Consider the following 57,671-nt stretch of genomic DNA (forward strand, 5'->3'; position numbering starts at 1 on the left):
ATCCCACCTTGTTCAGCGGTATTGAGCACATGGACCTCACGGGAAAGTCCCTGGCCGGGGTGGTGTCTGATAAATTTTATATGGTGCCTGACCGAGGGCGTCAAAATTTCAGGGTCATCCGGCCTGATAAATTCCAAAGAAAGTTTCTTAAGCTTGGCATGGATGAACCTGTTTTGTTAGTAAAACGATTTCTGGATTTTCCCCAGGCGGAAAATGCAGTTTACTCAGAATTGCTGTGTCGTACCGATCAATTTGTTTTTTCACAGACACTTGGAGGAAATATACATGGATAAACGCGGATATTACGGGGAGTTCGGCGGTGCATTTATCCCCGAGATTCTATCAGCCACCTTTGATGATCTGGTGGCGCATTTTAACGGGATAAAGAATGACCCCCTGTTTTGGGACTCCTATGTGGATCTCATGTCCACGTATTCCTGCCGGGCCACTCCGTTGACCTATGCTGAAAATTTGACAAACCATTTTGGTGGAGCAAAAATTTACATCAAACGGGAAGATCTCAATCACACCGGGGCACACAAGGCCAATAATGTCATGGGGCAGGGACTTCTGGTGAAAAAAATGGGTAAAACCCGGGTCATTGCAGAGACCGGGGCAGGGCAGCACGGGGTGGCCACGGCCACCATGGCAGCTAAGTTCGGGTTTGACTGTACCATATATATGGGGGAGGTGGATGTAAAACGCCAGCGACCCAATGTGTTCTGGATGGAACAGATGGGGGCCACTGTGATTCCGGTCACCGATGGCACCCGGATATTAAAGGATGCCATCAACGAAGCCTTCCGGGACTGGGTCACCAACATGGAGACCACCCATTATGTGTTGGGAACCGCCTGCGGGCCCCACCCCTTTCCCGAAATGGTGAGTTATTTTCAATCCATCATTGGAAAAGAAGCCAGAAAACAGATCCTGGAACGGGAAGGAAAGTTGCCTGCCCGGGTGTATGCCTGTGTGGGGGGAGGCTCCAATGCCATGGGAATTTTCAGTGGATTTCTGCCCGATGCCGGGGTGACCTGCGTGGGGGTGGAAGCGGCCGGTCGCGGCCTTGCCACCGGGGAGCATGCCTCCCGCCTTTGTACAGACGATGCCTCGGTGGGGGTGGCCCAGGGGTATAAAACTTTTTTTCTCCAGGATGACGACGGGCAGATGAAAGAGACCCATTCCATTGCAGCAGGTCTTGATTATGTGGGGGTTTCCCCCATTTTGTCCCAATTGCATGTGGAGAAAAAGGCACGATTTGAATCTGCCACAGATGAAGAGGTCATTGCCGCACTGAAGCTCACCATGCAAAAAGAGGGCATTATTCCGGCCCTGGAGTCGGCCCATGCCTTTGCAGGGGCCTTTAAAGAGGTGGGAAATCTTCCCCCGGATCAGTGCATTATTATCAATCAATCGGGCAGGGGAGACAAGGATATTTTCACCGTGGCCGATGCCTTTGATGATCCTCAATGGAAAGCATTTATCAAGGAAAAGGCAGGTGACTATCGTGCTTGAAGCCTATATCAGAGAAAAAAGAGAAAAAAAAGATATTCTGCTCATGACCCACATTGTCCTGGGATATCCATCCATGGAAGCCTCCATGGAGATCGTGGCACAGATGGTGGCGGCCGGGGTGGATCTCATGGAGCTTCAGATTCCCTTTTCCGAACCCATGGCTGACGGCCCTGTTATTTTAAAGGCCAATCAAAAAGCATTGGAGGCCGGGGTCCGTGTGGCTGACTGTTTTAAATTTGCCAAGGAAGCAACAAAGCGATTTGAGATTCCCTTTTTATTCATGACCTACACCAATATTTTATTTAAATACGGCATGGAGGCCTTTGCCGGAGATATGGCCCGGGCAGGGATAAAAGGGGCCATTGTGCCGGATCTTCCCCCGGAGGAGGGGGATGCTTATCTCAATGCCATGGCAGAGCAGGGCTGCCATCCTGTTTATATTTTTTCCCCCACCACCACAGATGAGCGCATGGAGCTTTTATCCGGCAAAGGATCGGGATTGATGTACTGCATGGCCAGAAAAGGCGTCACCGGAAAAGAAACCACCTTTTCCCATGATCTGGATACCTATCTTGATCGGTGTAAAAAAGCCACAGATCTTCCCCTGGCCGTGGGGTTTGGGGTGAAAGACAAAGAAGATGTGGCATATTTAAAAGGCAAGGCTGATATAGCCGTCATCGGTTCCCAGACCATTCGTATTGTTAATGAACAGGGCATTGATGCTGTGGGACCCTTTATTCGAAATCTTCAATAATGGGCATGTCCCGGCGGACACAACGAATATAGGATCGTAAACGCGGAGCCAAATAGCATTATGCCGCCCTCCCCCCCTTAGGTAAACTTGAAGAATGGTATTATACCGCCGCCCCCCGACGGGCAATGGTCCCGGACCGGAACTGTAGACAGCTCAATTGTCCGGTTCCTATTGCCCATCAGGGGGGCGGCTCTGCCTTAGCTTACCTTGGAGGCTGCCTTGTATATAACTGCCACGGGCGGACCGTATTCTGATCCAGCTTTGCCCACAACGCGGAGTATTTCATATAAACTGCCACGGGCAGACCTTATTCTGATGAAGAATAAGAATAATTAAAATGGGAACCGGGCTATTTATTTTTAAGATAATCAATAAAAGCGGCCATGGCATCGGTTTCATCCATATCGCTGATACCCCTTCGAATATCTGATATTTCCTGGAGCTCCTCTTCATCCATTAGCAAGGCTTCTTTCCGGGTACCTGATTGATTAATATCAATGGCGGGCCATATGCGCTGTTCTGCACAATTGCGGTTCAGCATGAGATCCATATTGCCGGTGCCTTTAAATTCTTGGAAAATTACATCATCCATGCGGCTGCCGGTTTCCACCAGTATGGTGGCAATGATGGTAAGGGAGCCTCCGTTTTCGGTTTTGCGGGCCGCTCCGAAAATTTTTCTGGGAATATGCATGGAATTGGCCCCCAGCCCACCGGTCATGGTTCTGCCATGGCTTTCTGTCTGGGTGTTAAATGCCCGTGTCATGCGGGTGAGAGAATCAATGAACACCACGGAATTGCGTCCCAGTTCCGCACAGCAGATGGCCGTGTGCATGGCCAGACGGGTCATGCGCATGTGCTGACCGATCTGCTGATCAGCCGAGGAATAAAGGACATGTGCATCTTTAAGACCCCTTTTAAAGTCAGTGACCTCTTCGGGGCGTTCATCCACAAGAAGAATGAACACTTCGGTGTCGGGATGGTTGGTGACAACAGCATTGGCCATGTGTCTGAGCAGGGTGGTTTTTCCGGTTTTTGGGGGGGCGATGATAAGCCCCCTTTGACCAAGTCCCATGGGAACAATGCGATCCAACGCTTTTCCGGTGAGGTCATCGGGTCCCATGGTCATTTTCAGACGTTCATAGGGATTAATGCTCACCTGGTCCTGTAAAGACACCGTTTTCAAGGTCTCTTTTAAGGGAACACCGTTGATGGTATCAATGTGAGTCAGTGCCAGATTTTTATTTTGGGGATTCTTTTTTTCTCCGGTTCCCTGGATGAAGCCCCCTTCACTGAGTTTGAAGCGGTTGATCAGCTTATTGGGGACATAGGTATTTTCAGGAAGGGGTTGAAAATTATTTTCAATTTGCCTGAGAAATCCAAATCCCTGATCCATAATTTCCAGGTATCCTTGTACAGATTTCACGATGGGTCTCCTTTGCGGCGTTATTTTGTTGGCTTGTGATCGTAATTTGTGGGGCGTAAGTTCCCAGAGCCATTGCTGTGTGGGGAGTCTATATATTTTTACCACTGCATATGGAATGGCAAGACAAAGAACTTATGCCTGGCGGGATCATAACCTGGGCCATTGTTCATAATTTTTGAAGTTTTAATTGAAGTCTTTGGGGGTATGATCAAGCCTTTTTTATATGAAATGCTCCGTAAATAAGAGGCGTATTTCATGCTTTGTTGTGGGCAGAGCCGTATCAGAATACGGTCCGCCCGTGGCGGTTATATGAAACACCGTCCAAAGTTCTGGAATCATGAGAGTTTCATTTTTCGTTGTGGCTGGTGGTTACAGCCATGTATGCTATATTAAATTTATCCTTTGGATATTATGGATGCATAAGGGCTCTAAGAGATATAATTTCCTTTTGCTGTAATCCAGACTTTTTAGAATAAAATCCCGATAAATCAGGAAAATTTTCATGCTTTACTGTGGGTGGACCAAGGCCAGAACGAGCTCCACACCCGGCGGTTGTTCAGGAATACTTAATTTGCCTACATTTCACTTGGAACACGATTCTGGCATGTATGGTGTGGAAAGCGAAAATAAACCCAAGCCTGAAAGTAAGAATATTGACTGTCTGGGTTTTGGAGCTGATTTTAAGATTGATTGCTCTGTTTGGGGTACATAGTAACGATAAATGGTTCTGCTGTCAAATAAATTACCCCTTTTGACTGCGATTTTTACCTGTGAAATAAAGAAAATTATGATAAAAAGCATAAATGTTTAGGCTTGCTGATATAAAATAGAAATTTTTCACCTTAAAAAGTTCAACAGCCGTTTATCACCATCACCAAAGGGGGACATACTTTGACGGACAATTATGCAAAAATCGTTCAACACAATCTTGATAAATTGTATGATGATCTTCCCCGGGATCTTGAAAAGAAACTACCCGGAATCCGGGATGGTCGGCGCTTTTTGTTTGATGCCTTTGGGGAGGCGTGTGTCATTTCTCCCCATGGCATCACTCTTGGAGGAAAAGAAACCCCCTCCATTCTGGGTATTTTGATTTCCCTTTATGCGCTTAATGTTACTTCGGATATTTGTTTGCTCTCTCCCTTTAAAGCTTTTCGAGAGATTCCCGACAGTATGCCCTATGTGGGGGCCTTTGCCACCCACACAGAACAGTTCCTGGTTGGGCATGTGGAGAAAATTAAAGGGAGACAGAAATCCATTGTCCATGCGTTAAGGGGTGAGAATGTACCCGTTCAATCAGGGGGAGATTTTTCTTTTACCCTGTTTCCCCTGCCAAAGATTGCCTTGTGCTATGTCTTTTATGAAGCCGATGAGGATTTTCCTGCCTCGGTTACCTGTCTTTTTTCCCAAAATGCCAATCTGTTTTTACCCGTGGACGGCCTCGCAGATGTGGGCGAATACACCTCCAGGAAAATTTTGGATTTGGCACTTTCTTAAAAATATTGTTCCCCCGGATTGTTTAGGTGGCAACGGGTAAAAGGATGGTGAAGGTGGTACCTTTGCTCAACTGACTGTCAACGGTTAGATCTCCCCCATGGTCTTTGATAAATCCATAGCACACCGAAAGTCCAAGCCCCACCCCTTTGACACTGTCTGTCTTAGTGGTGAAAAAGGAGTCAAATACCTTTTCCAGGTGTTCGGCCTTAATGCCCACACCCGTGTCAGAGATGGTGATGCACACCTTATTGCCCTGGCAGGTGGTTTTAATGATTAGCTTGCCGCCGTCGGGCATGGCATCCATGGCATTGGAAATCATATTTAAAAATACCTGGCGCAGTTGATCTTTGGAAGCATACACCAGGGGCAGATCTGCTGTTGCATCAAAATTAAACTTTACACTGTGCTCCCGGAATCTTTTTTCATACAGCAAAATGATTTCATCCAGGACAGTGTTGAGGTTAATATTAATTTTTTCTTCCTGGTCCGGTCGGGAAAAGGAGAGCATCTTTTTTAACATGTCGGCAAGCCTTACGGTTTCTGACAGGGACATGTCAAGGAGTCTTCTGCGTTTGTTTCCGGGAGATATTTCGGTTTTCATCAACTCCAGGGTGTTCATGATGCCAAAGAGGGGATTGTTCAGTTCATGGGCAATCTGGGAGGTGAGCCGCCCCATGGCTGCCAGTTTTTCCGATTGTAAAAGGTGTTGCTGGGTTTCACTCAGGGTCCGTTCCATTTCCAGGCGTTGCCTCAGATCCACAAAAATACCCACAGATGCACTTTCCTGGCCGTTCTCATCGTGGAGAAGACTGGCTGACAGGGTGCCCTCAAGGTTCTCCCCGTCTCGGCTTATAAAGGTGATGGGATAGGATTTAAGTTTCCCTGCCCCCCCGTTATCCCGGGAGCGCATGAGCTTCATCACCTGTTTTGCCACCCCTTTGGGATAGATATCAGCAATGTTCATTTTTCCAATGACATCCCGGGCCGCATATCCAAAGGTCTCTTCAGCGCCCTGATTCCAGATGAGCACCTCTCCTTTAAGATTTGCCGCCATGATGGCATTGGGGTTACAGGCAATGATCTGGTCCAGAAAATCCAATGCTTTCCGGGTCCGGGCCTCCATGGTTTTACGGTGGGATTGATCAATGACCACCCCTTCATATCCCAATACATTGCCCTGGGCATCGTACCGCACGTGGCTGGTGAGCAGCACCTGGATAATATGGCCGTCCCGGCGGCGCCATTCCAGCTCATAGTCCACCACTCGTCCTGTTTTTTCCACTTTTTCCTGGTATTGGTGGCGAATTTCGGGTTTCAGGTAGAGATCTGTTGCAATGTCCATGGCAAGGAAATTGTCTTTGTCCGTGTAACCCAGCATTTTAAGAAGTGCCGGGTTGACATCCAGAAACCGGCCCTTTTTGCTGCTGATGAATACACCGCACCCTGCATGGTTAAACAGACGCTTGTAATCATCCTCCGATGATTTGAGTTTGGCTTCCTGCTCCCTGGTGGCGGTGATATCCCGGTAAATGGACAGTTTTGACCGGGTGCCGTTCCGGTTGGTTACGGGAAGTTCAACGAGATTAAATGTTTTGTCAAGATGCTCAATGTACACCTCATGGTGGTGGGTTTCTCCCTTTTCAAAGACATCTTTATACCGGCACCAATTGCATCTTTCAGAAGTGTGGTTGATCACCTCATGGCATTTTTTACCCACATGATCTCCAAAAAAGGAGATCATGGTGCGGTTCATGTATTGAATTTCGTGTTCGGCATTAATGATGTAAATGCCGTCTTCAATGGCTTCCAGGGCTTCAATGAGTCGTGCGGTGTTGATATCGGGCATGGCGGTGCTCCTTTATTTTAAGGATGGTCATCGCGGGGAATTTGCAGCAGCACGGGATTTGACTGGTAATTTTTCATGTAATGCTTACCCCCCTTTTCATAAACCACAAGCCCTTCCATGAATCCCACGGTGCCGTGTTCTTCATGGGAAAGTCCCAGTTTGAACTCCTTTAAAGGAAAAAGATTCCAGTCATGGGAGACACACACCGCCATCTCCCCCGGTGATATGCTGTTAAGTCTGTCCACCAGAAAACCGGCGATGGTATTGGCGGTTTCTTCCGGGTTACACATGATGGTGTCATCAATTTCAAAGTTAAACCAGGAGCGAAGAAAGGCCGGAGTACCCACCTGGGACATCAAGGCAATGGCTTTTGTTAAGTCCTTGACATAAAAGGGGGCAAGTTCTTCTGCCAGGATATTGTGATCACTGAAAATATCATGGGCCTTGATGTAGCCCTTGTCCATGACAAAGGCTGTTTCAATGCATCGACCAAAAAAGCTGGAAAAAAAATGGGGTTGAAGCGCCAATGGCAGCCATGTGCCAAGCTCAAAGGCATGGGCTTTCCCTTTTTCCGTTAATCCCAGAAAAGGTTCTCTGGCACTGTCTTCACCGAAATGTCTGTGGGAATGACGCATGATAACAGCCATTTTTTCTATTCCGTCATCCATAAGGCGGGTGATGGTCTCCAGGGTTTCTTTGTGTCTCATTACATCTTTGGGTCTCATGGTCTGGATGGGGTTCCTTTCTGATTTGGTCGGGATTCTGTTTGAGGGGTATTATTCTTAAATTTTATTGTAGAGAATCGGCCCTCTGGGTCAGGAATGTCACGATCATGGTTTTGATGGGGTTTAAGGTTGAATGAAATTCATATGTTATGATATATCTTCCTTGGAAAGACTGCAACAGTAAGGTTATATTTTTACCGGGTGGTGAAGTTAGCTTGAGCATTGAAAGACAAACAGGGATGAATAATGGGAAAAAAAATTAGAATCATCGGTGTCCCCATGGATTTCGGTCAGCATCACCGGGGGGTGGACATGGGGCCTGCGGCCCTGCGTTATTCCGGTCTTGCTTCAGAATTACGGGGACTTGGGTATGAAGTGGAAGATTCCGGGGATGTTCTGGTGCCTGTGAGGGATCAGGGACCGGACACGGAACCGGGGCCCAAAAATTATGTTTCAGAGATCACCCGGGTGTGTCAGCGGGTATATGATGCCGGTAAGCAGGCCATAAAGGAAAATTATATTCCACTTTTCCTTGGAGGGGATCACTCCATTGCCATGGGTACGGTGGGGGGGGTATCCCATGATGGCCCCACAGGCCTCATCTGGATGGACGCCCATGGGGATTTTAACACTTCAGAAACATCCCCCAGCGGTAATGTTCATGGAATGCCCCTGGCGGCCCTCATTGGAGAAGGGGAAAGTTCCCTGGTGAACATGGGACGAAACGGGGCCAAGGTGGACCCGGACCAGGTGGTTCTCATGGGTATAAGGGATCTGGACACAAAGGAACGGAATCGTCTCAAACAATCGGGCATTACTGTGTACACCATGAGAGATATTGACGAACAGGGCATCAGTGCTGTCACCCATAAGGCATTAATGAAGTTTGTTCACATGAAAAATATTCATATCAGTGTGGATATGGATGTCATGGACCCGGCCGAAGCACCGGGGGTGGGGACACCGGTTCCCGGTGGACTGACCTACCGGGAGGCCCATCTTTTCATGGAAATCATTGCCGACTCCCATAAACTTGCCTCCATGGACATTGTGGAGATCAACCCCATTCTGGATCAGGCCAACAGAACCGCCCGCCTGGCGGTGGATCTCACAGTGTCGGCATTGGGGAAACGCATTTATTGAGCCTTGCTGAGTACATTGAATCCCTGAAAAAATATAAAGTTCTGGGGCCGGATATTGTATATCATCGCACCCTTCCTGCCAGGGGAGCCTGCTATGCCCGGGAATCCGGTGTCACAAACCCTGTGAAAGCGGTGATCAAGCGTGCCGGTATTCCCCGGCTTTACGCCCACCAGGAAAGGGCCGTGGCACTTATAAAAAAGGGCATTCACACGGTGGTGGCCACCCCCACGGCCAGCGGAAAAAGTCTTATTTATAATCTGCCCGTGCTGGAATCCCTCCTGGAAAATAAAGACAGCCGGGCCTTGTACCTTTTTCCCCTGAAAGCCCTGGCCCGGGATCAACTGGGTACCCTTCAAAAGCTTTTTGATGACATTGCAATGGATGTTTTGGGAAAGGGGCCTTTCACGGCAGCGGTGTATGACGGGGATCTTTCTTCCCATGCCAGAACCCGCATTCGCAATGCCCCGCCCCATGCCCTTTTGACCAATCCTGAAATGCTCCATCTTGCCATGCTGGCCCATCACCGGTTGTGGGAGCCTTTTTTTAAAAATCTTAAATTTGTGGTGGTGGATGAAGTGCATACCTATCGGGGGGTGATGGGGTCCCACATGGCCTGGGTATTTCGACGGCTCAGGCGCATTTGTCGCCATTACGGCAGTGATCCTGTTTTTGTCTTTTCTTCTGCCACCATTGATAATCCCCGGGAACTTGCCGCTGACCTCACCGGCCTCTGTGTTGAGCTCATCAATGAAAGCGGGGCCCCTTGCGGTGAAAAGGAAATCCTTCTAATGGGGGGCATGGCAGGGGCGGCCCAAACTGCCATCCAGCTCATGCATGCGGCCATCCATCGTAATTTAAGAACCATTGTCTATACCCAGTCCAGGAAAATAACCGAACTCATTGCCATGTGGGCCTCCCAGCGGGCCGGTGCCCTGGCATCCAGAATCAGTGCCTATCGTGCCGGTTTTCTGCCCGGGGAACGGCGGGACATCGAGGATAAACTTGCCAGTGGTGAACTTCTGGCCGTGGTGTCCACCAGTGCCCTGGAACTTGGTATTGACATTGGTAATCTGGATTTGTGTATTCTTGTGGGGTATCCCGGTACCATCATGTCCACCTGGCAGCGGGCCGGTCGGGTGGGGCGGGACGGCGGAGAGTCTGCCATGATTTTTGTGGCCCATGAAGATGCTCTGGATCATTATTTCATGAACAACCCCAAAGATCTTTTTGACATGCCCCCGGAAAAGGCGGTGATAAATCCATTAAACCCGGTGATCATGGCCCGTCATCTGGAGTGTGCCGCGGCGGATCTTGCCCTGGTGGCAGGGGAGGACATTTTGCAGGAATCCGGGGTGGCTCCCGTTTTGGACAGGCTGGAAAGGGATGCCACCCTTTTAAAGAGCGCAGAGGGTTCCACCTGGTTTTCTGCCCGAAAAAGTCCCCACCGCAGGGTGAGTCTCAGGGGAACCGGCACCACGGTTCCCATTTTTCTGTCCGGCACCCGGACCCTTCTGGGGCATGTTGACAAGTTGCGTGCTTTTTACGAAACCCACGAAGGGGCCGTATATATCCACCATGGCAATACCCATGTGGTCAACCGATTTGATCCTGAAAAGTGTATTGTGGAAGTCACCCCACAGGTTGTGGGCTATTACACCCGGGCCCGGTCTGTGAAGTCCACTGAAATACTGGAAGAGACAAGTCACCGGGCCCTGGGCAATACCCGCATGGGATTTGGGACCCTCCGGGTCACCGATCACGTCACAGGTTACGAGCGAAAGGCCGTGGGAACAGGGAAATCCCTGGGTATCATCCCCCTGGATTTCCCACCCAACACCTTTGAAACCCAGGGGGTATGGATTGAAATCCCAGATGAGATCAAAGCGTTCATGGAGTCCAACCGATATCATTTCATGGGGGGAATCCATGCCATGGAACATGCGGCCATTGGCATTCTTCCCCTTTTGGTGATGACAGACCGCAATGACCTTGGGGGGATTTCCATTCCCTTTCATCCCCAGATCAGCAGGGGCGCTGTGTTCATTTACGACGGTACCCCCGGGGGCATCGGGCTTTCCAGGCAGGCATTTCACCATGGAGATCTTTTGCTCAAAAGAACATTGGATGTCATTGCCTCCTGCAAATGTGACAATGGGTGCCCGGCCTGTGTGCACTCCCCCAAGTGCGGGTCGGGTAACCGGCCCATTGATAAAACCGCAGCCCTGAAGATCCTTGAGCAGATGCAAAAAGGAGCATTAAAAGGAAAAAATCGGCTTTCCCCCCCCAACAAAACCCGGGGATCAGCCAGCGGGGTGATGGAGCGTGTGGGAAACTTTATTTCATCCGTGAGAAAAAGCCGTACCAATGAGTTGCATGGAGATTTTGAGCTCCAAAAAACAGTTGTGCGGCAATCAGATAAATTTACAGGGGAGGAGAGGGGACTCTTTGCAGAGGAAGAGAAAAAAATATTAAAAACCGAAGGGCATTTTCGATACGGGGTTCTTGATCTGGAGACCCGCAGATCTGCCAAAGAGGTGGGTGGCTGGCACCGGGCCCGGGATATGGGCGTCAGTTGCGTGGTGGTTTATGACTCTCACACAGACATTTTCAAAGAGTATCTCCAGGAGGATATCCCGGCCCTTGTTAAGGATCTTGCCGCCTATGACCTTGTGGTGGGGTTTAATATTATTCGATTTGATTATCAGGTGCTGTCCGGGTTATCCCATTTTGATTTTTCAACCCTCCCCACCCTGGATCTTTTAAAGAAGGTTCATGAAAAATTGGGGTATCGACTTTCCCTGGATCGTCTGGCAAAAGAGACCCTGGGGGCCCAAAAAAGTGCGGATGGACTGCTGGCTCTGAAATGGTGGAAGGAAGGGAAAATTAGAAAAATAATTGATTACTGCATCCAGGATGTCCTTGTCACCCGTGATCTTTATCGATTTGGTCGGGACAACGACCATCTGCTGTTTCGCAACAAAGCCGGTCATCAGGTGCGTTTACCGGTGAAGTGGTGATATGTTGATCATTTAACCCTGGCCATTATCTTTTTTGTGAACAATTGAATTTCCTCAATTTTCAGCAGCACCCCACTGCCCACAAACAGACCCGTAAAAACAGCAGTGGTTGCCATGCACATGGCCAGGGCTCCGGGGACGGTGGCAACATTGAAGATATGGGTCAGGGGCCGGGACAAATTAAGGAGCAGCCACCCGATAGCCATGCTTATCAGCCCAATTTTAATGAAAAACAGGTAAACACTGCCCCCTTCACGGTTATTACTTTTCCGGTTCCACAGGGCAAATAAAAGCCCTGTCTGGAAAATGGCACCCAGGGTCAGGGCCAGGGCAATACCCCGGGCACCCATAACATGCATGAGGCCGTAAAAAATCGGCAGGCTGATCACAACTGCGGCAGACCCCACAATGGCAGGGAACCAGGTGTTCTGCATGGCATAATAACCCCGGACCACAACCGTCTGGGCTGCAAAGGCAACGGTGCCTGCCATGAGAAAGGGAAGTACCCGGGAGGTCAGTTCGGTGGCTGTGGCATCAAATTGCCCTCTCTGGAAAAGAAGAAATACAATTTCCTGTCGAAGCACCATGACCAGCACGGACACGGGAATCACCAGAATCAAAAATTTCAAGGTGGTGTTTAAAAGTTGATTGAGTTCGTCCATATTTCCTTGTGCTGCCAGTTTTGCCATAAAAGGGTAGGAGGCCACCCCCACGGCCTGGCCAAACAGTCCCACCAGGATGAACATCACTCGCAACGCGTAATTAAGGGCTGCAATGCTGCCTTCTTCCAGAAATGAGCCAAAATATTTCAGCAGGATTTCCGTGGAAAAGGTCATGGTCAACCCCACCATCAACGGAAGGGTTAAAAGGAGATATTTAATAAAATCAGGGTGGGTAAGGCTGATAAAGGCAGAAAGTTTCATGCCGCATTTTTTTGCTCCGATATATTGCAGTAAAAAATTACCCGCAAAGGCACCCAAAAGGACCCCCCAGGCAAACCCTTCCATGCCAAGGGTGGGACCCAGTAAAAGCCCGCCAAGAATAATACCAAGATTATAGATAAGGGGGGCCAGGGCCGGTATCATGAACTGTTCCCGGGTAAACTGCACTGCCATGAAAAGTCCTCCGGAAAAAAAGCACAGCTGGGCCGGCATGATGATGCGTGTCATGCGCACGGCCTTGGCAAACAGCACAGGATCAGTGAGCCCCGGGGCAAGCAGTGATACCAGCTGGGGGGCAAAACAAAAGGCCATGATCAGAAATAATAATAAAAGCGCCCCAAAGGTATTGAGAATGATGGAGAGGATTTCCCAGCCGCCTTTTTCATCCTTTTGGGCCAGATAACCGGAAAAAATAGGGATAAAGGTCACAGATAAAAAACCGCTGGCCACCACATGATTGAGTATTTCAGGAATAATAAAGGCCACCTGGTAAGCATCCACACCCCCACCGGCACCGCCTGCATAGGCAATGGTCATCTCCCGGAACAGTCCGATGATACGGCTTGCAAATACAGAAGCCATCATTATGAAAGACGCCACCCCGATTTTTTTAAGGGTGTTTTTGCTGGATGTCATTGGTTGTCCTTGATATTTAAATTTTTATGTTGTGGGAGGTGTAGCATAATGGAAAATGAAATAAAAGAAAAACAACCCGGGATTCAGTTGCCAGTATCATTCATCCATAACACAAAGGATAAGGATGTGTGGCTTTTTTTTGATTCAATGGCTTTGATGAACCGGGGATGTGCCTGAAAAAGGTTTGACTCCTGTTTTTTGCCGACCTAATATATGGAATAATTGCCATGGGTAGACCGTATTCTGAATTCAGTCAGCCCATAACAAAGCTTGAAATACGCCCCAGATCAGCGAGGCATTTGATATAACGGGCATCTCCTGTGGGACACAACAAATATAGGGTCGTAGACGCGGAGCCAAATGTTATTGTACCGCCGCCCCCCCCCCGATGGGCAATGGTCCCGGACCGGAACTGTAGACAGCTCAATTGTCCGGTTCCTATTACCCATCGGGGGGGCGGCTCTGTTGAGGTTGCCCTGGAGGCTGTCGTTTCATCTAAAAAAACAAAATATTGGAGGAACAATGGATATAAATAAATTTACGTTTCTGGGAATTGTCTCCTGGATCGGCGGGCTTGGGATTTTGTTATTTCAAGGGATCGCCCAGGCCATGGATAAAGATAATCAATGGACAACCCTTTTTCTGGGAGGGTTGACAGGGGATTTTCTGGGAGGCCTGCCTGAAAAAATTCCAGTGGAGATCCTCCAGACCGGTTTAAATTTTATCATGTATGAGATGCCCTTTTACCAGGTACTGCTGGGGGTGGGGGGGATTTTTGTTTTGCTTGGGATGTTTATCAATGATTAATTTATCCGCCCATAACATTTTTTGAAAAATCACAGGAGGAAAAAGCATGGAAAACAACAGCGGTGTCATGACCCGTCGACAATTCCTGCAATTGTCCACCATTGCGGGTGCCGCCATGGTCACCGGATGTGCAGTGAACCCGGTGACCGGAGAAAATCAATTGATGATGGTGTCCCGGGAGACAGAGATCTCCATGGATAAACAGCAGTCACCCTATCAATTTTCATCAGATTACGGCGTCTTGCAAAACAGATCCATCAACGCCTATATTGCCGGTGTGGGAAATAAACTTGCATCAAAAACCCATCGGCTGGATATGCCCTATTCCTTCCGGTGCGTCAATGCCACCTATGTCAATGCCTATGCCTTTCCCGGGGGCAGTATCGCTGTGACCCGGGGAATTTTACTGAAACTTTCCAACGAGGCCGAGCTTGCGGCCTTACTGGGCCATGAACTGGGCCATGTCAATGCCAGGCACAGTGCAGAACAGATGTCCAAGGCCAGTCTTTCCTCTTTACTCATCGGCGGTGTGTCTGCGGTGATCGGTGCAAAAAATTCCCAGCTGGGGGAGTTGACCCAGAAGATCGGCATGGTGGGGCAGGGGGCATTGCTTGCCCGCTACAGCCGGGACAATGAAAGGGAGGCAGATGCCCTGGGAAATGAATATATGGTGGTCAGCGGCTATTCCACAAATGGCTTTGTGGGGTTGATGGCATTGCTCAATCGCATGAATGAAGGACACAATGATGCCTCCCAGATATTATTTTCCACCCATCCCATGAGTTCGGAACGATACGAAACCGCCATTGCCATGGCTGGGGGGAAATATGCATCCACCCGGACCTCCCCCTTGTACCGGGAGCGCTACATGGATACCATTGCGCCGTTGCGTGCCCAGGAAAAACTGGTAACGGCCCTGCAAGAGGGCGATGCTTTTATGGGGCAGAAAAAATACGACCATGCCAGGGCAAGTTATCAACGGGCCGTGAAAATAGACAGTCGTGATTACACCGCCCGGGTGATGCTGGGCCGGTGTCTTTTGGTCCAGAAAAATTACAGAGATGCTTACACCCATGCCCGCCGTGGCCATGAGATCTATCCCACCGAGGGGCAAGCATGCCAGGTGGCGGGATTTGCAGCCCTTCAGCTTAAAAAATATAATAATGCCCTTAAATATTTTAATACCTATGACAGGTTGCTGCCCGGTAATCCCACCGTTCTTTTTTTCAAAGGTTATTCCCTGGACGGGATGAGTCAAGTTGAACCGGCTGCCCGGCAGTATGCAGCTTATCTTGGCAAGGTCCGGCAGGGGGAGTATGCGGCCCATGCTTACAAGCGCCTTAAAAGCTGGGGATATATTAAAAATTGATCAACTGGATGGCAAGGGTTGAAAAGATGGTTACCTCCTGCAAGGTAATGACCCTTGCCGTTGCTTTAAAACAAGGGGCATGGTCTTCCCCGGTTTATTATCTATACCGGCATAAGGCCTTTTATTTTTTTTCAAGCCCAGATTCCCGGCACATAAGGATAAGTCGGCAAATGCCCGGCAGGGTAGGGGCCTCTATCTTTGAGGATGACCCCTCTTTTGATGACATTAAGGGGGTTCAAATGCAGGGAATCATTGAGCCGGTAAAAAAAAACAAACAAGGGCTTGGTGCAGCCGGAGCCTATCTCAAAAGGTTTGCCATATCCCACGACAAGGTGGATGCCATGACTTTTATTAAAGTGCAGTACCGGGCATCTTTTTATCGATTTGTTCCCCATACCCTTGTCTATATGGACAATGGGGTGTCCATGGGATTTAAAAAAGAACTGGAGATTTAAATGGGATTTAAAAGCCTTGGGGCGTGTGTTGAATTTTTGGAAAAAAATGGGGATCTGGTGCGTATCAACACCCCCCTTGATCCAAAGCTTGAGATGGCAGCAGTGCATAACCGGGTGTTTGAAGCAAAAGGGCCTGCCATTTTGTTTGAAAGGGTCAAGGGAAGTAAATTTCCTGCGGTCTCCAATTTGTTTGGTACCCACAGGCGGGCCTTGTCCATACTGGAACCGGAACTGGAGCGGGTCAGCTGTCTGGTGGGGCTTAAATTTGATCCGTTGCAAGCACTTTACGCTCCTGCATCGGGATTCAAGGCCCTGTCTGCCCTTTGCCATTCGCTTCCGTGGCAGCAAAAAAAAGGTCCGGTTCTGGCGGGGCAATGCACCCTTTCAGATTTGCCTGCCATCCGTTGCTGGCCCGGGGACGGCGGAGGATTTATCCTTTTGCCCCAGGTGTTTTCCATGGACCCGGATAAACCCGGGATTTTAAATTCCAACCTTGGCATGTACCGGATACAGCTGGATGGCAATGATTATGTGAAGGACAGGGAGGTGGGGCTGCATTATCAAATCCACCGGGGCATTGGGAATCATCATACCCGGGCCCTGAAACGGAGAGAATCACTTCCGGTGTCCATTTTTGTGGGGGGGCCTCCGGCCCACACCCTGGCGGCGGTGATGCCCCTTCCCGAAGGTTTGCCCGAGGTGGCCTTTGCAGGGGCCCTGGCCGGTAGACGCTTTCGGTATGGCAAAAGAGGGAGGCATATTGTTTCCATGGATGCCGATTTTTGCATCACTGGCAGAGTGACACCGGGTAGAACAAAAAAAGAGGGCCCCTTTGGGGATCATTTGGGGTATTATTCCCTTGCCCACGATTTTCCTGTGCTGGAAGTCACAGGGGTTTTTCACCGTAAAGGGGCCATATGGCCCTTCACCGTTGTGGGACGTCCCCCCCGGGAAGATTCCGTTTTTGGAAAAATCATCCATGACATCACCGCAGATGCTGTTCCCAGTACCATACCCGGTGTGACAGCCATCCATGCGGTGGATGCTGCCGGGGTGCATCCTTTGCTTCTGGCCAAGGCCATGGAGCGGTATGTGCCTTATGAAACCCGTCAACCACGGGAACTGTTGACCCATGCCGGTGCCATACTGGGGTTTGGACAGCTCTCCCTTGCCAAATATCTTATTATCTGTGCCCATAATGATCGCCCGGACCTTGATATTAACGATACCATGGAATTTTTCATGCATGTTCTGGAGCGCATTGATTTTAAAAGAGATCTTCATTTCCACACCACCACCACCATGGATACTCTGGATTACTCCTCACCGGAATTGAACAGCGGCTCCAAGGTGGTCTGGGCCGCAGCCGGTACAAAAAAGCGGGAATTGTTGCGCTATTGTCCGGGTGAGTTGAAGCTGCCCCGGGTATTTTCCATGGTAAAACTGGTGGCCCCGGGCATGATGGTGATCCAGGGCCCGGCATTCAAAGATTACAAAAAGGCAGAAAAAGAGATCAATGATCTTGCCGGAATTTTGAACCGTCAGGAGGTGTTTTCAAGATTGCCTCTGGTGGTGGTGGTGGATGATGCCGTTAAAACTGCTGAAGATTTTGACACCTTTTTGTGGGTTGCCTTTTCACGTTCCAACCCCTCCCATGACATTTACGGGGGGGGAAGTTTCACAGCATTTAAACATTGGGGATGTGAAGGGCCTTTGATCATTGATGCCAGGATAAAGCCCTTTCATGCACCGGCACTGGAGCCGGACAGTGAGGTTGAAAAAAAAGTGGATGATCTGGGAAAAAAAGGCGGTCCCCTGTATGGCATTATTTAAGAACGTTTTGGGCATGCATTGCATTGATTTGTTTCAGGGGCTTGAAATGAATTTAAAAATGGAGATGACCACAGGGTCCATGTAGCGGTTCAAGATGGTAACTCCATTCATTCTCATGGCCAGAATCAATAACACCACAAGGTAGGGAGATGTCATCATAAAAAGATGCGCTGCATTGCCGGTTTTTATTTTTTGCGAAAAAAAGAAAGAAAATACGGATGATCCGGCCAGGGGGGGCAACGGAAGAATATTAAACACAAAGACCATGAGGTTGACGGCCACCACAATGGAAAAAACCTGATCTTCCAGACCCCATTTGGCCATGATCCATACAATACTGCCGGCGATTCCCGCCAGCATTAAATTGGCAAAGGGGCCGGCCATTCTGATAATCATGGGGTCAAGGGTTTTATGCCGCAGCTTGTTATGGTCAACATTTATTGGCTTTGGCCAGCCAAAACCGCCAATGACAAAACAGAGCATTCCGGAAAGACTCATGTGAAGTAATGGATTAAAATGGAACCGATCCTTGGGGGATTGTCTGGTATCGCCGAGTACCGTTGCCGCCATGGCTTGGGCCTCTGCATTCACGGTGATGGAAAGCAGCACCGCCACAAGGAAAATAACGGCCTGGTCAAATTGAAAATGATTAAAGTCGAGGATGAACGGAATGTGTATGGGGGATGTTTCAACCATGTGTGATCTCTTTCCAAGGAGCCCCTTGCTGTAAAAAGTAACCCTGAAGGCGGACAGAATATGCTGCCTTCAGGGGAAATGTTTTTGCATGGCGCTGTGTCAGTGGATGGCATTTATTTCATTGTGATACTTTGCCTGTGATTCAATGAATTTTACAGTGAATCTTTCAATGATACAAGTCCATGTGTATATTGATTAACCTGTGTATTGGGGTTTGGTGGTGAGCTTGGCCAGGATAACCCCTGCCACAAGAAGACCGCCGGAAATGTAAAATGCCAGGTCCAGGCTGCCGGTGACATCCTGAATCACACCGCCCACCCTGGCCATGAAGAACCCAAGGCCCCAACCGATGAAGACCAGGCCATAATTAAATCCCAGGTTTTTTGCACCAAAAAAATCAGCGGTAAAAGAGGGCATCAGGGAGAGCCCGCCGCCATACTGCCAATAGGCAACGCCGACAACCACAAATAATAGAAACAGATTTGCCGTGGAGATGACATAGGGCAGGACAAAAAGGCAAAGGGCAGACACACCGCAGTTAAGGCAATAGGCGTTTAAACGACCGATCTTATCTGAATAAAAGCCGGTTCCCACACGGCCTGAAGCATTCACCAGCCCGCCAAAGGAAACCAGAATCCATGCATTGGCAGCGAAAAAGGGCATATCTTTGGCGGTTTTCATCATCAATCCCTTGGCAGAGCTGATAATGAGAAGACCTGACTGGGTGGTGAGGATGAACATGAAGACCAGGGCATAAAACTGCCATGTTTTCATCATGTCACCGGCTTCCCAATTGTGTGTTTTTTCCGTGGCCTGGGTGGTGCCTACGCTGGATGCTGCTGAGGGAGGAACATAACCCTCCGGGGGTGCTTTGAGCATCTGGCCGGCAATGACAACAATCACAGCAAAGAAAGTACCAAGGGCAACAAAGCTTCCGGTGACCCCATAGGCATCAATGAGTTTCTGGCCCAGCCAGCCGATGTAAAGGGCGGCACCGCCGTATCCACCCACCACCAGTCCTGCAATGAGTCCTCTTTTTTCCGGCCCAAACCATTTTAACGCAGCCGGTGTCGGGGCAGCATATCCAATACCCATGCCGGCACCGCCAAGGATACCAAAACCGATGATCAGGCCTGTGTAACTTTTCATCATACCGGCAATGATACAGCCGGCAGCCAGAAGAAGTCCACCAACGGTGGCACCGAATTTGGGGCTGATTTTATCCTGGATCCTGCCTCCGGGAATCATTAAAAGTGCAAAGATAATAACACAAAGGGAAAATGGGGTTGCTGCCTGGGCATTGGTCAAATAAACCCAGCCTTCATTGATGCCGGTCATGGCCTGACCTGCTTTATCAACATTTACCAGTGCAGATTTCCAGATGCTCCAGGCATATAGAATACCAAGACAGAGATTGATCGCTGTACCTGAAAAGGTCGTTATCCAGGCCTGTGTTGGGACTTTTTCAATTGTTTGAGTACTCATGCGTATCTCCTTCTTTGCTAAGGGGTGGGTTAAACCAATAATCCCTTAGTGAAAATTTGTTTAACCCAATTTTGTTTTCAAGTGTTAGCTGTTTCAGGTGGCCTTTGCCCCATAACCGATCTGGCCAAGGCTTTCTTCAATTTCTCCAAGAATGGTTGGATCATCAATGGTTGCCGGTGTTTTGTATGCCTTTTTATCGGCAATGCTTCGCATGGTGCCCCGGAGGATTTTTCCGGAGCGGGTCTTGGGCAGGCGTTTTACCACGGTGGCTGTTTTGAACGCTGCCACCGGTCCAATCTGTTCCCGGACCATTTGAACTGCCTCTTTTATGATATCGGCATGATCCCTTTCAACGCCGGCATTGAGTACCAGCATTCCCAAAGGTACCTGCCCTTTTAATTGATCCTCCACACCCATGACAGCGCACTCAGCCACATCCGGATGGTTGGCAAGCACCTCTTCCATGGCACCGGTGGAGAGCCTGTGACCGGCCACATTGATGATGTCATCGGTGCGGGTCATGACATAAATATAGCCTTCTTCGTCAATATAACCGGCATCTGCAGTTTTATAGTAGCCCGGGAATTCTTCCAGATAGGCTTCCACATATCTGTCATCGTTCTGCCACAGGGTGGGCAGGGTACCGGGGGGCAGCGGCAATTTCACCACAATGGCTCCAATGTCACCGGCTTTAACAGGATTGCATGCCTCATCCACCACCTGGACATCCCAGCCGGGGACTGCCTTGGTGGGGGAGCCTGCTTTAACGGGAAAGTGATGCAGTCCTTCGCAGTTGGCGGCAATGGCCCAACCGGTTTCTGTCTGCCACCAGTGATCAATCACCGGCACATTGAGTTTCTCTTCAGACCAGTGCAGGGTATCGGGGTCTGTTCTTTCTCCGGCAAGGAACAACACCTCAAATTTTGACAGATCATAATCTGCAATCAGTTTTCCCTGGGGATCTTCCCGTTTAATGGCCCTGAAGGCGGTGGGGGCTGTGAACATACTCTTGACATTGTACTCTGAAATCACCCGCCAGAAGGTTCCGGCATCGGGGGTTCCCACAGGTTTTCCCTCAAAAAGAATGGTTGTGGCCCCCTGGAACAATGGTGCATACACAATATAGGAGTGGCCAACCACCCATCCGATATCCGATGCAGCCCAGTAGACATCCCCGGGATCAATGGTGTAAATGGCTTTCATGGTCCACTTTAATGCAACCATATGACCGCCGTTGTCCCTTACAACCCCTTTGGGTTGACCGGTGGTGCCGGAGGTGTAAAGAATATAGAGTGGATCTGTGGCCATCACCGGAACACAATCGTGTGGAACGGCATCTTTCATAAGTTCTGCCCAGTCAAAATCCCTGCCCGGTTTTAATTCAGCCGTCTCCATGGGACGCTGAAAGATAATGGTGGCATCGGGTTTTGATTCAGACATATCAATGGCTGCATCCAGCAATGGCTTATAAACAATTTTTTTAGCCACCTCAATGCCACAGGATGCAGATACAATGACCTTGGGTTTTGCATCATTGATCCGGGTGGCAAGCTCATTGGCGGCAAATCCACCAAAAACAACGGAATGTACGGCACCGATGCGGGCGCAGGCCAGCATGGCCATGGCTGCTTCAGGGATCATGGGCATATATATGATAACCCTGTCACCCTTTTCAACGCCCTTGGATGCCAGTACTCCGGCAAATTTAGCCACTTCATTCCTGAGTTCTGCATAGGTGTATTGCTGTTTGGTATCTGTCACCGGACTGTCGTAAATCAATGCGGTTCTATCACCGTTTCCATTGTCAACGTGCAGATCCAGGGCATTATAACAGGTGTTCATTTCACCGCCGGTGAACCAGCGATAAAAAGGTTTATTGGAATCATCCAGTACTTTGTCCCATTTTTTATACCAGTGACACGTTTCGGCAATGGGGCCCCAGAAGGCTTCAGGATTTTGAATGGAGAGTTCATACGCATCTGTATAGGCATTTGACATTAGTAATGGTCCCCTGTGTATCAGATTAAAGTGTGTGCCGGCATTGTGCGTGGGATAACATTGCCGGCAATGTAAAATTAAAAAATCAGGAGCATGTGTAAAAAACGCTTGTAAACCTCATCGGTTTTTCACATTTTGTTATGGGCGGCCCCGGATTGAAAAATTCTGGACCGCCCATGGCAGGTCTTAAGGGTTAAAAACCGTATCAGCCCTGCACCATGGTTCTGATTGTTTCAACAACTTCGGGATTGGCAAGGGTCATGACATTCCCCACATCGCCTTTGTTGGAGATGGCTCCCAGTACACGTCGCATGATTTTTCCGGAACGGGTTTTGGGCATATCAGGAACAAGCCATACTTTTCTGGGTTTTGCAATTTTGCCGATCTGTTCACAGATGGCATCTGATATTTTCTGGGCGATTTCATCACTGGCTTCATATCCCGGTTTCAGGGAAACATAAAGATCGGGCTCTTTACCTTTGATGTCATGGGCAACGGGAACAACTGCCGCTTCTGCCACTTCCTCCACCACAAGTGAGGCAGATTCAATTTCCTTGGTCCCCAGCCGGTGGCCGGATACATTAATAACATCATCAATCCTGCCCAGAATTCTGTAATACCCGTCTGCAGACTTTGTGGCGGCATCACCGGCAAGATAGGGCCAGTCACGCCAGTCTTTGCTTTCAGGGTTCTTGCAATAACGGCCAAAATAGGTGTCAACAAAACGGTCTCTGTCGCCCCAGATGGTTTGGAAACAGCCCGGCCAGGGGTTCTGGATGCAGATGTTGCCTGCAATGCCCGGCTGGGTGACTTCATCTCCGTTGTCATCAAGAATAATGGGATGAATGCCCGGAACACCCGGTCCTGCACTTCCCGGTTTCATGGGTTTAATACCGGGGACGGTGCTGCAGAGAAAGCCGCCGGTTTCCGTCTGCCACCAGGTATCAACAATGATGGCTTCGCCCTTGCCCACAGCAGACTCATACCATTTCCATACTTCCGGCTCAATGGGCTCGCCCACGGTGGTCATGTGTTTAAAGTGGTATTCATATTTAGCCGGTTCATCCGGACCGATTTTTCGCAGTGCACGAATGGCGGTGGGGGCGGTGTGAAAGATGTTTACATCCAGTTCCTGGGCAATTCGCCATGAGCGACCGGCGTCGGGATAGGTGGGGACGCCTTCGTAGATAACCGTTGAGGCGCAAAGGGCAAGGGGACCGTATACAATAAAGGAGTGTCCTGTGATCCAGCCGATATCAGCCATGCACCAGTAGACATCTTCAGGGTGGATATCCTGGATATATTTTGACATGGCTGTTACATAGGACAGGTATCCGCCGGTGCTGTGCTGGCATCCTTTGGGTTTACCGGTGGTGCCGCTGGTGTACATGAGAAACAGTGGATCCTCAGAAAGCATCTGCTCCGGTTCTATGCGGCTTCCGTAGTAGTCTTTCACCACTTCGTTTACAAAGTAATCTCGGCCGTCAACCATGGGGGTTTCTGAAGAATATTTTCCGGGATAGCGTTGCCATACCAGTACTTTATCAACCACCTGTCCCTCTTTGGCCGCAAGTTCCACGGCTTCGTCGGCGTTGACTTTATGGTTTAATAAATTACCGGATCGGTAATAGGCGTCCATGGAGATCAGTACCCTTGAATTGGAATCAATAATCCGATCGGCACAGGCACTTGCTGAAAATCCACCAAACACCACGGAGTGGATTACACCCAGGCGGGCACAGGCCAGCATGGTGATGGGAAGCTCTGCAGACATGGGCATGTGAATGGTGACCCGGTCTCCCCGTTTTAATCCGGCAAAATCCCTTAACAGAGCTGCAAATTCATTTACCCTGACATACAGTTCCTGGTAGGTGATATGATCCACCCGTTCTTCTTCAAGTTCAGGTACAAAATGGATGGCTGTTTTGTTTTTGTTGTCTTTCAGGTGACGGTCTATGCAATTATAGCTGGCATTTAACTTGCCCCCTTTAAACCACTTCCAGCAGGGCGCATCGCTGGTATCAAGGACTTCATCCCAGTATTTGTACCAAGTGAGCATTTCTGCGAATTCGACATAGCATTGGGGGAAATTATCAAGGCTGAAGCGATCAAACACTTCAGGATCGGTAAGATTTGCCTGGCCGATAAATTTAGTGGAGGGATAGTAATACTCTTCTTCCTGCCAGTGTACAGCAATCTGTGCCTCGGTGGTCTCTTGAATTTTTTTGTCGCCCATGAATTGTCTCCTGCATTTTAAAGTTTTAAATGGTTAAAATCCCAAGAAATCAACAAAAATTGGTTGCCATCACCTCCTTTAAAAAATATAGATTATTTTAAAAAATGAGCTTTAAGTTTCAATTTGTCTAAAATTTCAGAGATGCTTTATATCGCCCGGCGCTACATTAATATTTTGCTTTAAAGGGCACATCATGTTTGTATGATAAAAAATTGTTAAAGGCCATGTAAAACGAATTTTATAGCCATTGAATTTTACAATTTGTACAATATAGCCCCTTCCCCATGGAACGTCAGGGGAATACTGAAAACATCGCGGATGTTATGATTTTAATGAATCATATGGATATTGTTTGTTTTGAATTTGTACGATGCGAAATAAGTCATAATGGAATCTGTATCCCGGGTTGATATTTATCAACGTAATAATAAGGAATGTAATAAAGATTTAGGGGAGAATGGTTCTGTCTCCCTTGGGCTTGTGATCTTTAGACTATTTTCAGGTAAAATTGTATTGTTTTAAACAATCAGGTATCAATTTGAGTTGAGACTAAAGTCTTAAATAGCGCCAGAAGCAAGGACGAGAAAGAGCGAGAGTAAATTATAAATTTCTCTTTTGCTGAAGCTGATTCATATCGTGTATTTGACTATAAAAAGAAATAATTATTTAGTCAACACAAATTTTAAAAAAAAGAAATAAATTTTCATCAGAATAAATTTGATAACTGTTCACAATTTCGGTACTATCTCCAAGGCTGGAAATATAAGTGCAAAACAGATCACCATGGAGGAATAAAAATATGAAAAATCCCATTAATGTTTATTGGAGCAAAAGACTGGAACAGGTGAAAAAAAATCTTGAGTCCAATAATTTTGAAGTTTACATTGCAGACACCTCAGAGGACGCTAAGAACATCGCCCTTGATAAAATTATTCCGGAACTTTCCCCCAAAAGTGTTTCCTGGGGAGGCTCCATGACCTATGTATCCACCGGTCTGTTCCATGCATTAAAAGACAGTCAGGACATGGAAGTGTTAAATACCTTTGATAAGAGCCTTCCCATTGATGCACAAATGGAATTGAGACGCCGCTCCCTTCTGGTGGACCTTTTTATTACAGGAACCAACGCTGTCACAGAATCCGGGCAATTGGTGAATCTGGATATGATCGGTAACAGAATCGGTGCCATTACCTTTGGACCTAAGAATGTAATCATTTTTATGGGGAGAAATAAAATCTCCTGTGATCTTGATGACGCCATGTATCGCATAAAAAATTATGCAGCGCCTGTGAATACCATGAATCTTGATAAAAAAACGCCGTGCAGGGAAACCGGATTCTGCCAGGATTGTAAAAGTCCCGATCGTATTTGTAACACATGGACCATCACAGAAAAATGTTTTCCCCCAAAACGGGTGAAAGTCATATTAATCAATGAGGACCTCGGATTTTAATAGATCTTATTTTGATTCGGTTTTTTCCACAAAAAAGTTTAAACTACGCCCTGATTTGTGTACCCGTTTATATGAAATACTCCGCAAATGAGGGGCGTATTTCAAGCTTTGTTGTGGGCAAAGCCGGATCAGAATGCGGCCTGCCCATGGTAGCTATATGGAACGATCATGGACATTTGTTTAAGGATGCCTTGGTGACAATACCGTGGCCAAATTTTTTTGTAATGGCATCCACGGTTTTATCCACTTTCTCCCATTTTTCCGTGGGAGGCACCGTGGATTGAAACAGATCCAGTTGGCTGTAGGGTTTTTCTTTTGTGAGGCCCGAGCCCCCAAGTCCGATTAATCGTATGGGTTTTGTGATGTTGAAATTTTTCGCAAGGACCACGGCCATGTCATAAATTACAGAAGATGCACAGGTGGGGGGATTTACCTTTACCTGGCGGGTTACCTGGGAAAAATCGGAAAATTTAAGTTTAATAAAAACGGTGGCAGCAAAAAAATGGTGTCTTCTCAGGTCCCGTCCCACAATTTCAGCGTGCTTGAGTAATTCTTTTTTGATACTTTCTGCATCGGTAATATCCATATCCAGGGTGGATTCACTGGATATGGATTTTTTTTCTTCCTGAACCTCCACCCGGGAGCTGTCAATTCCCCGGGACAATTCTGACAGCCGCAAACCGAATTTTCCAAATTTTTTTACAAGGAGTTGGGTTTTAAAGCGCCTCACGTCCCCCAACGTCTCAATGCCCAGAAGTTTCATTTTTTCCATGGCATTTTTACCCACACCGGGAACTTTATGAATGGCAAGGTTATGAATAAAGGATCGGGTTTCATGCTTATGGATGACGGTAATACCATTGGGTTTGTTCATGTCAGAAGCAATCTTGGCCAGAAATTTCATGGGTGCCACTCCAAGGGAGCAAGTGAGACCGGTTTGTTTTACCATGCGGTTCTGTATGGATACGGCAATTGCTTCAGGGGAGCCGGACAGGCGGGTGCACCCCGAAACATCCAAAAAAGCCTCGTCAATGGACACAGGTTCCACGCACGGTGTGTATTGTTTTAACAGTTCCATGATGAAAAGGGATATGTTTTTGTATTTTTTTTTATCAGGGGGCACCACAATGAGGTCTGGACATCTTCTCAAAGCCTGGAACATGGGCATGGCAGAATGGATTCCCAGCTTTCTTGCCTCATAACTTGCCGTTGAGACCACACCTCTTCCGGATGCTCCCCCCACAACAATGGGTTTACCCCTGAGATGTGGATTGTCCCGTTGTTCCACAGAGGCAAAAAAGGCATCCATGTCCATGTGGAGAATCATTTTGAGGTCGGGGTCAGCAAAGTGGGAAATTGCTGATCATGGATAAAGGTCAAATTCACCCTGCGGGTTCTTGGGCCGTCAAATTCACACAAAAAGATACTTTGCCAGGTTCCCAGCACCAGGGAGCCTTTTTCAACGGGAACCAGCTGGAAAGCACCCATAAAGCTGGTTTTCAGATGGGCCGCAGAATTGCCTTCCATGTGTCGATAGTTTCCCGTCCATGGAAAAAGACCGTCAAGACTGTTAATAATATCTGTTTTCACATCTGGATCGGCATTTTCATTGATGGTGATACCGGCAGTGGTGTGCATGGAAAATACATGAACCAGACCCGAGTCCATGGCGGCATCTGTCACAGCCTGCTGAATCTGCGGGGTGATATCCACAAGCTGGGTGTGTTTTCGTGTGGCGATGGTGATATGCATGTGCTTGCCTTTTGTTTAATTTAATCACAGAATTAAAGAATATGTTTAATTTACATGAAAATAATCCCATTGTACAGCTGTGGCATGTCAATTTAAAAATTCATTTGTTTGAAATCCTGGCTGTGTCGTTGTATATATAAAGCTTTGTTTCACCTGTATGGGGTATTCAGCATTCATAAATTTATGGGGACGTGATGAGAAAACAACGGAATCAATGGAGCGCCGTTTCTGTGAAAGTGCTGGCCATTGTTGTACTTTTTGTATGGGCCGGCTGCGGTAATGATGAAAAAGAGCAAAAGGCTCCCACTGATTTGAGCAATGAGGGTGTGCAGGTTGAATCCAGTGTGGAAGGCAGTAAAAAAAACGCCGGAGGGCCCAGTCATGGCGTGACAGCCGTACTTCCGGAGGGCATTGTCTGGCTTACCAACGATTTTGATCCTGTTTTTTCATCCCCCAAAGCGCTAAAAGGGGGGCAGCTTCGATCGGCCATCCTAAGTTTTCCCATGACATTCAGAACCGTGGGACCCGATGCCAACGGCAGTTTTAGAAGTGCTGTTCTGGATAACCAGCTCTCCCTTGTGAATATTCATCCCAACACCGGTAATATCATACCGGAACTTGCCACCCACTGGGCCTTTGGAAATGATAATAAAACAATGTATTTCCGGTTGAATAAAAAGGCAAGGTGGTCCGATGGCACCTCTGTAACCGCCTGGGACTTTGCCTATACCTTGACTTTCATGCGTTCACAGCACATTGTGGCGCCCTGGTACAATGATTATTACACCAAAGAAATTGAATCGGTGACGGTTTATGATGATTACACCCTGGCTGTTAAAAGCACCAAGGCCCAGCCGGATCTTCACTTAAGGGTTGCCATTGCTCCCACACCACAACACTTTTATGGTACCCTGGATGAAAATTTTGTCCATGAATATAATTGGGAAGTGGTGCCCAACACCGGGGCCTATCAGATTTCCGATTTTAAAAAGGGAAAATATATCCATTTTCTGCGAAAGAAAAACTGGTGGGCCAGTGATTTAAAATATTTTAAAAATCGCTTTAATGTGGACCTGGTTAAGTTCACCGTTATCCGGGACTTTAACATGCTCTGGGAATATTTTAAAAAGGGGCGGGTGGATCTGTTTTCCCTGACCATGCCCAAATACTGGTACAACAGATCAGACACCGATGTGGTGAATAAAGGGTATGTAAAACGCATCTGGTTTTTCAATGATACCCAGCAGTCGGCATCGGGATTGTGGCTCAACTGTGACAAGCCCGTTTTCCAGGATGTCCGGGTGCGCTACGCCTTTGCCCATGCCATGGATGTGGACCGGGTGATTGAAAAGGTACTCCGGGGAGATTACTTCCGGCTGGACCAGGCCTATGTGGGATATGGTGATTATACCAACCCCGGGATCAAACCCCGGAATTTTTCCATAGAAAAGGTGGAGGCCCTGATGACAGAGGCTGGATGGCACCGGGGCAGTGACGGTATCTGGCAACGTGATAATGTTCGATTTTCCGTGGAGGTCACCTATGGGTTTGAGGGGCACACCCCCCGCCTGGTGGTTTTAAAAGAGCAGGCCCAAAAGGCCGGTGTGGAGTTGCGGCTCCAGAAATTGGACAGTACAGCTGCTTTTAAAAAATTTCTGGAAAAAAAGCATGATGTGGCCTGGATGGGATGGAGCACCTCCCTTCGTCCTTCATATTGGCAAAGCTGGCATTCGGACAATGCCCATGCTGTACAGACCAACAATATCACCAACACCGATGATCCTGAACTGGACAATTTAATTGATCAGTACAGAGCAAGTCTGGACGAGGAACAGCGCAAAACCCTTTCCCAAAAAATCCAGGCTGTGATACATCGCCAAGGGGCCTTTGTGCCCACATTCATGGTTCCTTATGTTCGCCATGGTTTCTGGCGCTGGATGCAATTGCCTGAATTCCACGGGACCAAGGTGTCAGACGCTTTGTTTGATCCTTTTTCTGCCATGACAGGGGGACTGTTCTGGTTTGACCGGGATATACATGAGCAAACCCTGGCTGCCATGAAACAGGGAAAAACCTTTCCCCCTGAAACCATTGTGGATGATCATTTCAGGCCCGGAGGCCATGGTGAACAATAGGGTGTGTTGCTCTCCGGAAACAGGAGCTGTTTTTCCCCTGCTGCAGGTGGATGGCCTTGTTACGGCCTTTGACACGGAAAAGGGCTGTGTGAATGCCGTGGACGGTGCCTCATTTTCCATGGCCCCGGGAACGACATTGGGCATTGTGGGGGAGTCCGGGTGTGGGAAAAGTGTCACAGCCCTTTCCATCATGGGGCTTCTACCCCGACCTTCCGGACGGATTGTATCCGGGCACATTGTGTTTGACGGCAAAGATCTTCCCACGCTTTCCCCAAAGGAGATGCAGGCCATCCGGGGCAGACGCATGTCCATGATTTTCCAGGAACCCATGACGGCATTGAACCCTGTGCAACGCATTGGATCCCAGATCAATGAAATTTATGCCATTCATTTTCCCGGCATGACAAAAAAACAGCGCACCAGGGGCGCTGTGACCATGCTTTCCCAGGTGGGAATTGCTGAACCGTCAATGGTGATGAATAATTATCCCCACCAGCTTTCTGGAGGGATGCGTCAACGGGTGATGATCGCCATGGCCCTGGCATCCTCACCGGATATTCTCATTGCCGATGAACCCACCACAGCTCTGGATGTAACGGTCCAGGCCCAGATTCTGGAATTGATAAAGGAGCTCCAGGGAAAAATGGGCATGTCTGTGATGCTCATCACCCATGATCTTGGGGTCATTGCCGAGAACTGCGATGATGCCGTGGTGATGTACGGGGGCAGGGTGGTGGAGCGGGCAGGGGTGAAGGATTTGTTTAAAAATCCCTTTCATCCCTACACAAAGGGGCTCATTTCATCCATACCCGGTCTGGCTGAAAAGCCAAAATCGCTGCTTCCCACCATTAAAGGCCGGGTGCCCTCCCTGGATAAAATGCCCTTGGGATGTCGTTTTTCCAATCGATGTCCCCATGTCATGGATATCTGCCACACCACCCCCCCTCCAGAAACATTGGTGGGAGTTTCCCGGGGACATTTTGCATCTTGTTATCTTCCGGGGGAAAGCCGTGACTGATTCCAGAAAACATGACCAGGCCAACGGGGCCGTTGAGACTTCCCTTGATTCCGGTAATATCCTGAGCGTCTCAGGGCTGACAAAGCACTTTCCTGTGCGAGGCGGGATTTTTCTGGGGCAGACAGGGGTGGTGCATGCGGTGGATGATGTCTCTTTTTCCATAAAAAAAGGCGAAACACTGGGCCTTGTGGGGGAATCCGGATGCGGAAAAACCACCCTGGGAAGATGTGTTATGGGGCTCTATCCCCCCACCGCAGGTAAGGTGTTTCTCCATGGTAAAAATATGGCCCTGGAAAATTCCCGGCAGATGAAATCCATGCGTTTACAGATGCAGATGATCTTTCAAGATCCGTTTGAATCCTTGAATGCCAGGCATACCGTTGGAGAGATTCTCCGGGAAAAATATATTATTCATGGTAAAAAAAGGGTGGGAACCGATCAAGAGATTAAAACCTTGCTGGAGCGAGTGGGGTTATCCGGGGATGACATTCATCGGTTCCCCCATGAATTCAGCGGTGGCCAGCGCCAGCGCATCGGCATTGCCCGGGCCATCTCCTTGAATCCCCGGGTGGTGATATGTGACGAGCCGGTATCGGCCCTGGATGTTTCTGTTCAGTCACAGATTCTCAATTTAATGGTGACGCTACAGCGGGAGATGGGGCTGACCTATCTGTTCATCTCCCATGACCTTGCCGTTGTCAAGCATGTGTCCGACCGCATTGCCGTGATGTATCTGGGGAAAATTGTGGAGTTTACAACGGCCCGGGCCCTTTATAAACATCCTTATCACCCGTATACCCGGGCTCTTTTATCTGCCATTCCCCTACCGGACCCCCTGGCCCGGAAACAGCGCATTATTCTCAAGGGGGAGGTGCCCTCCCCTGAAACTCCCCCACCGGGATGTCGATTTCATACCCGCTGCCCCCATGTCATGGATATATGTTCCACAAAGGAGCCGAAGCTGAAACCATTAAAAGTGCAGGGCAGCCCTCATTTAACGGCCTGTCATCTGTACTTTTGATACTTTAGATTGCGATGTTCAATTGCCTTCAGCAGAGCCCCCCCCGAGGGGTAATAGGAACCAGCCAATGGAGCTGTCTACAGTTCCGGGCCGGGACCATTACCTCTCGGGGGGCGGCATAATACCATTTGGCTCCGCGTCTACGACCCTATATTCGTTATGTCCACCAGGACATGATGCCCGTTTATATGAAACAAAGAGTCCTATGGTGTTAAATTATTCCCGGGTCTCTTCCACCTTTTGTTTGTATCCACATCCTTTGGTGGGACATTTTAAAATTTTTCCTTCTTTTTTCGTCTCCTTTTCCACCAGATAAAGGGAGTCACACTGGGGGCAAGGCAGGTTAACCGGTTTATCCCAGGAAGCAAAGGTGCAGTCGGGATAGCGGTTGCACCCATAAAATATTTTTCCCCTGCGGGAGCGCTTTTCCACAATTTTCCCCTGGCAATCCTTTTCCGGACAGTCAACGTTGATTTCAGCCCCGGCCTGATCTCCAAAAACCGATTCTGTGTGTTTACAGTCAGGATACCCGGTGCAGGCAAGAAATTCTCCGTACCGTCCTTCTTTTTTCACCATGGGTTTTCCACATTTTTCACAATCCTTTACCTTGGTGTTGTCCACCTTGGTTTCATGGATTTCGATTTTGCCCTTTTCATCCCGGGTGTAGTTGCTTGAAAAGGTGCACTCAGGATATCCGGTGCAGGCAATGAAGTGACCGTTTCGGCCCATTTTAATATTGAGCGGTTTTCCACAAAGGGGGCATGTAAGATCAGTGGACATGCCAACGCCCTTGACACTGAGCATATTTTCCTGGGCATATTCAAGTTTTTCTTTGAAAGGTGTGTAAAATTCATTGAGAACATCAATGGCTTTGGTGGAGCCGTTTTCAATGCTGTCCAGGTTATTTTCCATCTTTGCCGTAAAGGTGGCATCCAATATTTCTGGAAACGATTCCACCAGCAGCTCATTGACGATGAACCCCAGCTCATTGGGCATGAAATAGCGTTTTACAAGATCCACATATCCTTTGTCCCGGATGGTGGATAAAATAGAGGCATAGGTACTGGGGCGGCCAATACCGTTTTCTTCAAGCTCCTTGACAAGGGAGGCTTCTGAAAATCGCGGGGGCGGTTTGGTGAAGTGCTGTTTGGGGATGATCTGTTTTAATTTGAGAACATCTGCCTTTGTCATCTCCGGCAGGAGTTGTTTTTCCTTTTCTTTTTTGCCATTGGCATCATCTGTGCTGTAAAGGGCCATGAAACCCTGAAATTTCACCGTGCTGCCCCCCACGGTAAAGGTGTAGTGGCCTGCCTGGATGGAGATGGTTTTCTGGTCAATGAGGGCCTGGGACATCTGGGAGGCCATGAACCGTTTCCAGATAAGATCATAAAGTTTAAACTGGTCCTGGCTGAGAAATGGCTGAACCTTGCCCGGTGTGTTCAACACCGATGTGGGACGGATGGCCTCATGGGCATCCTGGGCTTTGTTTTTATTTTTAAAATACCGGGGAGAATCAAGGGAAAATTCTTTTCCAAACTTTTCCCGGATCAGTTCCTGGGCTGCCAGGGCTGCTTCATCGGCAATACGGGTGGAGTCGGTACGCATATAGGTGATGAGACCTTCGGGGCCGCCGGAACCGATTTCAATGCCTTCATAGAGCTGCTGGGCCACCATCATGGTCTTTTTGGCAGAAAACTTTAAACGGTTGATGGCATCCTGCTGCATCTTACTGGTGATAAACGGAGGCTGTGGGTTCCTTTTAATGGTTTTTTTGTTTATTTTTTCCACCACAAAGTCGCTGGATTCCAGCTCCTTTACAATGGCAGCCGAAGTATCGCCATCGGGGATGGCAATTTTTTTACCGTCTTTCCGGGCCAGCTGGGCCGTAAATTCAGGAGGGGTGTTTGCGGTGAGATCCGCTGCAATGGTCCAGTATTCCTGGGGTTCAAAGGCCCGGATCTCGCGCTCTCTGTCACAGATGATTTTAACGGCAACAGATTGAACCCGTCCGGCACTGAGTCCGCCCTGGACCCGTCTCCACAGCAGTGGAGAGATCTGATAGCCCACCAGCCGATCAAGGGTTCTTCTGGCCTGCTGGGCTTCGTATCGGTCTGTATTTAGGTCCATGGGATTGTTCAGTGCATCGGTGATCCCCTTTTTTGTGAGCTCATGGATGAGAACCCTGTAAAAGGATCTGCCTTTTTTTTTCAAAATATCCGCAGCATGGAATGCAATGGCTTCCCCTTCGCGGTCAGGGTCAGGGGCCAGATAGACGGTGTCGCTGTCACCGGCCAGTTTTTTCATGGCCTGGATTACCTTGGATTTTCCCTTGATCTGGAGATATTTGGCTTTGAAATCCTTTTCAATATCAATGCCCAGCTCTTTTTGGGGAAGATCCTTTATGTGCCCTGCAGTGGCAGTGACATTGTACTTTTTCCCAAGATATTTCTTAAGGGTCTTGACTTTGGTGGGGGACTCGACAATTAGAAGTGGTTTGCTCACGGTGTTTCCTCTACGGTGAAAAAAAATTTTCCCGGTGTCTGTTTGATCACACCTTTCAGTTCCAGGCATAAAAGTGATGCATTGACTGCCCCTGCATCAAGGCCGGAGGTTTCGATGATGGTATCTATGTGGACGGGATAGGGCCCCAGGCAATTAAGAATCTTTGCATGGACGCTGTCCGGTTCTAAAAAATGGGTTTCTGTTCCACCCGGAGCAGCAATGGGCTGGGATGGAGGGGATTGGTGCACCAGGTGGCCCAACTCCTCAATGACATCCAGCTCGTTCTCCACAAGTTTGGCTCCCTGTTTTAAAAGGGCATGGGTCCCGGTGCTTTTAAAGGAGTGTATGCTGCCCGGTACGGCAAACATTTCCCGGTTGTATTCGGCGGTGAGCCGGGCCGTGATGAGTGAACCGCTTTTGGCTGCGGCCTCCACAACAACGGTACCGGTGGACATGCCAGCAATGATCCGGTTTCTCATGGGAAAATGATGGGCATCCGGTGAGCTGTGAATGGGCAATTCTGATATCACTGCACCGTTGTCTGCAATCTCATGGTAAAGTTGTCTATTTTCCCGGGGGTAGATGATTTTTAAGCCGCACCCCATCACGGCAAGGGTCCTGCCCCGGGCATGGATGGCACCTTTGTGGGCCGCAGTATCAATGCCCATGGCCATGCCGCTGACAATTTGAAACCCCCGGGCTGCAAGTTTGCACCCCAGCTTAAATGCGGTGTCAATGCCATAGGCCGTTGCCTGTCGTGATCCGACAATGGCAATGCAGGGAGCGATATTATCAAGGGTGCCAAGGTAGGTCAGGATGGGGGGTGGGTCTGGAATGTGCAGGAGAAGTTCCGGGTAATGGGGATCAGTGAGGGCAGCAATTTTAAAGCCGCAGCGTTCAATGGCACGAATTTCATCATCGGGGCAATGGGTTCGATTTTTGTGAATACCTTTGAAAATCCGGGGCCCCATGCCTTTGATTGCCTTGAGTTCATGGTCCGGTGCGTCAAATACCCCCTGGGGTGATCCAAAGGTTGTGATCAGTCGTTTAAACGTCACACTTCCCAGCCCGGGAACATTTTTAAGCGCAAACCAGGGTCTATATTTATCAATGAGCCCGTTCATTTGATGGAGTTTTGTGGGTTTCGGGTTTCATAAAAAAATAGTTGATATACTCCTTGCAGGTGATATCCCCATTGTTCAAATATCCGGTAAATTATCTTTTTTATATGAAATACTCCACAAATCTGTGGAGTATTTCTGCTTTTGTTGTGGGCGGAACGAGGTCAGAATAAGATCTGCCCGTGGCAGTTATATAGAATGCAGCCTCCAAGGCAAGCTAAGGCAGAGCCGCCCATCTGATGGGCAATAGGAACCGGATAATTGAGCTGTCTACAGTTCCGGTCCGGGCCCATTGCCCATCGGGGGGCGGCAGTATAATACCATTTGGCTCCGCGTCTACGACCCTATATTTGTTGTGTCCCACAGGACATGCCCGTTATCCGGGTCTATTAACATATCAAGTGCTATGTTAATAGAATAAAATGGATGAATATGGGGGGCAGCCGAATATTTACCGGTTTTTTTTGTCCGTGAGAAGTACAATGGGACTTGCAACAAAAACAGATGAATAGGTCCCGATGAGTACTCCGGCAATCATGGCAAAGGCAAAGTTATGAATAATTTCTCCCCCCAGAAACAGCAGGGAAAAAAGTACAATCAATGTGGTCAAAGAGGTCAGGATGGTCCGGCTCAATGTCTCATTGATGCTTTTATTGATAATTTCCATCATGGTCAGTTTTCTGGCCTGGATGTTATTTTCCCGGATTCTGTCAAATACAATGATGGTATCATTAAGGGAATAACCGATAATGGTCAACAATGCAGCAATGATGGGCAGGGAAAACTCATAATCCAATATGGAAAAAAGGCCCACAGTGATAAATACGTCATGGATCAGCGCCACAATGGCTCCCATGGCATATTTCAGCTCCAGATACCAGAACAGTACCAGCGTGACAAGCAGGGCCGCTGCAATGAGAATGGGCATACTCATGTTAAAGATGGATAAAAAGTATACGGCTGACATCAATGCACCGGCAGTGACACCGGAGAGAACCCATTTCATTTCAAAACGACCTGAAATATAAATGGTGATGAAAAGCAGTGAGTAGAACATGGCAAGCAGGGCCTGTTTTCTCAGGTCCTTTCCCACCTGGGGACCCACCATCTCCACCCGTCGAATATCCGGGGCAGAACCGGTGGCACTTTCCAGGGCCTGGGTAATGGCCTGGGAAAATCCCTGGCCGGTCATGTCCGGTGTGCCGGTTCTTATGAGAAATTCATTTTCACCGGGGTTACCGAAATTTTGAACAGAGGAATTGGCAATGCCGATCTGTTCAAGGCCTGAGCGTATATCCTGGATGGCAGGGGTTTTGTCAAATTTTACCTGCACAAGGGTGCCTCCGGCAAAATCAATGCCGTAATTGGGACCCTGGTGGATGATAAGCGAAATAAAACTGATGATTACCAGGGCCAGGGAAAAAGAAAATCCCAGTTTTCGTTTTCCTATAAAGTCAATGCTGGTGCCGGGTTTGATAAACTGCATGGATGTTTATCTCCTTTATATGAAATACTCCGCAATTCAGGAGCATATTTCAAGCTTCGTTGTGGGCAGATCCGGATCAGACTACGGTCTGCCCGTGGCAGTTATATACTGAGGGTGGATGTCTTTTTTCCGGACAAAGTCATTTCAAAAATACTTTTTGAAAGGACAAGGGCGGTAAAAAGGCTTGCAAGAATACCAAGTCCCAGGGTCACGGCAAAACCCTTCACAGGACCTGTGCCGAACTGAAACAATACCACCGCAACAATAAGTGTGGTTACATTGGCGTCAAGAATAGTAAGGGCGGCCCTGGAGAATCCTGCATGCACAGAAGCCACAGGGGTTTTTCCGGAAGCAAGCTCCTCTCTGATTCTTTCAAAGATAATTACATTGGCATCCACCGCCATACCGATGGTGAGAATAATGCCTGCAATTCCCGGAAGCGTCAGGGTGGCCTGGAAGGCTGCAAGACCTCCGCCAATGAGCAGAATATTAACCACAAGGGCAATGTCTGCAATGAGACCCGCTCCCTTGTAATACATCACCATAAATAAAATAACAAGAATCCCCCCCACCATCATGGACATAAGCCCCATGCGGATGGAATCAGCTCCCAGTGTGGGGCCGACAGTTCGCTCTTCAATGATTTTAACCGGCGCCGGTAATGCACCTGCCCGCAGGACAATGGCAAGGTCCCTTGCTTCTTCCGTGGTAAAATTGCCTGTGATTCTGGCCTTTCCACCGGCAATGCGATCCTGGATCACAGGGGCGGAGTAAACCGTCTTGTCCAGTACAATGGCCAGTCTCTTTTTAATGTTTTCACCGGTGATGCGTTCAAATATACGGGCACCTTTTCGGTCAAACTCAATGCCCACATAGGGTTCATTGAACTGGGAATCGATCATCACCCGGGCATCGGTGAGGGAGCCGCCGTCCAGTAATACCTGTTTTTTGATGAGAAAGGGCACCTTGGTGACCTGACCTGTGCGGGTATTTTCTTTCATCTGATATAAAAGCACAGAACCCGGCGGAGGGGTTCCTTGGGTGGCAGACGCAACGTTCCCGGTTTCATCCACCAGCTGGAAGTTGAGCTGGGCTGTCTTGCCGATGAGATCCTTGGCCCGCTGGGTGTCAGTGATGCCGGGCAGCTGGATCTGTATTCTTTTTTCCCCCTGGAGGCGGATGTCCGGCTCGCTGACTCCGAATTCATCAATTCGGTTTCGAATGGTTTCAAGGGCCTGTTCTGTGGCCATGCGCTTTATGTTTTCCGCCTCCTGGACCGGAAGCTGCAGCACAAAGTTTTTCCCTTTGGCAACCGTAACCGTTGAAGCGATTTCCAGGGCATTGAAATCATCGCTGACAAGTGCTGTAAATCCATCAATATTTTTGTCCCCTGAAAGCGTTGCCGTGATGCTGTTATTGCTGTTTCTGGAGATGCCAAGGTGCTTGATGCCTTTTTTTCTCAACTCCTGTTTCAGCTCATGCACGGTACGTTCAACAGTGGTTTCCACCGCCTTCTGATTTTGAACTTCAAGGACAAGATGCATGCCGCCCTGGAGGTCCAGGCCAAGGTTTATTTTTTTGTGGGGCCAGCAGTCGGGGTAGAAGGTGGGAAGAACATATACCAGTGCTGTCAGTATAATCACTGCTGTAAGCGCGCCTTTCCATGTGAATGATTTCAATCTGATTGCTCCTGAAATGGCTGTATTATTTGGATTTTTTACCTTTTTTTGACTCGGCGGGTGCGTTGGTCTGGAGAGTGGCGCCCACATTTCCCCGATTGATTTTAATTTTAACGTTTTCGGCTATTTCAAGGGAAACAGTGGTATCGCCAAGGGAGGTGATGGTACCGTGAACACCACCTGATGTGATGATACGATCCCCTTTTTTAAGGCTGTTGATCATGTTTTGGTGTTCTTTGGCTTTTTTCTGCTGGGGTCTGATGAGCAGAAAGTAAAAAATAACGAACATGAGAATAAGGGGTACAAATGCTGTAAATCCACCTGCCTGTCCACCTGCTGCGCCAGCCTGTCCCATTGCAAATGCTGTGTTGATCATGGTAAAAATCCTCCTGGTTTTAAATAATCTTTAGTTTATTTATGGATGTTTCTTATAGCTGCTAAAAAAATGTCGGTCAAGGTTTGCCCTTGATGGAAAAGTATGCCGGAGTGCGACTGTTTGAGATACACAAAAGTTGTACTTATGTCAAGGATTCAACATTTTTGTTAAGTTTTATTTATTACAATTTATTCGGCTGTCGCCCCAGTTCATACTGTTGCATGCATTGATGGTAATATCAATATCCCTTTTAATTTCAATGTCATGGATCTCTTTTCTTTTCTTGTTTAAAAGATAGGCTGCCACCTCCCATGGTACCTCTGCAGTAAGGGATGTGATTCCCCCTTTAATGGTCTTGAGATTGAGCTGTCGTAAAAAGGCAAGGCCAAGATTTTCCACAGACGGAATCATGCCGCGCCCTTTGCAATGGGTGCAGGTTTTATAGCTGCCAAAGGTGATGGAGGGTCTCAATCGCTGTCGGGACATCTCCACAAGTCCAAACCCGGATATGCCGCCTACCTTGGTTTTTGCCTTATCAAATTTAAGGTGTTTTTTCAGGGTTTTGGTGACATCTGCTTTGTGTTTTCGCTCCTTCATATCAATGAAGTCCACCACAATCAATCCCCCCAGATCCCTGAGCCTTAGCTGCCGGGCCACCTCTTCTGCCGCTTCAATATTGGTGTGATAGGCAGTCTGTTCAATGTTTTTTTTGCCGGTGGATTTGGCTGAATTGACATCAATGGCCACCAGGGCTTCGGTCTGATCAATGACAATGGAACCGCCTGATTTTAGGGAAACTTTGGGCTCAAATATGGAGGCAATCTGCTCTTCCAGCTGGTGTTTGGTAAAGATGGGTTTTTCACCCTTGAACAGCTTCACGATTTTCTGTTTGCCCGGGGCAATGATTCCCATGAAATCTTTGACTTCCAGGTACACCTCTTTATCATCTATGAGAATTTCTGTGATATCATCGGTGAAATAGTCTCTCAGGGATCTCACAGCAAGGTTTTGCTCCTTGTAGAGCAGGGAAGGGGTTTCACTCTGGATGGCTTTTTTATTGATGTTTTTCCAGGCCCGTTGGAGGTATTTCAGGTCGTTGTTGAACATGGTCTTGGTGGCATCTTTGCCCGCAGTTCTGACAATGAGACCAAATCCTTCGGGTACCTTCACAGAATCAATGATGGATTTGAGGCGTTTTCGCTCTTCTTCGTCCATGATCTGGCGGGAAACCCCCCGGGTGTTGCTGCCCGGCATGAGCACAGATAGCCTTCCCGGCAGGGAAATAAAGGTGGTGAGCATGGCTCCCTTGTGCATAATGGGGTCTTTTGTGACCTGGACAATGAGCTCCTGGCCCTTTTTAACCAGGTTGGTGATGCGTCTGTCTCCGGCATCGTTGTCAAGGAAGTAATCACTGTGGATTTCATTGAGTTGCAGAAAACCGTTTTTCTGGGTGCCGTAATCCACGAAAACCGCCTGGAGACTTGGCTCCACCCGTGTGATGGATGCTTTGTAAATGTTGCCCTGGGTCATTTCTCGTGCCGCTGTATCCAGGTGGATTTCTTCCAGTTTGTTGTCTTTAACGGTCACGATTCTGCATTCATCGGAATCGAGCGCATTAATTAAAATTTTTCTTGTCATTAAATCTTTCTTACTGCCTCCATGCAAAAATTATATATGGAGATTTTTAATCAATGGATTTGATACGTCTGTTTGGCCGTGTCTGCCATTTGCCGGGAATTTTTGAAGGTGGACCCCTGCGATGAAAGTCAGATAAATTTAAGCCCTGTATCCCAATGTCGGCCGGTTGATCAGAAAATTATATCCTCTGTCATAAACGATATATGTTGTGATTAAATCCAAAATATACAACTGTTTTTGAAAAATCCCAATGCCATTAAAAATCTCTCTTTGATTTTTTAAATATGAAATTTAAGAAAGAAGTTTGATACGCTTTAAATGTGTAAACTGCCAGCGCTTGATAAAACAAAATATCTTTCTGGAAACAACAAGTATTCGATTGACGCCGTCAAGTCAAATAAATTATGCGTTGTCCATGGTATCATGCTTGCTATTTCATTCATATTATGCCATTTAATGAGCTTTATTTGTCCTTAATAAATCCAAAGTGTCTGGAGGTTTACATATAATTATGGAAGAACGGTACAGTCCTGAAGCAGTTGAAGTAAAATGGCAGCAATATTGGGAATCCCATGGAATATTTTCCACATCTGAAGATACGTCCAAAGAAAAATATTACCTTTTGGAGATGTTTCCCTATCCCTCGGGGAAAATTCACATGGGACATGTCAGGAATTATACCATTGGGGATGTGGTGGCCCGGTATAAACGAATGAAGGGCTATAATGTCCTCCATCCCATGGGGTGGGATGCCTTTGGCATGCCCGCTGAAAATGCAGCCATTGATAATAATACCCATCCGGCAGCCTGGACCTATGACAATATGGCAGCCATGAGAAAACAGCTCAAAAAAATGGGTTTTTCCTATGACTGGAACCGGGAAATTGCCACCTGTAGACCGGAATACTATCGGTGGGAACAATGGCTGTTTCTCCAGATGCTGGAAAAGGAGATGGTGTACCGAAAGGAATCCTATGTCAACTGGTGTGAGCATTGCCAGACCGTTCTTGCCAATGAGCAGGTGGAAGCGGACCTTTGTTGGCGGTGCAGCCAACCGGTGCAGCAAAAGAAACTGTGGCAATGGTTTTTTAAAATCACTGATTATGCCGAAGACCTTTTGCTGCATTGTGATAAATTGCCGGGGTGGCCCGGCAAGGTAACCCTGATGCAGAAAAACTGGATCGGCAAAAGTGTGGGCTCTGAAGTCTCCTTTGACATTGAAGGCATGGATGGTGAAATCAAAGTGTTTACCACCCGTCCTGATACGTTGTTCGGTTCCACCTTCATGTGTCTTGCTCCGGAGCACCCATTGGTGGAATCCCTGTCCCGGGGTACGGAGCAGGCCGATGCCGTAAAAGCGTTTGTGGAAAAAATATCCCGCCAGGAGCGATCCACAGATGCCCTGGAAAAATATGAAAAAGAAGGGGTGTTCACCGGTGCCTGGTGTATCAACCCCACCAATGGACGGCGCATGCCCGTATTCACGGCTAATTTTGCCCTGATGGGGTATGGTACCGGTGCGGTGATGTCCGTACCGGCCCATGATCAACGGGATTTTGATTTTGCCCGGAAATATGATTTGGACATTGTGGTGGTGATTCAGCCGGAAGGGGAAACCCTGGACCCTGCCACCATGGAAGAGGCTTACACCGGAGAAGGGCTGCTGGTGAATTCCGGTGAATACAATGGCATGAAAAACCGTGATGCCATGGCCGAAATAACCACATGGCTTGAAAAAGAAGGCCGGGGAAAACAGACCGTCAGTTTCCGCCTCCGGGACTGGGGCATCTCCCGTCAACGTTATTGGGGAACCCCCATTCCCGTGATTCACTGTGACACCTGTGGTGTGGTACCGGTGCCCGAATCCCAGTTGCCTGTCACCCTGCCCGAAGATGCGGATTTACTTGAGAACGGAGGTTCACCGCTTCCCACCCTGGATTTCTTTGCCCGTACCACCTGTCCTGTATGTGGCAGACAAGATGCCAGGCGGGATACCGACACCATGGACACCTTTGTGGAGAGTTCCTGGTATTTTGTGCGTTATTGCAGTCCCCGTTGCGAAACTGCCATGTTTGACGCCGATGCCGTTAAATATTGGATGCCGGTGGATCAATACATTGGCGGGGTGGAGCATGCCATTTTACATCTGCTCTATTCACGCTATTTCATGCGGGTATTAAATACCCTGGGGCTCATTGATTTTAAAGAGCCTTTTACCCATCTTCTCACCCAGGGCATGGTGTGCAAAGAAACCCTTACCTGTCCTGAACATGGTTATCTTTTTCCGGAAGAGGCGTTGCCCACGGGGGAAGGCTTTAAATGCGTAAAATGTGACAACACCGTTGAGGTGGGACGGGTTATTAAAATGTCCAAATCCAAGAAAAATGTCATTGATCCCAATATTCTTCTGGAAAAATACGGGGCAGACATCACCCGGCTTTTTTGTTTATTTGCCGCTCCGCCGGAGCGGGACCTGGAGTGGAACGATGATGGGGTGGAGGGATGTCATCGCTTCATTAACCGGGTGTGGCGCCTGGTGGATCTGTGCCGGGAAAAATGCGGTGATACCCCTGCCTATGACGGCCCCATGGAAGGGTTGTCAGAGGATGCAAAAAATCTTCATCGCAAGGGACATCAAACCATAAAAAAAGTCACCGATGACATTGAGGACAGCTTCCATTTTAATACAGCCATCAGTGCGGTGATGGAGCTTGTAAATGCCATGTACAGTGCAAATCTCAATGGTGATGATGAAGGAATGAAAGGGGTGGCTGCCTTTTGTATGGAAAACATTGTGCTGCTGCTGTCCCCCATTGTACCCCATTTTGCCGAAGAATTGTGGGAACGCATGGGGCATGACGCCAGTGTTGTGGATCATACCTGGCCCCAATACAGGGAAGATGCCCTGGTCAGCGATGAGATGCTCATTGTGATTCAAGTGAATGGGAAGCTTCGGTCAAAATTTAATATCCGTGCAGATGCCGATGATGATGCCATTAAAGCCGTGGCCCTGGCCGATGAAATAGTGATGAAGCACGTTGCTGACAAAACCATTCGAAAGGTGATTGTTGTAAAGAAAAAGCTTGTCAATATTGTGGTGTAATATGGGACATGGAAAATATCCACTGTTCCGGGGCCTTTCATCGTTTTTTTCCATGTCCGGGAAAAAAAATAAAAGGCCTTTGCAACACTTTGCTTGGTTGATAATTGCGCTGCTGCTGGGGGGGTGTGGATATCACATCCAGGGAAACACCCCCCTGCCCGCCGGGATAAAGGCTGTTCATGTCACCTTGTTTGAAAATCGCAGTGGTGAGTCCGGCGTAGAAAATACATTTACCGATTTGTTCATAGATGAACTGCTCATGAAAACAGATGCCAAGGTCACAGATGAGGCCCATGCCAGGGGATTTGTCACCGGGATCATTCGTTCCATCTCTGTGGGGGATCTTACCCGATCCTCCGATGATGCGGTTCTCCAGGGTCTGGTGCGTGCCACCATGGATCTTTCCATGGCAGATGAGACGGGCAATGTGGTGTGGGGGGTAAAGGGCTATAGTGACAGTAAAGTGTATACCGCCTCCAGCTCCAATGTGACCGATGAGTCTGCAAAACAGGAAGCTGTGGAATACATTGCCCGGCGCTTGTCTGAAAAACTGGTGAGCGCCATGGGGGATCAGTGGTAGGCCGTTTCAATGTTCCGGGCAGCTCTGCCTTAGCTTGCCTTGGAGGCTGCATTGTATATAAACTGTCATGGGCAGACCTTATTCTGACCTCGGTCTGCCCACAACAAAGATAGAAATAATATTCCATAGATTTACGGAGTATCTCATATAAAAAAAAGGCGCATAAATCAGGAAATTAAGCTCCTGATTCATACGCCTTTAAATTTGTAAAAAACGGCTTTAGTTCAGAATTCTGGAAAGCCTTGAAATCTTACGTGCGGCAGTGTTCTTATGAATAACCCCTTTCTTCGCTGCTTTGGCAATGGTGGCCTGGGCTGCCTTGAACAGCTCCTGGGCATTTTCATTACTGTCTTCCTGGGCAGCTGCCTGAACCTTTTTAATGCTGGTGTTCATGGCAGATTTTGTGGATTTATTTCTAAGACGTCTGTTTTCACTCTGTTTTGCACGTTTCAATGCTGATTTATGATTGGCCAACTTGTTTTGAACTCCTTCATTTATATTATTAATTTAATAGTAATTCCATAAGTTTTGAATTAAGTAATTTAATTATATTCAACTTTTTTGTCAAGGGAAAAGTGATGGTACCGGCTGAAAAACAAAAACTTGCTAAACTGTTTTCCGGGGTGTTCACCATTGGAAGTGCAACCCTTTTAAGCCGTATTCTTGGGTTTGTCAGAGATGCCATTGTGGCCATGCTTTTTGGGGCAGGAATTTATTCAGACGCCTTTTTCATGGCCTTTAGAATTCCCAATCTGTTGCGAAAATTTTTTTCCGATGGTGTATTGAGCCTCTCTTTTATCCCTGAATTTACAAAATGTCACACCATTGAAGGCAAAGAAAAAGCCTTTGACATGGCCCGGTCTTTTTTTTGTATAATTTCTTTTGCCGGGGTGCTGCTGGTGCTGTGTGGCATTGTCTATACTCCGGGGCTGGTTTCCACCATTGCACCGGGGTTTGTTACCCATGCCCAGAAGTATGATCTCACTGTGGCATTGACCCGAATCATGATGCCCTATGTGGGGGCTATTTTTCTCATGGCCGTGTGCATGGGGATTTTAAATGCCTGTGGTCATTTTGCCGCTCCGGCTGTGGCCCCCATTGTCTTTAATGTGGTGATTATTTTTTTTGCCCTGGTGTTATCACCTTTGTTTGACATGCCGGCCGTGGCCCTTGCCTGGGGGGTGACCCTGGGGGGGGTGTTTCAACTTTTGCTGCAATTGCCCTTTATATATGGCAAAGGATTTCGATTTCTAAAGCGCTGTCACATCATGAATCCCGGGGCTGTAAAGGCGGCAGGAACCATGCTGCCCGCCATGGTGGGGGGGGCAGGGTATCAAATCAATGTCCTTGTGGTTACATTCATGGCATCCCGTCTGGGGGATGGCAGCATCTCCTATCTTTATTATGCCGATCGCCTGGTACAGTTTCCCCTGGCATTGTTCACTGTGTCTGTTTCCACGGTGATATTTCCCCGGTTGGCCTCATCTGTTGCCATCAACAGACAAGAAGATGCCACGGAATTGTTTTCCCGGGGACTACAGGCGGTGTTTTTTATTACTCTTCCAGCCATGGCCGGATTGATGGTGCTTGGAAAACCCATTGTGGCCCTTCTTTTTTTCCAGGGGGAATTTGAAATGACTGCAGTGGTTGAAACCGGTTCGGTTTTATTTTTTCTCTCCACAGGATTGTGGGCCTTTTCCGGTACCCGGCTGTTTGGGGCCTTTTTTTATGCATTTTCAGACATAAAAACCCCTTTTGTGGCAGGGTTTTGTTCCATCTGGGTTAATGTGGTGCTGGGGTGGGGATTGATGAAAAGTATGGGACACACCGGTCTTGCCCTTTCTTTATCTGTTTCCGCTGTGGTTAACCTTGTGATTCTTTTGTGGAAGGCAAATGTTTATTTCACGGTCTCTGTGTGGCAGAAAATGTTGTTATCCGGTGCCAAAGCCCTTGTTTTTTCCGGGATCATGTATGGGGTGGTGGGCTGGGCGTCTTCCCTGCTTTGTCCTGCACTGGATGCAGGAAAACCGGCCCTTTGCATGGGAGTGCTTCTTTCCATCATGATCGGAGTGCTGGTGTATGGGGGATTGTTTTTTGTGGGAGGGCGGCAGGAATATCGCAGAATGCAAAAATGGGTTAAAGGAAGTAAAAAAAATGTGGCGATTTAAGGCATCTGGATTTTACCTTGCCATGCTGGCCTTAACGGTGCTTGCCGCTTATATGGTGTGGGGGAGCAATGGGTACATGGTTCTGGTCAGTCTCAGGAATGAAGAAGTGCAGGTGTTGAAAGAAAATCACAGTGTCATGCAAAAAAATCAACAGATTGAAAAAATTATTGACCGCCTCAAGCATGACGGCACATACATTGAGCATGTGGCAAAGCATGAATTCGGGCTGGCAGGGGTGGATGAGCTGATTTTCAGGTTTGATCCCGGTGGGTCCCAATGAAATCTGCCCAAGGAAGTGCGCCCAAGAAAGTGCGATTGACCCGTTGGAGCAAAAAAATCCGAAGATTCCTTTAGCGGTTGTTCCGGTCAGGGGGAATTGATCTGATGATCATGGTGCCCCCCTGGAGCCGGGTATATCATTAGTTATTGATAAGATTGCGCAGCTTTCCCGAGCACTTAAAGGTAACCACCCGTCTGGCAGGCAGGTTCATCTCCTGGCTGGTGGCAGGGTTGCGCCCCTTTCTTGATTTTTTCTCATTAACGCAGAATTTACCAAATCCACTGATCATGACGTCTTCGCCCTTTTCCAGGCTGCCTTTAATGATTTCCAGGAAATCTTCCATGATGTTGTATGAGGTGGTTCTTGAGATATCAAGTTTTTTTTGAATTTTTTCTGTTATTTCTGTTTTTGTCAATGCCATATTTCAATTCTCCCGGATCAAATAAGTATTTTGATTTTATATATAAATATCATTTGTTTTTGGCCAACGATACTTTAAAGTTTGTCTGTTTGTCAAGGGAATTGAGGGCGTTGCCCATATAATCGGTGGGCTTGCGCACAGTATTGTTTTTTTTCAACCCGCAGGTGACGGATTTAACCGTGTCGTGTGCGGATAGCGTGTGTGGTCAAGCCCCCGGATTCAAAGTTAAGCATTCATCTCATAGGTGTCGCTCATCTTCAGCACGTGGGTTTGCCATACCCGCTGGAAGCGTTTCGGATCTGTCACCGGTTTTTTAATGATTTTCAGGCTGTTTTCCATTTGTTTGTCTGTGGCACTGCTCTTGCTGTAGAGCTGGAGCGCATGTTTTGAAAAATCTTTTACCATGAAATCAAAAATCTGATCCACAATATCCTCTTCTGTTTTTAAAAGAAGAGCATTCTCAATGATCAATTGGCCATAGACCACCAATGCAAAGAGTTCTCCCAGAATCAAGAGAAAATCAATGTCTTTTATCTGTTCTTTTTCCGGTGGGGCATTGAGCAACAGGTCTTTAAGGGCCTTGATCTGTTCTTTAAAAATGGTGAGGTTGGGCAGGTCCATTTGGGCATAGGTTTTTTCAAAATCATGGAAAATAATTTTAGAAAGTCCCCGGGTGCTTCCCTGGTCAAACAGGAAGTCGTCATTGGCTGTGTTGTGCATCAGGGGGATCTCCGGCATGTCTGCCGGTGCAAAAAGATAATTGGCCATGAATTTCACCACCAGGGCCATGTTCACATGGACGGTGCCCTCCAGTTTTGGAAGTCCCCGGATTTCAATGGCCGCCATTTCAAAATAGGTGTCCTTTTCAAAGCCTTTGGCTGCGATGACGTCCCAGATAAGGTTGATCACCTCTTCTCCCTGGGTGGTTACCTTCATTTTGGTCAGGGGATTATACAGAAGATAACGTCTGTCATCCCTGGAAGCCGTGCGCATATAGTCACTGTTTCTTGCAGCAAAAAGTTTCATGGCTGTGAGCCGGGCAAAGGCGGTTGTCATCAATTCCTGGACATGGGGAAAGTCTGTCACTTTTTTGCCGTAAAGCTCCCTGTGGGCCGCATGGGTGATGGCCTCGTAAAAAGCATGGGTGCAGATACCGATGGAGGCCCAGCCCAGATTGTATTTTCCCACATTAATGGTGTTCAGTGCACTGTCCCAGGCATGGGAACCCCGGGAGAGGATGTCCGAAGATGCCACAGGATATCCGTTGAGGCTGAACTCTGCCACATAGGACTGGTTGGAAATGATATTTTTTACCAGGGTATAATTTTCATGTTCCGGCCGGGCTGTGAAAAATACATATTCGTCGGTGTCAGAATCCTTTCCAAACACCGATACCAGGCCCGCTTTATTGGCATTGCCAATGTAATATTTTCCGCCGTCTGCTACAAATTGATCATCGGTGAGGGGGGTCAGTGTCATATCACTGGAATAAAGATCTGCTCCATGTTCTTTTTCCGATAATCCAAAGGCAAAGATTTCCCCTTGCTCCAGTAATTTTGCCGTCTTTTTTTTCAGTGCTTCATTTTTACCCATCCAGATGGGTCCCAGCCCCAGGATGGTGACCTGCCAGGTGTACCAGTAGGGCAAACCGTAAAATCCAAGGATTTCATTGAAGCAGCAATTGCGGCAGGTATCCCAGCGACAGCCTTCAGTGCCATATTGCGATGGTGTTAAAAGGGTATAAAAAATTTTTTCTTTTTTCACAAACTCAAGGAAATCAGCGTACCACTCCTTGGCGTGGTAGTCTGATTTGAGTTTTGTTTTTCCCTTGCTTTCAAAAAAGGCTATGGTTTTTTTCATGATCCGGGCCGATGCGGCATCCAGATGATCAAAGGATTCTTTTTTGGGATTAAGAAGTTTCAAAATACCCTCCTGGAGATCTTGTTATTTTTATAAACAATGTTCACTGTAATGATGTTAATTTCTATCAGGTGGGGGTATTTGTCAAGTCTTTTTGGCAGCAGGGCCGCTATTTAAGAAATTTTTTAATGGTTTCTGAAAGGGAATTAATGGAAAGGGGTTTTGAAAGAAGCGCATCAATGTCCTGATTTTCATCCTGGCCCAGGGCTGTACGACTGTCAAATCCCGTGGCCAGAATAACAGGGACTTCTTTTTTGATTTTTTTGATTTCCCTGGCCAGCTGGGTTCCCTGGAGGCCGGGCATGGTGAGATCCGTAATTACCAGGTCAAAGGAGTCTGACTCTTTTTTAAATGCAGCCAGGGCTTCAGAGGGGGACTGCAAGGCAACAGCCTGGTATCCGATCCTTTCCAGCATCATTTTGCCAAGATCCACCAGCATCTTTTCATCATCCACAAACAGAATTTTACCTTCTCCGGTGGCAATGGCATTGTTCATCACCCTGTTTTTTTTCTGTTCATCGGGGCAGGCCGGCAGGTAAATGGTAATCACAGTGCCTTTTCCCGGCTGGCTCTCCAGCACAACGCCCCCTTTACATCGTGTGATAATGCTGTGTACCACAGAAAGGCCAAGTCCCCGGCCGTCTCCCCCCTGCTTGGTGGTGAAATAGGGGTCAAAGATTTTATCCCTTAACTCCGTTGTGATCCCTTTACCGTTGTCTTCTACTTCAATGGTGACATAATCGCCATGGGGCAGGTTCAGTTCATTGGTGGGGGTGTAATTTTCAGCCGTGAGGGAGATATCTTTCATTGCAAGGGAAATCGTACCTTGCTTGCCCTCCATGGCCTGGTATGCATTTGTCATCAGATTGGTGATGATCTGGTAAATCTGATTGGGGGTTGCAAGTACCCGTCCTGTCTTTTGGGGAATATCACTGTTAATGGTAATGGATGAAGGAATGGTGGCCCTTAGCATCTTGAGTTTTTCTTTAACCACAGAGGTGGGAATGATGGGGCTTGGGGGGGTGTCCTCTTCCTCTTTTAGGCGACTGAAGTCCAGTATCTGCAGGGTCAGGTTCTTGGCCCGGTTGCAGCCGTCAATGATCTGCCGGGTGAAGTGGCTGGTTTTAGAATCACTGCTTACATCCATCTGGAGCAGCTGGGTGTAGCCCAGAATGACTCCCAGAATATTGTTGAAATCATGGGCAATGCCCCCGGCAAGTGTTCCCAGTGCTTCCAGGCGCTGGACCTGGTTGAGCTGGGCCATGAGGCGTTCGTTTTCTTTTTCTGACAATTTGTATTCAGTGATATCTCTGTCAATGCCCCGGTACCCTATGAGCGTTCCAGTGTCATCCAGCATGGGTCTGCCGTTGGTGAGAAAACAGAGGCGTTTTTTGTTTTTATGCTGTTTCCAGATTTCAATGTTTTTAAAGGGAAGACAGGCCTTGGTGCGGTGACAGATGCGTTTTTGGGCAATGGACGTTTCTTTTTCCTTGAACATGGCTGAAAAATGGATTTCATTGAGTTCTTCCATGGAATATCCTGTAATATCTGTTATGTTGTCAGATACATAGGTATATTTCCCATGGCGATCCATTTCCCAGATAAGATCCCCAATGCTGATGGTTATCTCTTTAAACCGTTGTTCGCTTTCAAGGAAACCATTTTTCATGGTCTGTTTTTGTCGCAGTTGCCGGTGCAAAGCTTGAATGTTTTCATGGGATGCCAGTGCTGTTGCAAAAACAGTGTTGATTTTTTGAGCATTGATTTCAGCATCTGTGAATATGTCGTGGATGTCACTTTCTTCCAGCATCTGCTCATGGGAAATGTCATCCAATGTGTCTGTTTGTATGATAATTCGAATGGTTTTATCTTTTACAGATTCACGAATATAATGGATCAGCCATCGGCCGTCTGTAATTGTTTTTCGGGACAGATGGAGCAGCATGACTGCAATGTTTTGTGTTTTTGAAATAAGAGTCTGGGCATCATGGATGGAATCGGCTTTGATAAGGGAAACAGGCTTTTTTTTAAAGGCAAACCGGGAAAGGGTGGTTTCAATAAATGTTTGGTTTTTTTCATCAGAATCAACAACAAGGACCTGCCGGGTTTCCCTGGAAAGGGAGGGGGCAATGGTGTCAACTTTTTTTGGCGATCGCTTTTCCGGAAATTCTGAAACCATAATGTTTTCCCTTTTTATTGATATGGAGTATTGATTTTTTTTATGACAAAGCAGATCTTGGGTACTGGATTTTAGGTGCCGGGTGTTCACAGCAACTACTTTTTCATTGTTTGTTGTGGCTGGAAATTACAGCCATGTAAATTTTTTATATGAAACTCCATCCAAAATCCTGTAATAGTTAGAATTTCATTTTTCGTTGTGGGCAGGTTAAATCCCAATATGATCTGCCTGTGGCAGTTATATGAAATACTCCGCAAATCAGAGGTGTATTTCAAGCTTTGTTGTGGGCAGAACGAGATCAGAATACGACCTGTCCGGGGCAGTTATATTTGGATCATCCCATATATTTTATGGAACATCGAGTTCAGGCTATAAGGAAGATGCGGATGTTGTCAATAAAATTATGATGTTCCTGCAAAAAATCGATATCCCGGCTGAAAATTGAAAGCGATCATCCTTATTCTTGGACTGCACGCAGGAAGCCCGGCATGGAAAACAATTGACACCTGTGTGATCTTTTATTAACTATATCCTACTTTTTTTATATGAAATACTCCGCAAACCCGGGGAATATTTCTACCTTTGTTGTGGGCGGAATGAGGTCGGAATACGGTCCGCCCGTGGCGGGTTATATGAAATATTCCGCAAACCTGTAGAGAGTTTCTATTTTTGTTGTTGGCAGAACCGGATAAAATAAGGTCTACCGGTGGCAGTTATATTTTTTAATTCACACCCTAAGTTATGGAGAAATTATGGAAAGCATAAAAGCATTGTCAGTGCTTGATGGAAGATATAAAAGACTCACCGGTGAACTGGTGGATGTTTTTTCCGAATATGGTCTGATCAAACACCGGGTTCAGGTGGAAATTGAATGGCTCAAATTTATTCTCATGGATCTGAAACTGGCGGTCCTGGATAAAAATAAAGTGGATGATATTGACATCATTCTCAATGATTTCACCGGAAAAGATGCCCTGAGGGTCAAGGAAATTGAGCGATCCACCAACCACGATGTCAAAGCCGTGGAATACTTTATCAAAGAGAAACTTACGGAAAAAGGCCTGGGTGACATTGGGGAATGGGTGCATTTTGCCTGTACCTCCGATGATATCAACAACACGGCCTATGCCCTTATGTTGAAAAAAGGCAGGGATATTGCAACGGCCCTTTTGTCTGACCTGGTTGAAACGGTTGAAGAAAAAGCCATGGCCTATAAATCGGTTCCCATGATGTCCCGGACCCATGGTCAGCCGGCAACCCCCACCACCGTGGGAAAAGAATTTGTCAATTTTGCCTGGCGCTTTAACCGGGAGGTTAACATTTTAAAGGAAGCAACGGTACAGGCAAAAATAAACGGTGCCACAGGAAGCTACAATGCCCATTATTTTGTTTTTCCTGAAATTGACTGGATCGCCGCAGGGCAGCGGTTTCTCACCACCCATCTGCAATTGGAACCCCTTCTTTACACCACCCAGATCAATCCCAATGCCTCTTTGTCATTCATTCTTCATGCTTTGATTCGTTCGGCTGCAGCAGTGGTGGATCTTGACAGAGACATGTGGGGATATATCTCCCTTGGCTATTTCAAGCAACGGTTGAAAAAAGGGGAGACCGGCTCCTCCACCATGCCCCATAAGGTAAATCCCATAGACTTTGAAAACAGTGAGGGAAATATGGGAACAGCCATCTCCATGATGGAGCACATGGCCGTGAAACTCCAGAAGTCCCGATTTCAAAGGGATTTGTCTGACAGCACAGTGTTAAGGGGGCTGGGCTCCCTTTTCGGGTATTATATCATCGGTATTAAAAACTGCATAAAGGGGCTGGGAAAGGTGGATCTCAATGCGACGGTGCTGGAGAATGACCTTAGGGCCAACCAGGAGCTTCTGGCTGAACCCTTTCAGACAGCCATGCGGGTTTTTGGAGAAGAAAACCCCTATGAACGGCTCAAGGATCTCACCCGGGGACAAAAAATAGACAAAGAAATCCTGGATGCATTTGTGGATAAACTGGAAAAAGTACCGGGGCCCTTTAAAGAGCGCATGCGCCAACTGACCCCTGCCACCTACACCGGCCTTGCTGAGCAGCTGGTGGACCACTATTTCAAGGAAAAATAATAATCAACGGTAAATATTCGGTGAGCACCCCATCTTCACTTGTTTGGCTTTTTTTTACCCGACGTTGGTATGCTACACAACTTCAGACAGGCGAAGATGGCGCACCGTCCAGACATTTGCATGGGCAAACCGAATATTTAAAATCAATCCATGGGGCCTGTGAGTACTTGTCTTGGCTTTGCGCCGTCGGAGGGTCCCACAATGCCTTTTCTTTCCATGATGTCAATGATTCTGGCGGCCCGGTTGTACCCCACCCGCAGGGCCCGCTGGATGCCGGATATGGATGCCTGACGGGTGGTCATGACCACCTCCAGGGCATCCTGGTATTTTTCATCGTATTCATCATCTATATTTTCCTGTTCCTGTTCCTCGGGTTGCTCTGTGATGACGTCAAACAGGTATTCCGGTGCCTGCTGGGCCTTTAAAAATGTGGTGACATCAATGAGCTCTTCCTCTGACAGATAGGTGCCGTGTACCCTTGTGAGCCGGGCCGTACCCGGAGGAACAAAGAGCATGTCTCCCATGCCGAGCAGGGTCTCTGCCCCATTGGAATCAATGATGGTTCTGGAGTCTGTCTTGGAGGAGACCTGGAAGGAAATCCGGGTGGGGAAATTGGCCTTGATAATACCGGTCAGTACATCCACAGAGGGGCGCTGGGTGGCCAGTATCAGATGAATACCGGCGGCCCTGGCCATCTGGGCAAGACGGGTGAGGGAAAGCTCCACATCCCGGGAAGCGGTCATCATCAGGTCTGCCAACTCATCAATGATGATCACAATGTAGGAAAGGGGATTATCTGCTTCTGGATCGTGTTCCAGCTCTTTCATTTTCTGGTTGAACTGTTCGATATTTCTCACCTGGTATTTGGCCAGAAGATCATACCGTCGCTCCATCTCCCGCACCATCCACTGGAGGGCTGTGGTGGCTTTTTTCATATCTGTGATCACCGGGGTGATAAGATGGGGAATGTCATTGTACAAGGAAAGCTCAATGCGTTTGGGGTCAATCATTAAGAATTTCACTTCATCGGGTTTTGCTTTGTACAGGATACTGGTGATCATGGCATTGAGTCCCACGCTTTTGCCTGTGCCTGTGGCCCCGGCAATGAGCAGGTGGGGCATGCTTTCAAGCTGTACCACCACCGGGTTGCCAATGATATCCTTGCCAAGGCATATGGGCAGTTTTGAGGGATTGTTGATAAAGTCCTCCGAGCTCACAATGTCAATGAAAGGAACAATGCTTTTTTTAAGATTTGGGATTTCAATGCCCATGACATCTTTGCCCGGTATGGGGGCCACAATGCGGATGCTGTAAGCACTCAGGGCCAGGGCAAGGTCATCGGCAAGGTTGACAATTTTGCTGATTTTAATGCCGGGATCGGGTTTATATTCAAAGGTGGTGATCACAGGACCTGGGGATACGCCCATCACCTCTCCCTTGATGCCGAAGTAGCCTAATTTTTTTTCCAGAAGTTCCGCATCCCGCCGGATGCTTTCATGATCCACCTCTGTTTTGCTGTTGATATTTTTCAAAAATCCCAGGGAGGGCAGCTGGTAGGTCTCTTCTGCGGAGAGGTTGTCCATGGGGAGAGGCGTATCGGTTTTTATATGTGAATAGTCGGTGGCCGTGTGGATGGGGAAACTGCCCATGGCAGGGGCCGGCTCCCGGGGGGAAGTTTTTTCTTCCACGGATGTTTTGGTAATGACGGGGGGGGGGACGGTGTCTTGTTGGATTGGGTCTGCCATGGTTTTTTGTGGTATCTCGTCGTCACTGTCCTTAGGTGATTTCTGCATGCTGTCCTGCATGGGGGCAGGCATGTCCAGATCTTGGTCTGCGGGTGCCTCATCGATGACGGTTGTGTGTGAAAGGTCATCATTTGCAGATATGGGCATGCTCATGGGGGCGTCAAGACTGTTGTCCGTGGGGGCTGCAGGCGGTATTTTCCCATCCGGCAGGTCATTTTGGGGGAGAGCATTGGATTGGGGGGGATCATTTGAGATTTCCGGGGAGGGCTTTGCTTCATCGCAAACCGGCATTTCATTTGTGACTTCCGATGGGGGCATTGCCGCATCTGGAATTTCATTATCCGTTTCCTGATGGGCGCTTGCACTGTTTGGGATATCATTTTCGGGTGCCGGGGATGCCATGGAGTCGTCAATCCCTTTTTTTTTCATGGGGGTATCATTCATGGCTTCCGGGGGGATGATTTGGGATTCCGGGGATGTTTCCCCGGGCATTGGGCGGTCTGATGTTGCCGTGGACGCGTTGGGTGCCACATCAGGTGCCGTTGCAGCTTTTTTTTGTGCAGGGGGCAAAATGGGGGCTGCCTGTTCCCTTTTGGGGGTATGTTTTTTGGCCTCGGCGGTTGCCTGGGTGTGGGATTCCGGTTCCCGGGTGGACACAGGGGCTTTTGACGGTGTAGGTATATTTGTGGTTTTTACCGTTGGAGAAGCGGTAAACTCTTTTTTTTCACGTTCCGGGGCCGGGGGCCGGTGCCTGTCAGCAGTGGGGGGTGACAAGGGGGTATTCACTTTTTGCTGATGTCCGGCAACCCCATGTGCCAAGGGTGATTTTGTCATGGGCTGGGGGCTTGTGTTTACGTATGGTGTTCCTGATACCTGTTGGCCTGTGTTTACTCTGGGTTTGGTCTCCCCAAGGGTTCTGGTTTTGTTTTCCAGGGTCTGTTTCAACGTGTCCAGACGATCCCTGAGCTCAACGTATTTTTTACTCAGATTCAGATTGGCCAGTAAAACAAGGACATGGGGATTCACCGGTACCCCTGTTTTGCTAACGGATTCTTCGGCATTGGCCATTTCAGATACCATCATTTCGGCAATGCGATGAATATTTGCCGTGGAGTCGGAGTCGTCTACTTTAAAACTGAATTCACCGCAGAGGGTTCGGATGGTTAATAGATCGTTGTCAATTTTATAGCTGTTTTTTTCCAAAATAGTCACTCGATGTCCACTTTCAAATGGTTGAAAAAAGTTGCTTTTAATTTTACCTGCAAACTGCAAGCCTGATTTGTCCGGTTCTACAAGGCACCGGGTACACGAGACTGTGGTCATTTGGTTTTATGCCATGGAAACGTACATGTTCGTTTGGAAATGTAACGGTCTGGCCACGGCCCCATATTCACCCTTAGACGGGGCTTTGTCGCATACGGATGTTAGGAAGTCAGCAGTTTTCAATTTACCGTTTATCCAATATGCCACCTATAAAATATGGCAGTCTGAGTTTTGTAAATGGTAAATCAATAAGGTCTGACTCCCTTAAGTGAGCAGGCTAAAATAAGTGATGATGGGGTGTCGGCCGGATATTTACATGGAAACCGTTTTCCGGTATTTTAGTCTGTTCGTTTCTATTCCATACCACATTTTATGTGAAGGGTTCAAATTTTAACTGAACCTGCCAATCAAAAAGGATGAAGCTGTTTTGAAAAAGGATGAAAATTTAAACCGTTACCCGCTGAAAAGCCTTGAAATCATCTACCGGGACAAGGAGCTTGTTGTGGTGAATAAACCGGCAGGCCTGTTGGTTCACAGAAGTGCCATGGACAGACATGAAACTCAATTTGCCCTGCAGATGACAAGGGAACAGGTCGGTGGGCGGGTGTTCCCGGTTCATCGGCTGGATAGACCCACCTCCGGGCTTTTGGTTTTTGCGTTGAACCGCCATGGGGCCCGGGAACTTTCCCGTCAATTTGAAAATAAACAGGTGAAAAAAGTTTACCTGGCCGTGGTTCGGGGATATCTCCAGGGAGCTGGCACCATTGATCATGGTTTGGAAAATATTAAAAAAGGTAAAATAAAAACCAAAGTTACCTGTGACACCATCCCGCCTTTGCATGGAAACGGGTTTGAGGGGGCCACTACTGTCCAGGGGCAGGTATCCCAAGGCAAGGAACAAAAAAAAGACCGCACAGCACTGCCATGTTCAAAACAGGCTGCCATTACCGATTATGTGAATCTGGCAACGGTGGAGCTGCCGGTGCGTGTGGATAAATATCCCACTTCCAGATATTCCCTTGTGGCATTATATCCCGGCACGGGACGGCGGCATCAGCTTCGGCGACACATGAAGCACATCTCCCACCCCATTGTGGGGGATACCATCTATGGAAAAAGCCGTCACAATGATTTTTTTAAACATACGCTTCACTGTAAAGGTCTGCTTTTGTGTGCCGTGAATATCTCTTTTGTTCACCCGGTCACCGGAACAAAAATAAATTTATGGGCAAGGCCGGATGATCGATTCCAGGGGGTGCTGGACCGTTTGGGATGGAAAGATGCTTTGGCAAATTTCAAGAAAAATGCCAATAATTTAAGCCAGGCACCACACTGATG

Annotated in this window: 43 protein-coding genes (1 of these 43 cut by a window edge); 22 read left to right on the forward strand and 21 right to left on the reverse strand. The window is 47.9% G+C overall.

Going from position 1 to position 57,671, the window contains the following annotated elements; genetic code table 11:
- The 3 genes in view from B9A32_RS08270 to trpA are tightly spaced (each overlapping or abutting the next) and all read left to right on the forward strand, a layout consistent with a single transcriptional unit that may run on beyond the window.
- Nucleotides 1-293 carry the 3' portion of a GntR family transcriptional regulator gene (locus B9A32_RS08270; protein WP_084068323.1) on the forward strand. Its footprint begins 439 nt before the window's first position, so only the last 293 of its 732 coding nucleotides appear in the window; the start codon falls outside the window, past its left edge; the stop codon is at nucleotides 291-293.
- A complete protein-coding gene (trpB, locus tag B9A32_RS08275) occupies nucleotides 286-1,515 on the forward strand; it encodes a tryptophan synthase subunit beta (protein WP_084068324.1) in 1,230 nt (409 codons plus the stop codon). The genes B9A32_RS08270 and trpB overlap by 8 nt, the downstream gene beginning before the upstream one ends.
- A complete protein-coding gene (trpA, locus tag B9A32_RS08280) occupies nucleotides 1,499-2,269 on the forward strand; it encodes a tryptophan synthase subunit alpha (RefSeq protein WP_332308498.1) in 771 nt (256 codons plus the stop codon). Before trpB ends, trpA begins: the two co-directional genes overlap by 17 nt.
- Before the next feature lie 349 nt (nucleotides 2,270-2,618).
- On the opposite strand, the gene rho is transcribed toward trpA, so the two are convergent.
- Nucleotides 2,619-3,692, reverse strand: a complete 1,074-nt coding sequence (rho, locus tag B9A32_RS08285; RefSeq protein WP_212637863.1) for a transcription termination factor Rho — start codon at nucleotides 3,690-3,692, stop codon at nucleotides 2,619-2,621.
- Between the two features lie 891 nt (nucleotides 3,693-4,583).
- On the opposite strand from rho, the gene B9A32_RS08295 reads away from it, so the two are divergent.
- Nucleotides 4,584-5,189, forward strand: coding sequence for a DUF3786 domain-containing protein (locus tag B9A32_RS08295; RefSeq protein WP_084068327.1), 606 nt, complete (start codon nucleotides 4,584-4,586; stop codon nucleotides 5,187-5,189).
- Between the two features lie 22 nt (nucleotides 5,190-5,211).
- On the opposite strand, the gene B9A32_RS08300 is transcribed toward B9A32_RS08295, so the two are convergent.
- Together B9A32_RS08300 and B9A32_RS08305 are read right to left on the reverse strand one after the other, a co-directional pair.
- Entirely contained in the window at nucleotides 5,212-7,035 is a 1,824-nt protein-coding gene (locus tag B9A32_RS08300; protein WP_084068328.1) for a PAS domain-containing sensor histidine kinase, read from the reverse strand.
- 17 nt (nucleotides 7,036-7,052) lie between these two features.
- Nucleotides 7,053-7,760 (reverse strand): histidine phosphatase family protein, encoded by a 708-nt coding sequence (locus B9A32_RS08305; RefSeq protein ID WP_084068329.1) that lies wholly within the window; start codon nucleotides 7,758-7,760, stop codon nucleotides 7,053-7,055.
- 246 nt (nucleotides 7,761-8,006) lie between these two features.
- Here B9A32_RS08305 and rocF point away from each other — a divergent pair, with 246 nt between their 5' ends.
- Together rocF and B9A32_RS08315 are read left to right on the forward strand one after the other, a co-directional pair.
- Nucleotides 8,007-8,903, forward strand: coding sequence for an arginase (gene rocF, locus B9A32_RS08310; protein WP_084068330.1), 897 nt, complete (start codon nucleotides 8,007-8,009; stop codon nucleotides 8,901-8,903).
- The gene (locus B9A32_RS08315) at nucleotides 8,900-11,920 is read left to right on the forward strand and encodes a DEAD/DEAH box helicase (protein WP_084068331.1); all 3,021 of its coding nucleotides are present in this window, start codon (nucleotides 8,900-8,902) and stop codon (nucleotides 11,918-11,920) included. Before rocF ends, B9A32_RS08315 begins: the two co-directional genes overlap by 4 nt.
- Before the next feature lie 8 nt (nucleotides 11,921-11,928).
- Here the strand turns inward: B9A32_RS08315 and murJ (B9A32_RS08320) are convergent, their stop codons facing one another.
- Nucleotides 11,929-13,497, reverse strand: coding sequence for a murein biosynthesis integral membrane protein MurJ (murJ, locus tag B9A32_RS08320; protein WP_084068332.1), 1,569 nt, complete (start codon nucleotides 13,495-13,497; stop codon nucleotides 11,929-11,931).
- Nucleotides 13,498-13,545: 48 nt separating this feature from the next.
- On the opposite strand from murJ (B9A32_RS08320), the gene B9A32_RS22310 reads away from it, so the two are divergent.
- The 5 genes from B9A32_RS22310 to B9A32_RS08340 all read left to right on the forward strand — a co-directional run bounded on the left by B9A32_RS22310 (nucleotide 13,546) and on the right by B9A32_RS08340 (nucleotide 17,961).
- Complete coding sequence (locus tag B9A32_RS22310; RefSeq protein WP_269749007.1) at nucleotides 13,546-13,674, forward strand: hypothetical protein; 129 nt, start codon at nucleotides 13,546-13,548, stop codon at nucleotides 13,672-13,674.
- A gap of 345 nt (nucleotides 13,675-14,019) precedes the next feature.
- On the forward strand, nucleotides 14,020-14,304 hold the full coding sequence (locus tag B9A32_RS08325) for a hypothetical protein (protein WP_084068333.1): 285 nt from the start codon (nucleotides 14,020-14,022) through the stop codon (nucleotides 14,302-14,304).
- Nucleotides 14,305-14,350: 46 nt separating this feature from the next.
- Nucleotides 14,351-15,673, forward strand: a complete 1,323-nt coding sequence (locus tag B9A32_RS08330; protein ID WP_084068334.1) for a M48 family metalloprotease — start codon at nucleotides 14,351-14,353, stop codon at nucleotides 15,671-15,673.
- Nucleotides 15,670-16,128 carry a pyridoxamine 5'-phosphate oxidase family protein gene (locus tag B9A32_RS08335; protein ID WP_084068335.1) on the forward strand — a complete coding sequence of 153 codons (459 nt, stop codon included), beginning with the start codon at nucleotides 15,670-15,672 and terminating at the stop codon, nucleotides 16,126-16,128. Before B9A32_RS08330 ends, B9A32_RS08335 begins: the two co-directional genes overlap by 4 nt.
- Entirely contained in the window at nucleotides 16,129-17,961 is a 1,833-nt protein-coding gene (locus B9A32_RS08340) for a UbiD family decarboxylase (protein ID WP_084068336.1), read from the forward strand.
- Between the two features lie 33 nt (nucleotides 17,962-17,994).
- Here B9A32_RS08340 and B9A32_RS08345 read toward each other — a convergent pair whose 3' ends face one another.
- From B9A32_RS08345 to acs, 4 genes are all read right to left on the reverse strand, one after another.
- Nucleotides 17,995-18,657 (reverse strand): site-2 protease family protein, encoded by a 663-nt coding sequence (locus B9A32_RS08345; RefSeq protein ID WP_084068337.1) that lies wholly within the window; start codon nucleotides 18,655-18,657, stop codon nucleotides 17,995-17,997.
- A 195-nt stretch (nucleotides 18,658-18,852) separates the two neighbouring features.
- On the reverse strand, nucleotides 18,853-20,142 hold the full coding sequence (locus B9A32_RS08350) for an L-lactate MFS transporter (RefSeq protein WP_084068338.1): 1,290 nt from the start codon (nucleotides 20,140-20,142) through the stop codon (nucleotides 18,853-18,855).
- Between the two features lie 93 nt (nucleotides 20,143-20,235).
- A complete protein-coding gene (locus B9A32_RS08355; protein WP_084068339.1) occupies nucleotides 20,236-22,140 on the reverse strand; it encodes a propionyl-CoA synthetase in 1,905 nt (634 codons plus the stop codon).
- A 205-nt stretch (nucleotides 22,141-22,345) separates the two neighbouring features.
- The gene (gene acs / locus B9A32_RS08360; protein WP_084068340.1) at nucleotides 22,346-24,376 is read right to left on the reverse strand and encodes an acetate--CoA ligase; all 2,031 of its coding nucleotides are present in this window, start codon (nucleotides 24,374-24,376) and stop codon (nucleotides 22,346-22,348) included.
- A gap of 799 nt (nucleotides 24,377-25,175) precedes the next feature.
- On the opposite strand from acs, the gene B9A32_RS08365 reads away from it, so the two are divergent.
- Nucleotides 25,176-25,829, forward strand: a complete 654-nt coding sequence (locus B9A32_RS08365; protein ID WP_084068341.1) for a lactate utilization protein — start codon at nucleotides 25,176-25,178, stop codon at nucleotides 25,827-25,829.
- Between the two features lie 166 nt (nucleotides 25,830-25,995).
- On the opposite strand, the gene dinB is transcribed toward B9A32_RS08365, so the two are convergent.
- A complete protein-coding gene (gene dinB, locus B9A32_RS08370; RefSeq protein WP_084068342.1) occupies nucleotides 25,996-27,156 on the reverse strand; it encodes a DNA polymerase IV in 1,161 nt (386 codons plus the stop codon).
- Nucleotides 27,153-27,581: a secondary thiamine-phosphate synthase enzyme YjbQ gene (locus tag B9A32_RS08375; RefSeq protein WP_084068343.1), complete on the reverse strand. Its 429-nt coding sequence runs from the start codon at nucleotides 27,579-27,581 to the stop codon at nucleotides 27,153-27,155. Before B9A32_RS08375 ends, dinB begins: the two co-directional genes overlap by 4 nt.
- 194 nt (nucleotides 27,582-27,775) lie before the next feature.
- Between B9A32_RS08375 and B9A32_RS08380 the strand changes: the two genes are divergently transcribed.
- Genes B9A32_RS08380 through B9A32_RS08390 form a run of 3 tightly spaced genes read left to right on the forward strand, consistent with a single transcriptional unit; the run spans nucleotide 27,776 to nucleotide 31,755 of the window.
- Nucleotides 27,776-29,716, forward strand: coding sequence for an extracellular solute-binding protein (locus tag B9A32_RS08380; protein ID WP_084068344.1), 1,941 nt, complete (start codon nucleotides 27,776-27,778; stop codon nucleotides 29,714-29,716).
- Nucleotides 29,679-30,734: an ABC transporter ATP-binding protein gene (locus B9A32_RS08385; protein ID WP_084068345.1), complete on the forward strand. Its 1,056-nt coding sequence runs from the start codon at nucleotides 29,679-29,681 to the stop codon at nucleotides 30,732-30,734. Before B9A32_RS08380 ends, B9A32_RS08385 begins: the two co-directional genes overlap by 38 nt.
- Nucleotides 30,727-31,755: an ABC transporter ATP-binding protein gene (locus B9A32_RS08390; protein ID WP_232367088.1), complete on the forward strand. Its 1,029-nt coding sequence runs from the start codon at nucleotides 30,727-30,729 to the stop codon at nucleotides 31,753-31,755. The genes B9A32_RS08385 and B9A32_RS08390 overlap by 8 nt, the downstream gene beginning before the upstream one ends.
- Nucleotides 31,756-31,971: 216 nt before the next feature.
- Here B9A32_RS08390 and topA read toward each other — a convergent pair whose 3' ends face one another.
- The 6 genes from topA to B9A32_RS08420 all read right to left on the reverse strand — a co-directional run bounded on the left by topA (nucleotide 31,972) and on the right by B9A32_RS08420 (nucleotide 40,557).
- Entirely contained in the window at nucleotides 31,972-34,257 is a 2,286-nt protein-coding gene (topA, locus tag B9A32_RS08395) for a type I DNA topoisomerase (protein WP_084068346.1), read from the reverse strand.
- Nucleotides 34,254-35,381 carry a DNA-processing protein DprA gene (gene dprA, locus B9A32_RS08400; protein ID WP_084068347.1) on the reverse strand — a complete coding sequence of 376 codons (1,128 nt, stop codon included), beginning with the start codon at nucleotides 35,379-35,381 and terminating at the stop codon, nucleotides 34,254-34,256. The genes topA and dprA overlap by 4 nt, the downstream gene beginning before the upstream one ends.
- A gap of 448 nt (nucleotides 35,382-35,829) precedes the next feature.
- Complete coding sequence (gene secF, locus B9A32_RS08405) at nucleotides 35,830-36,864, reverse strand: protein translocase subunit SecF (RefSeq protein ID WP_084068348.1); 1,035 nt, start codon at nucleotides 36,862-36,864, stop codon at nucleotides 35,830-35,832.
- Between the two features lie 101 nt (nucleotides 36,865-36,965).
- Nucleotides 36,966-38,543 (reverse strand): protein translocase subunit SecD, encoded by a 1,578-nt coding sequence (gene secD, locus B9A32_RS08410; protein WP_084068349.1) that lies wholly within the window; start codon nucleotides 38,541-38,543, stop codon nucleotides 36,966-36,968.
- Between the two features lie 25 nt (nucleotides 38,544-38,568).
- Nucleotides 38,569-38,919 carry a preprotein translocase subunit YajC gene (gene yajC / locus B9A32_RS08415; RefSeq protein WP_084068350.1) on the reverse strand — a complete coding sequence of 117 codons (351 nt, stop codon included), beginning with the start codon at nucleotides 38,917-38,919 and terminating at the stop codon, nucleotides 38,569-38,571.
- Nucleotides 38,920-39,093: 174 nt separating this feature from the next.
- Entirely contained in the window at nucleotides 39,094-40,557 is a 1,464-nt protein-coding gene (locus B9A32_RS08420) for an Rne/Rng family ribonuclease (protein ID WP_084068351.1), read from the reverse strand.
- A gap of 511 nt (nucleotides 40,558-41,068) precedes the next feature.
- Between B9A32_RS08420 and leuS the strand changes: the two genes are divergently transcribed.
- A complete protein-coding gene (gene leuS / locus B9A32_RS08425) occupies nucleotides 41,069-43,660 on the forward strand; it encodes a leucine--tRNA ligase (RefSeq protein ID WP_084068352.1) in 2,592 nt (863 codons plus the stop codon).
- Between the two features lie 97 nt (nucleotides 43,661-43,757).
- Nucleotides 43,758-44,240 carry an LPS assembly lipoprotein LptE gene (gene lptE, locus B9A32_RS08430; protein WP_212637864.1) on the forward strand — a complete coding sequence of 161 codons (483 nt, stop codon included), beginning with the start codon at nucleotides 43,758-43,760 and terminating at the stop codon, nucleotides 44,238-44,240.
- 219 nt (nucleotides 44,241-44,459) lie between these two features.
- Here lptE and rpsT read toward each other — a convergent pair whose 3' ends face one another.
- Complete coding sequence (gene rpsT / locus B9A32_RS08435) at nucleotides 44,460-44,714, reverse strand: 30S ribosomal protein S20 (protein WP_084068354.1); 255 nt, start codon at nucleotides 44,712-44,714, stop codon at nucleotides 44,460-44,462.
- 104 nt (nucleotides 44,715-44,818) lie between these two features.
- Here rpsT and murJ (B9A32_RS08440) point away from each other — a divergent pair, with 104 nt between their 5' ends.
- Both murJ (B9A32_RS08440) and B9A32_RS08445 read left to right on the forward strand, forming a co-directional pair.
- The gene (gene murJ, locus B9A32_RS08440; protein ID WP_084068355.1) at nucleotides 44,819-46,408 is read left to right on the forward strand and encodes a murein biosynthesis integral membrane protein MurJ; all 1,590 of its coding nucleotides are present in this window, start codon (nucleotides 44,819-44,821) and stop codon (nucleotides 46,406-46,408) included.
- Nucleotides 46,395-46,688 carry an FtsB family cell division protein gene (locus tag B9A32_RS08445; protein ID WP_170923761.1) on the forward strand — a complete coding sequence of 98 codons (294 nt, stop codon included), beginning with the start codon at nucleotides 46,395-46,397 and terminating at the stop codon, nucleotides 46,686-46,688. The genes murJ (B9A32_RS08440) and B9A32_RS08445 overlap by 14 nt, the downstream gene beginning before the upstream one ends.
- 139 nt (nucleotides 46,689-46,827) lie before the next feature.
- On the opposite strand, the gene B9A32_RS08450 is transcribed toward B9A32_RS08445, so the two are convergent.
- The 3 genes from B9A32_RS08450 to B9A32_RS08460 form a co-directional block, all read right to left on the reverse strand.
- Complete coding sequence (locus B9A32_RS08450; RefSeq protein ID WP_084068356.1) at nucleotides 46,828-47,109, reverse strand: integration host factor subunit alpha; 282 nt, start codon at nucleotides 47,107-47,109, stop codon at nucleotides 46,828-46,830.
- 225 nt (nucleotides 47,110-47,334) lie between these two features.
- Complete coding sequence (locus B9A32_RS08455; protein WP_084068357.1) at nucleotides 47,335-49,032, reverse strand: acyl-CoA dehydrogenase family protein; 1,698 nt, start codon at nucleotides 49,030-49,032, stop codon at nucleotides 47,335-47,337.
- Between the two features lie 106 nt (nucleotides 49,033-49,138).
- Nucleotides 49,139-51,208 (reverse strand): ATP-binding protein, encoded by a 2,070-nt coding sequence (locus B9A32_RS08460; RefSeq protein ID WP_139795764.1) that lies wholly within the window; start codon nucleotides 51,206-51,208, stop codon nucleotides 49,139-49,141.
- Nucleotides 51,209-51,449: 241 nt separating this feature from the next.
- Between B9A32_RS08460 and B9A32_RS21080 the strand changes: the two genes are divergently transcribed.
- A complete protein-coding gene (locus B9A32_RS21080; protein WP_139795765.1) occupies nucleotides 51,450-51,653 on the forward strand; it encodes a hypothetical protein in 204 nt (67 codons plus the stop codon).
- A 307-nt stretch (nucleotides 51,654-51,960) separates the two neighbouring features.
- Nucleotides 51,961-53,325, forward strand: coding sequence for an adenylosuccinate lyase (purB, locus tag B9A32_RS08465; RefSeq protein WP_084068359.1), 1,365 nt, complete (start codon nucleotides 51,961-51,963; stop codon nucleotides 53,323-53,325).
- A 143-nt stretch (nucleotides 53,326-53,468) separates the two neighbouring features.
- On the opposite strand, the gene B9A32_RS22075 is transcribed toward purB, so the two are convergent.
- Nucleotides 53,469-56,393: a DNA translocase FtsK gene (locus tag B9A32_RS22075; protein ID WP_232367089.1), complete on the reverse strand. Its 2,925-nt coding sequence runs from the start codon at nucleotides 56,391-56,393 to the stop codon at nucleotides 53,469-53,471.
- 367 nt (nucleotides 56,394-56,760) lie between these two features.
- Between B9A32_RS22075 and B9A32_RS08475 the strand changes: the two genes are divergently transcribed.
- Complete coding sequence (locus B9A32_RS08475) at nucleotides 56,761-57,669, forward strand: pseudouridine synthase (protein WP_232367090.1); 909 nt, start codon at nucleotides 56,761-56,763, stop codon at nucleotides 57,667-57,669.
- Nucleotides 57,670-57,671: the final 2 nt, after the last annotated feature.

Source organism: Desulfocicer vacuolatum DSM 3385, from assembly GCF_900176365.1.
GTDB classification, from domain to species: Bacteria; Desulfobacterota; Desulfobacteria; order Desulfobacterales; family Desulfobacteraceae; genus Desulfocicer; species Desulfocicer vacuolatum.

Excerpts from the sequence above, each read along its gene's own strand:
- B9A32_RS08380 (WP_084068344.1), top strand. The coding sequence starts at position 27,776 with ATGAGAAAACAACGGAATCAATGGAGCGCCGTTTCTGTGAAAGTGCTG.
- B9A32_RS08460 (WP_139795764.1), bottom strand. The coding sequence starts at position 51,208 with ATGGTTTCAGAATTTCCGGAAAAGCGATCGCCAAAAAAAGTTGACACC.
- B9A32_RS08375 (WP_084068343.1), bottom strand. The coding sequence starts at position 27,581 with ATGCATATCACCATCGCCACACGAAAACACACCCAGCTTGTGGATATC.
- yajC (WP_084068350.1), bottom strand. The coding sequence starts at position 38,919 with ATGATCAACACAGCATTTGCAATGGGACAGGCTGGCGCAGCAGGTGGA.
- B9A32_RS08325 (WP_084068333.1), top strand. The coding sequence starts at position 14,020 with ATGGATATAAATAAATTTACGTTTCTGGGAATTGTCTCCTGGATCGGC.
- B9A32_RS22075 (WP_232367089.1), bottom strand. The coding sequence starts at position 56,393 with ATGACCACAGTCTCGTGTACCCGGTGCCTTGTAGAACCGGACAAATCA.
- trpB (WP_084068324.1), top strand. The coding sequence starts at position 286 with ATGGATAAACGCGGATATTACGGGGAGTTCGGCGGTGCATTTATCCCC.
- B9A32_RS08340 (WP_084068336.1), top strand. The coding sequence starts at position 16,129 with ATGGGATTTAAAAGCCTTGGGGCGTGTGTTGAATTTTTGGAAAAAAAT.
- rocF (WP_084068330.1), top strand. The coding sequence starts at position 8,007 with ATGGGAAAAAAAATTAGAATCATCGGTGTCCCCATGGATTTCGGTCAG.
- B9A32_RS08365 (WP_084068341.1), top strand. The coding sequence starts at position 25,176 with ATGAAAAATCCCATTAATGTTTATTGGAGCAAAAGACTGGAACAGGTG.
- B9A32_RS08450 (WP_084068356.1), bottom strand. The coding sequence starts at position 47,109 with ATGGCATTGACAAAAACAGAAATAACAGAAAAAATTCAAAAAAAACTT.
- leuS (WP_084068352.1), top strand. The coding sequence starts at position 41,069 with ATGGAAGAACGGTACAGTCCTGAAGCAGTTGAAGTAAAATGGCAGCAA.
- purB (WP_084068359.1), top strand. The coding sequence starts at position 51,961 with ATGGAAAGCATAAAAGCATTGTCAGTGCTTGATGGAAGATATAAAAGA.
- B9A32_RS21080 (WP_139795765.1), top strand. The coding sequence starts at position 51,450 with ATGAAATACTCCGCAAATCAGAGGTGTATTTCAAGCTTTGTTGTGGGC.
- murJ (WP_084068332.1), bottom strand. The coding sequence starts at position 13,497 with ATGACATCCAGCAAAAACACCCTTAAAAAAATCGGGGTGGCGTCTTTC.
- B9A32_RS08330 (WP_084068334.1), top strand. The coding sequence starts at position 14,351 with ATGGAAAACAACAGCGGTGTCATGACCCGTCGACAATTCCTGCAATTG.
- secF (WP_084068348.1), bottom strand. The coding sequence starts at position 36,864 with ATGCAGTTTATCAAACCCGGCACCAGCATTGACTTTATAGGAAAACGA.
- dinB (WP_084068342.1), bottom strand. The coding sequence starts at position 27,156 with ATGATTCTCCACATGGACATGGATGCCTTTTTTGCCTCTGTGGAACAA.
- B9A32_RS08350 (WP_084068338.1), bottom strand. The coding sequence starts at position 20,142 with ATGAGTACTCAAACAATTGAAAAAGTCCCAACACAGGCCTGGATAACG.
- B9A32_RS08300 (WP_084068328.1), bottom strand. The coding sequence starts at position 7,035 with ATGCCCGATATCAACACCGCACGACTCATTGAAGCCCTGGAAGCCATT.
- B9A32_RS08385 (WP_084068345.1), top strand. The coding sequence starts at position 29,679 with ATGATCATTTCAGGCCCGGAGGCCATGGTGAACAATAGGGTGTGTTGC.
- B9A32_RS08445 (WP_170923761.1), top strand. The coding sequence starts at position 46,395 with ATGTGGCGATTTAAGGCATCTGGATTTTACCTTGCCATGCTGGCCTTA.
- B9A32_RS08345 (WP_084068337.1), bottom strand. The coding sequence starts at position 18,657 with ATGGTTGAAACATCCCCCATACACATTCCGTTCATCCTCGACTTTAAT.
- B9A32_RS08355 (WP_084068339.1), bottom strand. The coding sequence starts at position 22,140 with ATGTCAAATGCCTATACAGATGCGTATGAACTCTCCATTCAAAATCCT.
- B9A32_RS08305 (WP_084068329.1), bottom strand. The coding sequence starts at position 7,760 with ATGAGACCCAAAGATGTAATGAGACACAAAGAAACCCTGGAGACCATC.
- dprA (WP_084068347.1), bottom strand. The coding sequence starts at position 35,381 with ATGAACGGGCTCATTGATAAATATAGACCCTGGTTTGCGCTTAAAAAT.
- acs (WP_084068340.1), bottom strand. The coding sequence starts at position 24,376 with ATGGGCGACAAAAAAATTCAAGAGACCACCGAGGCACAGATTGCTGTA.
- murJ (WP_084068355.1), top strand. The coding sequence starts at position 44,819 with ATGGTACCGGCTGAAAAACAAAAACTTGCTAAACTGTTTTCCGGGGTG.
- B9A32_RS22310 (WP_269749007.1), top strand. The coding sequence starts at position 13,546 with ATGGAAAATGAAATAAAAGAAAAACAACCCGGGATTCAGTTGCCAGTA.
- B9A32_RS08420 (WP_084068351.1), bottom strand. The coding sequence starts at position 40,557 with ATGACAAGAAAAATTTTAATTAATGCGCTCGATTCCGATGAATGCAGA.